Raw genomic sequence first — 57,671 nt, 5'->3', positions numbered from 1 at the left:
TCGCCGACCGCTCGCTCGGCATCGGTTATGCAGGCGGATCGGCGCTGCTGCTCGCCTTGCTGCTCGGCTCGCTCTGGGTCTGGCACCGGGTGATGGGATCGGTGTCGATCGACACCGTCAACTCGCCCAAAGCGGAGGTGTTCTACTGGGTCACGATCATGTTTTCGCAGACGTTGGGCACCGCGCTCGGCGACTGGACGGCGGACACGGCAGGACTCGGCTATACCGGCGCGGCCATCATCTTCAGTGCGCTCTTGCTCGCGCTCGTCGCCGCATATTTCTGGACGCGGACGTCGCGCGTTTTCCTCTTTTGGGCGGCCTTCATTCTTACGCGTCCGTTGGGTGCTGTCGTCGGCGATTTTCTGGACAAGCCGGTCAGCTCCGGCGGTCTTGCGCTCAGTCGCTATTCCGCGTCGTTCGCATTGCTGGCGTTCATCCTGACAGCGCTGCTGCTGTACCGGCAGCGCGCTGCGTCAAAGGCGCATTGACGATGACGTCACGGCAGCGCTGAGCGACAGCGCTGCCGTGCGTTAGCGGGACACGTCGACAGCATCCCCGAGCAGCGTGCCCAGATCGACTGCGGCAGCCATCGCCTTGTACCCGGCATCACCCGGGTGGAGATGATCGCCGGAGTCCATTGCCGACGCCAGCCGCGACGGATGCGTCGGATCGCGCAGTACGGCGTCGAAATCCACCACCGCATCGAATACGCCGCTTTCCCGAATCCACCGATTGACTTGCTGGCGAACGGCATCCTTTTCCGGCGAGTAGTGCCCCTCTAGCGGCGTGCCCTCAAGGGCGCGCTCCGTGGGCGCGATGGTGCCCGCGACGATGCGCACGTTATGGGCATGCGCCATCTCCACAAGATTGCGAAAGCCCTGAATCACGGTTTCGGCGCGCATGGCGGGTTCGTCGGGGGAGAACGGTCCGCCCGGCCAACCGATGTCGTTCGTCCCAAGCAACACGATCATGGCGCGCACGCCGGGTTGGCTGAACACGTCACGCCCCACCCGCTCCAGCCCCGCGCGGCCCATGCCGTCCTTGAGCAGTCGGCCGCCGGAAATGCCTGCATTGAGCACCGCGACGTTGCGCGACGCAAGACGCTCGGCCAACGCATCGGGCCATCGGGTGTTCGCGCCCGGTGTCGAGCCGTTGCCGTCCGTCAACGAGTCGCCCAACACAACGACCGTACGCGGCGGCTCGGGCGTCTCGACCATGATTTCGCTCACAAACACCCGTGTGCTCCATTGCGTCGCGGCTGACGGCAAACGTTGCGCCACCGTCTGATCGCCATCCGCCACGTACGCGGTCTGACGTGCGTCGAAATGAAAGCCTGCTGGCTGACTCGGACGTGGCAAGTAGAGCGACACGGCCACTTCTGAAAGCGCGGGCAGTGTCAGCGCAACAGGGTCGCTGACGAGCCGTGCGCCGGGCGGCAGCGTTACATCCGTCGCGCCACCGAACCGCAACCGCCTGACACTCGCCTCGTCGATCTCGGATCCGCCTTTGTGACGTGCAACAGTCGCCGCGCCGATATACAGCGGCGACGTGCCGCCTTCGTTACTGACAACGACACGAACCTGCGAACCGCCGATGCTCAGGCGCGCGGACTGACGCACCGTCTGACGATTGAACTGAAACGGCAAGCCCGCCGGTAAGACGAAGTCGCCGTGCCAGATGGGCTGTGTGCTCGCCATCCAGCTCGAACTCCAGTACGACGCCGGAGGTTGAGCCGCGCCGGCGAGCGCGGTGGTCCCGGCCATCGCCAAGGCTGCGATGCCGTGGCGCAGGGAAAGGCGTTGTGTCGTCATGTCTGCTCCTTAGGGAATGGGTCGAATGGGTTTCCAGGACTTCAGTGTCTTGTTTTCCAATTTGTTTGAGCAGATGGAAAAATTGCATATCTTTCATTCCAATTAGGAATATTCTTAATGGACACCTTGCGCGCCATTGCGGCCTTCACGCACAGCGTCGAGTTAGGGAGCCTGTCGGCGGCCGCGCGCGCGTTGGGCACCACGCAGCCGACCGTCAGCAAGTTGGTGATGCAGTTGGAACAAGGACTTGGCGTGCGTCTGCTGCGTCGAAACGCTGCCGGGCTGAGTCCGACGGAAGAAGGCCAGCGCTTCTACGAGCGCACCCGGCGCATGCTTGAGGATTACGACGAAGCGGTCGCCGACGCCCGCGAAGGGATTCAGAAACCGAAAGGCCTGTTACGCGTAAGCGCACCTGTGACGATGGGGCAAAGGCATCTGAATGCGATGGCGCTGGAATTTCTGGATCGGCACCCGGACATCGAGCTGGAACTGCTGCTGGACGATCACTTCGTCGATCCACTGGAGGCGCGCATCGACGTGTCGTTACGCCTCGGCGGCGCGCTACCGCAGCATCTCGTCGCCCGCCATGTCGGCACGTGGCCCCGAGTACTCGTGGCGTCTCCGGCATATGTCGCTACGCGCGGGATGCCAGCGACGCCCGAAGACCTGCTGACGCACGACTACCTGCGCTACGCGTCAGGTGACGATGGGCTGCTGCTCGACGGCCCGGAGGGTCTCGTCACTGTGCCGGTGAAAAGCCGGTATCGCGTGAACAATGCGGTCGCGCTCTTCGACAGCGTGATCGGCGGTGCGGGCATTTCGCTGCAACCGACGTGGATGGTGGCGGAGTCACTGGCAAGCGAGCAACTAGTCCGTGTGTTGCCCACCTACACCGGCCCAGTGCAAGAGGCGCACCTCCTGTACGCCCCACGCCGTCATCAACCGTTGCGCGTGCGCGTGCTTGTCGATTATTTGAGTGAGCGGATTGCGCAGTTGCCGAGGGGTGCTTCCTAGCCTGTGGTGTCAGAGCTCATCGGCGCGCACCCGTCACTCGCGTCCGAGATGAATGGGCGTCGCCACATCGGTTGATGCCACGGTGCCTTGATTGGGGTCGATTGCCAGTCACTACCGCCAAATGACGAGATCGAATCTGACGTCGGACTCACTGCCAGCCTTGCACGACGAACCACGGATTCAATGTTCGAAAACAACGGGGTGAACGGTAAATCTGTCAGTGGAGCCTTTGCATTAATGTCATCGAGACGGGCGAGAAAGATTTCGGCCAAGCTGGCGCTTCCCAAGTTCGAATACGTCCGTATCGCCATTTCGCAGCAGTTGCGTGCCTCCGAGAAATGCTCGAATGCGATTAGCTTCTTGACGTAGTTGTCGAGCTTTTCGCCCGCATGCGCCATCAGCTCCCCCGCATGGGCGTTGTCGCTGCTATTGGCGCAGAGCTTCGCAATCGCCATCACACTCAGCCAACGCTCCTTGCCGTCGCCCGCGAGCAAAAACGCTTCCTTACTGTCCTCCAGCATCCTGTCCGGACGGACATCGTCACCAGACGGGTAGCCACACACACGGCTGGCAAGCAACCTCAGCACCATCCCCAAGGCGAAAGTGATTCGGCGGTTTAGAAACAGATCGGCAATGGGTTTGCTCCCGATGCACAAATAGAGCAACGCGGACCAACTGCGCCAGATCACGGCGTCGGAGGCTGGCACCGTGTCGTCCCCTAGCTTCTGCGCGAGCTTCTCCACAAGCGAAGCGCCATCCTCCTGTGGATGAAAAAGCAGCGCTTTTGCCAGTTCTTGCCGCAACCCGAAGTGCCCGTCCGAACAGCACTCGGCCGACAACGCCATTCGAAGTGGCACTTTAGGAAACGTCACCACGATCGCGTAACGGTCGCCAATCTCCGCACGTGCAAACATGACCTCGACGATATGCAGAGGAATGGCGCGCAGCAACTCGGCAACGTCCTGCGCGGCAGACTCCAGCATTCGATTACGTTCGAGAAAATCCCGCCCAACGCCAAACGATAAGAGATGGGCGCGCGTGGCACAGGACAAGACGCGCCCTTTCAGTCCGTCGGTGACGCAATCGCACATTGCGTCCCACATCCCCATGTGCCGGAAGTTCTCCATGAATTCCCGACACATGCTGTCCGAGGGCCCCCCTTCGAGCATCAGCCGCTTATTGAATTTAACCAACCACGAAACACGTGCAGCGCTGAGATCCATGCCCGGATAGGTCATCACCGGAAAGTTGGCATTCGGTGGAACAGACGGCATGAATGTCGGCTCGCAAGAGGGATGGACGTCCGGCCAGTTTGCGCTTCACACCGTTGCAACAACTTTCACATTTCGCCGCCTGCTCTGCGGCCGTCGCCCCAACTTTCAGTTGACGCACGCACCGTCCAGTGCCGACATCAACGTTTTCACCTCAGCGTCGGTGAAGACGCCAATGACGACAACTGAATCCGGTGACGCGTCGCGTCGCGGGTGGCGGGTGAAGGCTACGCGCGACCCGACGGCGTGGACTTCGCCCATGACGTCCGGCGACAGCGGCACGAAACCCTTAGCGCGAAGCAGCTTTTGTGGGTATGTCGCCAGCGCTGCCTTTAGCCGCGCACGGTCGACCGTCCCGCTCGGACGCCATACAAAGCTGCGCAGTCCCGGCGGCAAGGCATGTGTTGCGGAGCGTATCGGTTTGGGACTCAGAAGGCCTGCCGACGTCTCGATACGGGTCAGCCCTTCGTCGGGAAAGAGAATCGCGTGGGGGACAACACCGTTCTCGGCGATCACACGAATCTTCGTTGAACCGAGCACATCCAGCTGCGCCGTCACCTCAGCCATCGCCTGCGCATCGGCAAGATCCGTCTTCGTCAGCACGAGCGTGCTGCCCGATGCAATCTGCTTGCGTGCGATGTCCCCCACGTAAGGATCGGCCAGCGTCTGCGCGATCCCGTCGACGTCCACAGCGACGACGATGCCGTGCAGCCTGAACGCCTTATCGAGCAACCCGACTTGCGCGATGCGCATCGGATCGGACACGCCGCTCGCTTCGATGACGAGCAAGTCGGGGCGCGTCTGTCGCTCGCCGATGGCGATCAGCGTTTCCACGAGACGCCCGCCGATGGTGCAGCACACACAGCCGTTCTCGAGGCCGATCACGTCATCACCGCGCTCGCGAATCAGCGAAGCGTCGACGTTGATCGCCCCGAAGTCGTTCACGAGCACGGTCACACGCAGGCCGTCCGCGTTGCTCAGCAGCGCATTGACGATCGTCGTCTTGCCCGCGCCGAGGTAGCCGCCGAGGACGATTATCGGCACAGGGCTTCTGATGTCCTCCGAGGGTGCTGTCGCGACGGGCGCGTCCAATACGGATGTCATCGCGGCGCGCGGAAAATCTCGCCGCCCAATACCGTGCCCCACACCGGCATCTGACGCAGATCGTCGACGGGGACTTCGTAAGGATCGGCATCGAGCACCGCGAAGTCCGCGTACTTGCCGACTTCGACGCTACCGATCAGATGATCCATGCCCAGCGAGAACGCGGCACCCAGCGTGATGGCGCGCAGCGCATCGTCAACCGGCAAACGCAGCGACTCGCCGAGCACTCGGCCCGACGACGTCTCACGTTTGATCGCGCACCACGCGGTGAACAACGGATTGAGTTGCGTGATCGGCGCATCGGAATGCAGCGCAAACGGCAAGCCGATCTGGCGTGCGATCTCCGCCGCGTCCATACGGTTGGCGCGGTCCGGCCCCATCGTCTGGGTGTAGTGCGCGTCGCCCCAGTAGTACACGTGATTCGCGAAGAAATTCACGCACATGCCGAGACGCTGTGCGCGCGTGAGTTGCGCGACGTCAGCCATCTGGCAGTGCTGTAACGTGTGACGATGATCGATGCGCGGATGTACTTCGAGCAGCTTCTCGATGGCGTCGAGCACCACTTCCGTAGCTTCGTCGCCATTCGTGTGGATGTGCATTTGCAGCCCGGCCGCGTGGAACGGCAGGAACGTCTCGACCAGCTGCGACGGCGCGATCAGCCACAGTCCGTTGGGTTTGCCGTTGTGATAACCCGGCCAGCGCAGACGCGCCGTGAACCCTTGAATCGAGCCGTCGACGATGAACTTCACCGGGCCGTAATGCAGCTTGTCGGTATTACCTTCGCGCGCATCGAGTACGCGCTGCGGCCCACCCTCGGGACAACGTTGCGGTGCGAAGGCGGGCACGATGCGAATCGGATATTTCGCATCGGCCGTCGCTTCATGGAGATTCGCGTTACCGGTCGGTGTCAGGTCGTTGACGAGATCGGTGGCTGTGGTCACACCGGCCAGTTGTGCGACACGGCCGAAATTCCAGATCGCGCGCGGACTTTCGCTCGCCGCAATCGACAACCCCTCACCGATGACGCGATACACCGGGAACATCGCCGCGAATTCCTGCAACTCGCCGGTCGGTTCGCCATCTTCACCGAGGACGATGCCCTCGACGTCCGTGTCCCCATCGATGCCCGCGAGTTCGAGCATCGCCGTGTTCACGTTCATCAGATGCACGCTCGCATGCAGGATCGCGATGGGGCGCGTCATCGACACCGCATCGATATCGCGCGCGACCAGCGGTGCGCCTTCGAAGAAGATCGGATCGTAACCCCAGGCGAGCAACGGTTTGTGATCGTCCGTCATGCGTTGCTCGGCATCGCGCAGGCGGGCCAGCACTGCGGACGGCGTCTTCAATCCTTCCCACAGATGACCGTCCGGGCCACGTCGGTCGTAGTAACCGACATAGACGGCGTCCCACATCGCGCCTTCCATCAGGTGGCAATGCCCCTCGACCAGACCCGGCATCAGCACTTTGTCGCGAAGCGTGTCGATGGGCGCAGCGTCGGTCCAGCGACGCATGTCCTGGGCATCGCCAACGGCGAGAATCCGGCCGTCGCACACGGCCACATGGGTGGCGACGGGCTGCGCCGGATTCATCGTCACGATCTTGCGGGCGACGTACACGCGAATGTCGTCGCGACTGGCGGTGTGGCTATCCTGGTTGCGGAGTTTGCTGCTGTCTCTGTCTGTCATCTTCACTTCTTGGAGGGGGAGAGCGTGCCGACACCGGCGTCCATCGAACGTGCGGCGCCTTGGCCGCCGAGGAGCAGGTTGAGCACCGACATCACCACGACGTTGACGACCAGGCAGATCAGCCCGAGGTTGACCCCGCCGAGGTCCGGATTCTTGTAGTAGAGCACGAGCGCGAGACCCTGCCCCGCCAATACGCCAGCGGCCACGGCGGTGGCGCGCACACGCATGCGGAATACCACGGCGATCACGCCCGGCAGGAACTGCGTCACACCGTAATACGCCATGTTGATGAGCGTGAGCATGAGGTTCGGCGTGAGCAACGTCAGCACGATGGACCCGAGCAGATACAGCACGATCACCACCTTCGAGCTGGCCTTCTGACGATGCTCCGGCATGCCCGACAGAATGTTGCGCGTGACGATGGGGCCGAGCGCAAGGCAGATGCCTGCGAGCACGAGCAGCCCCGAGAGTGCAGCGCCCGCCGCCACAAGGCCGACGAGCCACGACGGCAGCAACTGTGTCACCGCGGCGAAGAACGCTTCATTGGGCGAGGCGAGCTGAATGTTCTGGCTGATCGCGTAGTACGACGCCAGCACGAGGAACGGATACATCAGCATGTACAGCGGCATGGCGACCTGCGTGCGACGGATCGTGGACGCGCTCTTCGCCGTAAAGAAGTTCTGCACGCCAAAGGGCATGACGTACATGCCGAGTGACTGGAACACGATGGTCGTCATCGCGAATGTGAGCTGCTGCGTGCTCATGGCGTTGCTGACGTGCTGGCTAGCCGCCTGAAACACGGGCGTCACGCCGGATTCCCACGCTACCGCCACGCCGGTGATGACGATGGCGGCGACCATCAGTATGTCCTTAAGCACGGCGATATAAGCCGACGCCCGCACCCCGGCAATCGCGATGTAGACGAACGCCAGCACCGCGGAGAAGCTGATCAGCCACAACGGCTGGAAATTCCATCCCAGTCCCTTGAGCGCCGCCACCAGCCCGGTGAACTGCAACTGTCCCCACGGCAACAGGAAGACGATGGCCGTGATCGCGACGACCAGTTCGAGAAAGCGATTCTGAAAGTGCCCTTTGAACAAGTCGGGCAGCGTGATCGCGTTGTAGCGTTTGCCTGCGTCCCAAATCTTCGGTCCGAGGAAGTAGCCGACGGGATAGGCCAGCAGGATGTAGCCGAGGAACCACACGCCGTAGGTCGGCCCCTTGGCGTAGATGCCGCCGGGGAAGCCGACCATCGTGCCGATGCTGTAGATCTCGCCAGCGGCGAGGAAGAACACGAGCCACGCGCCGAACTGACGCGACGCAACGAAGAAGTCGTGCATGCTCTGCGGGCCGCGTCCACCGCGCGCTCGCAATGCAAGGTAGACCGACAGCAGAATGAAGCCGGCAAAGATGAGGGTTGCCATGGACGCAATCTCCGGAATTCGGAACGTGATTCAGCACGTACGCGGGATCGGGGTGTCGTGGGTGCTGGCTCGCGAAAGCGCAGCACCGATTCAATGCGCGCAAAAACGCGCCTGAGGCGAAGTCGCTAAGGAAGGGATGGCGGATGCGCGCATCGCATCACGCTGGGTCCTCGACGGCATGCCGGTCGAAGAGTGTCCAGCACAGCCATAGGCAGACAGACGTGAGCACGAACCACAGGAAGATCCAGCCGTAGATAAACGGCACGCCGAGCACGTAGCGCTCGACGGAAGCTGCCCAGGGCAGCAGTCCCACAACCCCGAGATACGGCAACCCGAGGCCAATCAGCAATCTGAGCATGTCCCTTCTCCGTTGCGCTCGGCACACAATGCGGTGTGCCGCGGCGGTCGCGAGAGGTCGCGCGCCGGAGGTTGGCGCGGACCTTTTTGTCGGGTTCAGTATCCCCAGCCAAAAATCGCGCCGTTTAGAGCCACATGCCAGAAAAGTTTGGTGCCAGAGCGTGGAATGCCGCGCGCTGAAGTTGTCGCGACCTTGGCTCCTTCGGTAGACGCAAAGCGGTGTCAGATGGCCGGCCAGCGGCGCAGCGGCAGTCCGTCTTGCTTGCGCCACTCGTCCATCAGTTGTCTCGCTTCGACGACGTCGCTGTAGCGCCCGGCACATCGAAATGCGTCTTCAGCCCATGTAATGCAGTGGTACTTGAGCGCGTTCATCTCGGCGTCCGTCGCCAAACCCCGCAAGGCGAAGCCTAGATCCTCCTTGTCCTCATCCGTAGTCTCCGGAGAATCGCCGCAAAGCGTCATTCGACCGCCAAGGCTCAAGGCATACCAAACGCGCAGTGCCATCGGGTCAGGAGCGCTCGGGCTTAACGCAAGCCGCAGGCGCTGCATGCGCTTCAGAAGTGTCAGTTCACCGTGACGCTCGACCTCGACCTTGTTCAGGAGGAGACGGCAACACTCTTGACCGCTCAGCCCCCCGTCGGACGTGTACATCCATTCCTGATGAAGGACCACCCGTATCGGCGACTCGCCGCCGCCCGGCAACGTCATCACGATCATGCCGTTGTCGGCCAATTCAGCGGTTTGCAGCATCGCCTCACGCGTCTCGGCGTTGAGCGCTCGCAGCAGCCTCACAGCATCGTCGCCGAGTCGTTTGGCGTTGTCCTGCGACTTCAGATAGTCCAGCCCCTTCGGGAACGACGCGAGATGGAGTCGGAAAAGGGCTTGTCGCATCTCCGGATCGTTCTGGCTGCCGACAAAAAACGATCTGAACGTCGGCGTCGCTTCCGCCGTCTGGATACGCGCCCAATGTGCGTCGACGACATGGCGCTCAAGCGGTTCGCTACTTTCAAGGTAGGCGGTCAGTGCGCCGAAAGCGCTGGGTGACGCGGCGCTCTGCCGATCCATTTGCGCCGCCATGCGAGTCGCAATGCCGACAAGTTGTTCCGACAGCCCGGTCGTAAGTTGCATACTGTCCTCTACGGAAATCCAGGCGAACTGTCCGTACGCCTGCCAAGCCCCGAAGGCTTTCACTTTGCGCCCGTCGATCCCCAGATGTTCGTCGGCTCACGCAGAGGCGCTTCGTGCGCCCGATCCAGCACCGCAATTTCCTGACGCACGACACTCGCCGCCTCGTCGTTTTCCGCACATTCGAACGCGTCGAGCGCCGCCCAAAGGCAACTGGACCGCCACGCTCGCAGATCGTCATACGTTGCCAGGCTGTGAAGGATGAATCCGAGTTCCTCCTTGTGTTGCTTCGTCACGCGGGTATCGATGTGGCAAAGCGGCCAGTGAGCCCGCATCGCTAACGCGTGCCACGTCTGAATGGCGAGCGGATCGGGAAGCTCCGGGTCCAATACGTCCCGAAGCGTCAGCATGCGCTCCAGAAGCGTCAGAGCGCCATCACGCGAGTCGGCGGCTCGTCTCAAGAGCAGGTCGCTTGCTTCTTGTTCTGTCACGCCTGCGCTGGCTGGACTCAGGCACTCTGGATGGAGCACGATCCTTATCCGCGTGTCCGGTAACGACACAACAAGCACGCCGTTGTCGGCCAGTTCGGGTGCGGCCAGCATTGCCTCTCGGCTTTCGGCCGTGAGGTCCCGCAAAACGAGTGCAGCAGCGGCTTCGATTTCATCGACCTCACCATTTTCAGTCAAATAACTCAACCCCTTTGGATACGACGCGAGATGGAGTCGAAAGAGTGCCAAACGAATTTCCGGGACGTTGTCGTCATCGACGAAGCAAGCACTTAGCGAGTCCGCGTCCGGAGCCCTCTGGCTCCATTGGCGATGGGCTTCGATGGTGGCCGGATTGAGACGCGCGCGACCTTCGAGGTATTGCGTGAGCGAGCTGAAAGCCTCCGAAACGTCACCGATCATCGCTTTGGCACGCGAACACGGAAATGTCGGCGCGAGATAAATGGAATTCGTGGCACCGCTTAGTGGCATTGCATTGACTCCTAAACGAGACGTTGGAAGCTTGCCTTGCAAAAGAAATGTCTGCGATTCCGGTCACGGGCATGACGTTGACCTTTTTAGCAATCCACGTGGACAGCATGTACGCGCGCGATGTCCAGCAGCTTTCAGATAATGTCCTCGCGACTGATTAACGAGCACTTTTTTTGCGGACGGCACCTAACCGCAGACTGGGGTCACATTGCCATATATAGCACTAAGTGCTACATTTTTCGGTCATAATGTGCACACGACAACCAGATGCCTTTAGCAAAAAATGGAGTGAATGAGAGCGGCCCAGAGAGAATTCGGATCTTCAAAACCCGCAGGTTCGCATGGGATGCCCAAGCTTCTGGAATATCGAACGACGAGTTGTACGGGGTTGCGGAGAAGTGGACCGACAAAGGAGTTTGCGGAATCGCGTTAGGTGCGGGAGTCGTCAAAGCACGACTGCGCAACGGAGATTTCCGGGCGCTCTTCATCGAGAAAGAGGAGGTCTGGATCATTTTTGCTTATCTGTTTAATAAGCAAGATGAAAAGAACGTTGGGGTAAAGGCGCTGAAGGGCTTCAAGAAGCTGGCTAAAGACTTCAAAGTCTTGCCGAAAAAGGCGATTGAGGAAATGTTGAAGGCAGGAACCTTAGTGGAGATTTGTGGAAAATGACCAAATCAGTTGTGGCTTCTAAGGCTGCGGCCAAGCCCAATCGCAGGGCCAGCGGCAAGACAATAACCTCAGCGTCCCGGACTCCTGCGGCGAGAGTGCAAGGCCGAGCCGCCGTCGATGAGTCCGAGGCGCTGGCAGCAATCCACGAGATTGCGAAAGACATGCATGCCGCTGGCGGCATCAGCAAACGTACGATGCGCGAATACGATGAGTTGTGCGTACCCGCAGTTCCAAAGTACACGAAGACCGCAATCATCAGGATTCGCAAAAGCGTACATGTAAGCCAAGGTGTACTCGCGGCCTATCTCAATACCAGTGCGTCTACGGTTCAAAAATGGGAGGCGGGCACTAAAACGCCGAGCGGTGCTGCAGCGAAGCTGCTTCAAGTTCTCGAGAAGCACGGCCTGGGGGTTCTGGCGTAATCGCGTCGCGACCTCACGGCAAGCGTCCGTGAGCCCCAGCAAGAACAGCGGAGCGGCGGTGCCAATGTCATCGGTTTCGCCATTTGTTAACACAACACCATTGGATAAGAAACGAGTTGGCGTAGAAAAAGCGCGCACCGAATGTTTTCATCATTGGGTCCGGCGAAGCAAGCCCACGCTTGGGACAGTCGGCCGCGTTCAGGTGGCGTGTGCATCACCGGCATCGTTTCCCCATAGCGCCGCGAGCAGCGATGTCGCAGAATCGGGCTGCGTATCGAAGTGCGGACTTCGCGCTCTTTCAATTGCAGATTGCTTCGCTACCAACGGCCGAAGCCTGGCTAACGCAGCAGCATCCGGCACACGCTGATACGCTCGCGCCGCCTCGTGAAGCGTCTCGGCAACCGTCGAATGCCCCTTCTCCATTCCCCTCTCCGCCAGCGCAGCATAAGCGTCGCCTTTGCGTCGTAACGCGTCGGGCAAGCGATCACGATCTCCGGCACTACCAAACAACTCCACCAATGCTGACCGGACCACAGCGACGTCCCACAGGTTTTCGGAACGCTCGAACGCCGCTTCGGCGAGGGTGAGGCAATTTGTGTTGACGATATTCAGCGCTTCACTACTTCCTACGTGCTCCAACGTCAAATCCATGTCACGCACCAAGCTGTGCAGAATCAGACCCAGTTGCACTTGATCCTCCTTGGGTACGGATGGCTCAAAGCATGTCTGCGAATGCGCTGTTGTCAGTATCGAATACCACGTGCGAAGCGCGAGCGGATCAACTCGGCGTCCGTCAAGCATTAGCGAGACCTTCAACTTAAGCATTCGCCTCGCAAATATCGCCCCGCCCTCCTCCTCGACGTCAGCTTTGCTCCGAATCAGGCGGTCGGCCTCGAGACTGGTCACGAAACCGTCTGCCGCGCGCATGCATTGCGGATGAAGCACGATATTCACGTTTGTGTCAGGGAGTGGCAGAACGATCATGCCGTTGCAAGCCAATTGAGGCGTGGCGAATATTTGCTCTCGGGTTTCGGCACACAGCGCATGAAGCACCCGCATCGCATCATCACCGAGCGTTCCTAGCGAGTCCTGATCCGACAGATAGTCCAGTCCCTTTGGATACGACGCGAGATGAAGTCGGAAGAGTGCGTTTCGCGTTTCCTGGTCGAGCGGGTCGCCAACGAAGCAAGACTTGAGCGACGCTGTCGCATCAGCAATTTGTATGCGCCCTCGATGCACTTCGAATATGCCTTGATCGAGTGCCCCATCACTTTCGATGTAATGCGTTAGCGCCCGGAAAGCACCTGACGTATCGTTGCCGCTCGGAATCATTTGCGCATCCATGTCAGCGTTAATGATGGAGGGTTGGGTAGAGAATGTGACGGCAGGGTTCACGATAGCTCCAAGAGAATTCCACCGGAACAGTCTGTCTGCACGCCATCTCGCGCCGCTTTCACTTTGCGCCCGTCCAGCGGGGAGCCAGCGCACATTTTCTGGCGCCACGTACGGCAAAAATGTGGTGCCAGTCAGGGACTTCCCTTACGAAGTCCGAGCCGTAGCGGTGCGGCTGGGCGCTGGCACCATCACAAGTCTCCGGTGGTACTAATCCCACGAAATTGTTCTTGGCAGTATTGGCTCATTCTCTTCAGGAGCCAAACGTGGGTACGATTGAATCCTTCGCGCTGGATCGTCGCTCCGCAGCGCCATACGATCCGCTTTACGATCCGCTAGTCTCGTCCACCCCCGGGCTGGGCATGGACTACGCACCGACCTACTGGGTTGCCACCGCAGGTGAACCGCCCGAGGACGACGGACCGCTCGCCGGCGATGCCGATGTCGACGTGGTCATCGTCGGCGCTGGCTTCACCGGCCTGTCCACCGCCCTGTTCCTCGCGCGCGAACATGGCATTCGCGCCACGGTGCTCGAAGCGAACCAGACGTGCTGGGGTTGCACCAGCCGTAACGGCGGTCAGGGACAAAATGCCAGCGGACGTCTCTATCGCTCGCAATGGATCGATCGCTGGGGCAAGGACACCGCCCTGCGTCTTGACGCCGAAATCCGCGAAGGCTTCAACACGTTCAAATCGCTCATCGCCGAAGTGCCCGAGTGCGACCCGCAACCGGGCGGCCACCTCTACATCGCCCACCGCGATCGCAAGATGGACTTCCTGCGCAACGAAGCGAAGGTCATGCGCGATGTCTTCGGCTACGACACCCGCATCCTCTCGCGCGACGAAGTCCGCGAACAATACGTCGACGATCAGGAAAACTGCGGCGCACTGCACGAACCCGACGGTATCGGCGTGCACCCGCTCAAACTCGCGTTCGGCTATCTGCGCATGGCGCGCGCGCTCGGCGCACGCGTGCATCCGTCGACGCCCGTGCTGGGCGTGGAGACGATCAACGGCGTGCATCACGTGCGCACGCCGCGCGGTGTCGTACGGGCCAAGGCGGTCGCCTTCGCCACCGGCGGCTACACGCGTAACGACGTCACGAAAGCGCTGCGCGCGAAGATCATGCCGATCCTGTCGAACTCGCTCGTCACACGCGTACTCACGCCGGACGAGATCGCCGCGACGAACTTCCGCACGCACGAAGTCATCACCGATACGCGCACGCTGCGCTATTACTACCGTCTGCTGCCCGATAACCGGTTGCAGATCGGCAGCCGCAGCTCGATCACTGGGGCCGATGCGCAGAATCCGAAACATATGGCCGTGCTCGTCGAAGGCCTGCATCGCAAATTCCCCGCGCTCAAGGGCATTCAGATCGACTACTCGTGGTGGGGTTGGGTGGACGTGAGCCACGACATGATGCCGCGCGTCACACAGCCCGATCCGCGTCAGAACCTCTTTTATGCCGTGGGCTACGGCGGCAACGGCGTGTCGTTCTCCGCACACGCAGGACGCCGACTCGCCCAGCGCATTGCCGGGCAGCGCGACCCATCGTGGGATCTCCCCATCTACGACTCCGCGCTGCAATACCCGAACGTGTTCGGCACGGTGCAATGGCAAGGCTTCGCGCCGTTCCGCCGCATCGGCCAGCGCTTTCTCTATCAGCGATATCACGCGCAGGACGAAGCCCGCTGATCCTGCCCTTATCGCTTATCTCTCGAATTTTGGAATCTGCAATGACGACTCAGAACGACACCGCCGCCATCCAGTTGCTCACCGCGTTCAACGACGCCTGGAACCGCCACGACATCGATGCCCTCATGGCCTGCATGACCGACACATGCGTGTTCCACGCGGTCGCCGGCCCCGACATGCTCGGGCGCACCTTCGAAGGCCGTGAAGCCGTGCGCGCCGCATTCCAGTCCGCGTGGGAGAACTTCCCCGACGCGTCTTGGACGGAGGGCGTGCATTTCGTGGACGGCGATCGCGCCGTATCGGAGTCGACGTTCCGCGGCACGAAGGCCGACGGCTCGCGCGTCGAAGCGCGCATGGTCGACGTCTTCACACTGCGCGACGGCAAGATCGAAGTGAAGAATGCGTTCCGCAAGGACCGCCCGGCGTTCTGATCACGCCCTGAGGAATGCCCGGATTGCCCGCCCCGCCTGACGGGGCGTTTTTTTCTGAACGACGGCGACACGCCATCTTCGTCAACTGACACAGGTTGAATTTGTATTTTTCAATACAAAACGTACCAAATAATAAAAATACCAATTGACGACGGCGGTTTGATCCCCTAAATTTCGAAACAAGCAACGAAATCGGAATTATTTGTTCCGTTTATTTTTCACTGGAGACACCCATGAACGCCAAAGATCCGGCTACGGCCACCCAGCAACTGACGGCCTCCGATGCCGGTCCGCAAACGATGACGCCCTCGGAAGCGTTCGTCGAAACGATGGTCGCCAACGGCGTGAGCGAGATGTTCGGCATCATGGGCTCGGCCTTCATGGACGCAATGGACATCTTCGCGCCGGCCGGCATTCGTCTGATTCCGGTGGTCCACGAACAAGGCGCTGGCCACATGGCTGACGGTTACGCTCGCGTGTCGGGCCGTCACGGTGTCGTGATCGGTCAGAACGGCCCGGGCATCAGCAACTGCGTGACGGCCATCGCCGCCGCTTACTGGGCGCACAGCCCGGTCGTGATCGTCACGCCGGAAGCCGGCACGATGGGTATCGGCCTCGGTGGTTTCCAGGAAGCGAAGCAACTGCCGATGTTCCAGGAATTCACGAAGTATCAGGGTCACGTGACGCACCCGGCACGCATGGCCGAGTTCACCGGCCGCTGCTTCGACCGCGCCATGGCCGAAATGGGCCCGACGCAGCTCAACATCCCGCGAGACTACTTCTACGGCCAGATCAAGGCCGAGATTCCGCGTCCGCAACGTCTCGATCGCGGCGCTGGCGGCGACGAGCGTCTGAACGAAGCGGCCGAACTGCTCGCACAAGCCAAGTTCCCGGTCATTATCTCGGGCGGTGGTGTGGTCATGGCCGACGCCGTCGAAGAGTGCAAGGCGCTGGCTGAGCGTCTCGGCGCACCGGTCGTCAACAGCTACCTGCACAACGACTCGTTCCCGGCCAACCATCCGCTGTGGTGCGGCCCGCTCGGCTATCAGGGCTCGAAGGCCGCGATGAAGCTGCTCGCACAGGCCGACGTCGTCGTCGCGCTTGGCTCGCGCCTCGGACCGTTCGGCACGCTGCCGCAGCACGGTCTGGACTACTGGCCGAAGAACGCCAAGATCATTCAGATCGACGCCGATCACAAGATGCTCGGCCTCGTGAAGAAGATCTCGGTCGGCATCTGCGGCGATGCGAAGGCTGCGGCCGTCGCCCTGTCGCAACGTCTGACTGAGCGCACGCTCGCCTGCGACGCCACGCGTGCCGCTCGCGCCGATCAGATCGCCACGGAAAAGGCGGCCTGGGAGAAGGAACTCGACGACTGGACCCACGAGCGCGATCCGTACAGCCTCGACATGATCGAAGAGCAAAAGCACGAGAAGACGTTCAACGGCGGCGAGTATCTGCACCCGCGTCAGGTGCTGCGCGAACTCGAAAAGGCGATGCCGGAAGACGTCATGGTCTCGACCGACATCGGCAACATCAACTCGGTGGCCAACAGCTACCTGCGCTTTAACAAGCCGCGCAGCTTCTTTGCGGCCATGAGCTGGGGTAACTGCGGCTACGCCTTCCCGACGATCATCGGCGCGAAGGTGGCCGCACCGCACCGCCCGGCCGTGTCGTACGCCGGCGACGGCGCGTGGGGCATGAGCCTGATGGAAACGCTCACGTGCGTGCGTCACAACATTCCGGTCACGGCCGTGGTCTTCCACAACCGTCAGTGGGGTGCCGAGAAGAAGAATCAGGTCGACTTCTACAACCGCCGCTTCGTCGCCGGTGAACTGGACAGCCCGAGCTTCGCCAACATCGCCCGTGCGATGGGCGCGGAGGGCATCGTGGTCGATCGTCTGGAAGACGTCGGCCCGGCGCTCAAGAAGGCCATCGACATGCAGATGAACCATGGCAAGACGACCATCATCGAAATCATGTGCACGCGCGAACTGGGCGATCCGTTCCGTCGCGACGCGCTCTCGAAGCCGGTGCGCATGCTCGACAAGTACAAGGACTACGTCTGACGCGGTAGCGGTTCTTCGTGTGACAGCGCTCCCGGCTCTGTGGGTGCCGGGGGCGCTTTTTTTATTTCTTCGACATCATGAAAGCCATCAACCGCATTATCGATACCGCGCGCCGTGCCCCGATGCGCATCGTGCTGTGCGAGTCGGACGACGCGCGCGTGCTCGAAGCCGCCGCGCGCGCCACGCGTGAGGGCATTGCACGCATCGTGCTCGTCGGCGATATCGCCCGAACGCAGCGCGCCGCGAGCGAGGCGCGCATCGATCTCGCCGGGATGGAACTGATCGATCCGGCGACGTCGGACATGACCGAAGCCTTCTCGCACATCTGGTACGGCATCCGCTCGAAGAAGGGCATGACGCGCGAGCAGGCGCTTGACGAAATGCGCACGCCGCTGGGCTTCGCCAACATGATGGTGCGCCTCGGCCACGCGGACGGCTCCGTCGCGGGTGCAGTGAACACCACGGCCGACGTGGTGCGCATGGCGATTCAGATCATCGGTGTGCAGCCGTCATTCAAACTCGTGTCGAGCTTCTTCCTGATGATGCTCTGCGAGCCGTTCCACACAATGAAGGGCGGGCTGATCTTCTCGGACTGCGCGCTCGTCGTCGATCCCGATGCTGAGCAGCTGGCGCAGATCGCACTGGCCGCCGCCGATAGCGCGCATGCGCTGCTGATGGAGCCACCGCGCGTCGCCATGCTGTCGTTCTCGACCAGCGGCAGCGCCAAGCATGCGGCCGTCGACAAGGTGGTGGAAGCGACACGTCTCGTCAAGGAAGCCCGGCCGCAACTGGCCATCGACGGTGACGTTCAGCTCGACGCGGCCATCGTCTCCGAAATCGCCCAACGCAAAGTCGTGCACTCGCAGATCGAGGGGCACGCCAACACGCTGATCTTCCCGAGTCTGGACGCCGGCAACATCGGCTACAAGCTGGCCGAACGCATCGGTGGCGCGAAAGCTATCGGCCCGCTGTTGCAGGGGCTAAACCGCCCGGCGAACGACTTGTCGCGCGGGTGCAGTGCGGACGACATCTACTATGTGATCGGGGTGACCTGCGTGCAGGCGCAAGCCGCTCGCGCCAAGCTGACCGGAGTGTCGCCGCTCGCGATCCGGGTATGACGTGGCATGTGATGCTCGCTGCACTCACCGGGCTGCTCGCCCATCTGCCGTTGATGTTGTTGTTGGGCTTCGCCACGTACTTCCAGACGGTGACGGGGTTCGGGTTGGGGATGATCGTGCTGGGCGGGGCCAGTGGCTTCGGCCTGGCCCCCGTGGCCGACGTCGCCATCCTCGTGAGTCTGGTGACGCTCGTGAACAGCGCGCTCGCGCTGCCCGGCACGCTGCATCTCATCGACTGGCGGGCGGTGCGAGCGGCAACGCTCGGCATCATCCCTTCGGTCGTGGTCGGTGTGCTGCTGTTCGACTATCTGAATGGCACGGCATCCAACGTGCTGCATCTGCTGCTTGGCGCGGTGGTGCTGTATGGCGGCATCGGGTCGGCGCTGCGGCCCGCACCTAAGACTGAGCGTTCCGGGGATTCAGGCTTCTTTCTAAGCGGGATCTTCGGCGGATTGCTGAGCGGCATGTTCGGCATCTCCGGGCCGCCGCTCATCTTCTACTTCTATCGTCAGCCGCTCACGCTGGTCCAGATTCGCTGTGCATTGATTCTGCTGTTCGCCGCCACCGCGACGATCCGCACCACCTATAGCGCCTTCGCCGGGCAGCTCACGGCATCGATGTGGTGGCAAGCCGCGTTCGCGCTCCCCGTCGTGACGTTCGCCACGCTGTTCGCACGACGCCATCCCCCGCCGCTCTCGGGCGTCACCACGCGACGTCTCGCGTTCATGACGCTGATCCTGCTTGGCGTACATCTGATGGTGAGCGCGGTCTTGGAGATGGTCTGACGCCAGCCGTATCCGCTTGGGTCGTGCCGAGTCAGTCGCCGGAGTCAGTCGCCGGATCGACGTCCACCGCTGCCGATCCAGTCGACCAGCTTCGCCAGCATCGTCATGTCGGGCGACGACGATAGATCGAGCGCCAGCGAATTCCGATAGTACGGACTGAGATCGAGGCCGACGCCCAGGCCCAACACTTCCACGTCGCCGCGCGCTTGTTGCTGCGCCACGACTTCCCGAAGATGATGGTCGAGGTAGTGTTCGTCGTTGACCTGATTGGTCGCGGCGTCCATCGGGCTACCGTCGGAAATCACGATCAGCAGGCGTCGGTTGACGCTGCGCGAACGTAGACGCTCGCACGCCCATTCGACCGCCTCGCCATCCACGCCCTCGCGAAACAAGTCCGCCTTGTACAGCGATGCGATGTCGGTCCGTGCGCGCCGCCAACTGGTGACGGCATCCTTGAAGATGAGATGCGAGACCTCGTTGAGACGGCCCGGAAAGCGCGGTTTGCCGCGCGCGAGCCAGTCGGTGCGGGCGCGTCCGCCGTTCCACGCGCCGGTGGTGAAACCCAGAATTTCGTTAGTGACGCCCGCCGCGTCGAGCGCGCGGGAGAGGACGTCTACGATCATCGCGACGGCGTCGATCTGCGCCTTCATCGACCCGGAGCAATCGATGAGAAAGCTCACCATCGATTCGGCAATGAGCGTGTGCTTCTCCAGCCGGAACAGACGCCGCTCGGCGGGCGAACTGACGAGTTGGGCGAGTCGTCGTCCGTCGATGCGGCCCTGCTCTTCCCCGAACGACCAGCCGTCTCGCTGGGGCACGGCGAGCGCCGCCTTGAGCGCGCGCGCCAGCCTCGGCACGTTGATGGCCTGCGCGACGATGCGCTCGTCGAGCCGTTCGCGAAACTCGGTCAGCAACGCACGACGCACGAGCGTGCCCGCGTACAGCTCGCGATCGTAGCGATTCGTGAACACGCGATACCCTTGCTCGGACGCCGTCAGCACACGGCTATCGCCCGACTGCGCGAGCGTGATGCCTTCGTCTTCCTGCTCGTCGAAGTCGAGAAACAGCGAGAACGCGTTACGTACGCCCTTCTGGTCTTCTTCGTCCTTGGCGTCGTCTTCCTCGTGCTCACCGCCTGCTGCACGGATCAGGCCCGCGATGTCGGCGGCCAATTCCCGCGCGTACACCGCGAACGCCGCCTGATCGGTGCGCGTTCGACGCATGCCCGCGAGCGCGCCGCCAATGCGCGGGGCGATGGCCATGCGCGTGGCTTCGATCAGCCCTTCCGTCTCTTCGATGACGGGATAACCGGTCAGTCGCGACCAGCTCATCTGCGCCACCGTGTACAGCAACAACCCCACGTGACTGTCTGCAACGCCCGTGGCGTGCATGGCGCGTGACCACGCTTCGAAGCGCTCGCGCAGATTGCCCGCAATGCCGGGCATACCAGCGGGAATAAACGTCTCGCAGCGCAGTTGCTCCAGTAACTCGAAGAGCAGCCGCTCCAGTGGCGCATCCGGTTGCAGGCGGCGATGCAATGCCGAGTCGCTGTGACGCAGCCGCAACGCCGCCCCGTCCGCCGCACCGCGCAGGGTCGTCAGCGGGTCTGCGGGTGGTGGCAGCGTCTGAAGATGGGGCGCATGCAGCGGCAACGGCCGCATGTTCCGGCACAGGCGTGCGCCGCTGTAGTGCAACGCGGCGTCGCCCGTCAGCGCGCGCACGGTGGCGGCGCACAATGCCTCTCCGCGTGCAGCGCGTCGCGCCGCTTCGCGCTCCGAGATGGTCATGATGCATCGGCCAGCAGCGAGCGACCGCCGTCGGTCGACGGCAACTCGCGGCCGAACGCGCGCTGGTAATACTCGGCCACCACGGCGCGCTCTGCTTCGTCGCATTTGTTCAGGAACGTGAGCCGGAACGCGAGACCGGCGTCGCGGAAGATGCCCACGTTCTCCGCCCAGTTAATGACCGTGCGCGGCGACATGAGCGTCGACAGATCGCCCGTCGCAAAGCCCTTTCGCGTGAGTTCCGCCACGCTGACCATCGATTCGATCAGTGTGCGACCCGCGTCGTTGTCAAGTTCCGGTACGCGTGCGAGCACGATGCCCGCTTCGTCTTCGCGCGAGAGATAGTTGAGCGTTGCGACGACGTTCCAGCGGTCGATCTGCGCGTGATTCAGCACCTGCGTGCCGTGATAGAGGCCGTTGAGATTGCCGAGACCGACGGTGTTGGTCGTGGCGAACATGCGAAAACCGGGATGCGGATGGATCACGCGATTCTGGTCGAGCAGCGTGAACTTGCCGTCGCGCTCCAGAATGCGCTGAATGACGAACATCACGTCGGGACGCCCCGCGTCGTACTCGTCGAAGATCAGTGCGACGGGACGTTGCAGCGCCCACGGCACGATGCCTTCCTGAAACTCGGTGATCTGATGACCGTCGCGCACGACGATGGCGTCCTTGCCGACCAGATCGAGGCGGCTGATGTGGCCGTCGAGGTTCACGCGCACGCACGGCCAGTTCAGCCGCGCCGCCACCTGTTCGATGTGCGTGGACTTGCCCGTGCCGTGCATGCCCTGCACCATCACGCGCCGGTTGTTCGTGAAGCCGGCCAGAATCGCCAGCGTGACGTCCGGATTGAAGCGGTATGCCGTGTCGATCTCGGGCACGTGATCGTCGCGCTCGCTGAACGCCGGTACCTGAAGATCGGTCTCGATGCCGAATACGGTGCGGGCATCGACCATGCGATCCGGCTGTTGGGTTGCGATCTCCATCACGGCGTCTCCAAAGGGCAAAGCCAATACCAAGGCAATTCGCCCCATCGAGATGCGGGGCAGTTTCAGCGCATCATAGCGTTAACCATTTTTAGATACAATTCGTTCCGAATAATTAAAACACTGATTGACGGTGCCCCATCGCGTCGACTAGATTCGAATGAACTGAAACCGAACCTAACGTATCTGGACCCTGCCAATGCCGGTCGATAACCTGTTTGGGTACAATACCGCTGATCCATTTTCCGGAACGGCGCATATGAACGACGTAGCGATTGCCCACGACTCCCCGTCAGACAACAAGGCGGACACCCCGACCCTGCGGGCATTCGCGCTGCTGGAGTACCTCGTGGCGGCCGACGCGCCCGTCTCGCTCGCCGACATGGCGCACGATATCCAGATGCCCAAGGCGTCGCTGCATCGCATGCTCGGATCGCTCGAAGCCGGCGGTCTCGTGATTCGCGAGCCCGGTCAGAAGAACGCTTATGTGATCGGCCCGCGCCTGGCGCAGCTGAGCCTCGGGGTGATGATGCAAGCGGGCGCGCGCCGCATGCGTCACGCGATTCTCGGTCGTCTCGTAGCCGATCTCGGCGAGACCTGCAACCTCACGATGCTGCACGAGACCGAGGTACTGTACCTAGACCGCATGGAAGCGCCGTGGCCGCTGCGTCTCGACCTCAAGCCCGGCTCGCACGTGCCCGCGCACAGCAGCGCAAGCGGCAAGCTGCTGCTGGCAATGATGCCTCGCGAGCAACGCGCCGCGCTGCTACGCGCCATGAAGCTGCAACGCTTCACGCCCAACACGCTCACCGATCCCGAACTGCTGGAGAGCGAACTCGACCGCATTGCGCACAAAGGCATTGCCGTCGATAACGAGGAATTCGTGTTGGGGATTGCTTGCGTGGCCGCGCCTGTCCTCAAGGAAGACGGCGGATGTATCGCCGCAGTGGCCGTGCACGCACCGGTGTCGCGCACGTCGCTGTCCAAGGCGATGGAGTTCGTGCCGCGTCTGCAAGAGGCGGCGAAGGAACTCGCGAAGACGTTCTGACGCGTTAGCTTTCTGACTTCTCAGTCGTCTGGACGGCTTTCCCGTCTTCCGCTTCCGCCCGTTTCGCCAACGCCTCTACCTTGCTTGCCCGCTGCCAGTCGAGCAGCGGCGCGAGCGCCGTCGCCGTCTCACGCAGCGTCGGCACCAATCCCATCAGCTGTTCCAGCGTGACGCGCGCCGTCGGTCCGTGCACGGCGAGCACCGCGCGCACGTGTCCATCCTCCGGCGCACGCACGGGCACGCCTACGGCGACCATACCGCGCACGAACTCTTCGTTATCGATGCCGATGCCGCGTGCCGCCAGCCGGTCGAGTTCCGCTTCGAGCAGGCTCGCGTCGGTGATCGTGCGCGGCGTCATGCGTTTAAGCGAGAGCCGCGAAATCACCGCACGACGCTCCGCCACCGGCATTTGCGAGAGGAACAGTTTGCCGCTCGCCGTGCAGTGCAGCGGCACGCGCATGCCGGGATGCATCTGCATGCGTAGCGGCTCGTTCGTCTCCACACGCTCGATGTAGAGCACCTCGTCGCCATCGAGCGCCGTGAGGTTGACGGTCTCGCCGACACGGTCGACGAGCGCGCGCAGTAGCGAGCGTGCTGCGCGCGTGAAGTTGTTGTTCGCAAGGGTGACGAGGGCGAGTCGCGCCGCACGCGGGCCTAGCGACAGCCCGCGCTCCGAGCCGCGCGAATCGGGCACATGCGAGACATAGCCACAGACTTCCAGCGCCTCGATCAGACGCATGAGCGTGGCCTTCGGAATCGACAGTCGCGTGGCGAGCTGCGACAACGTGTAGGGCTGTCCGGCCATGGCGAGCCGTTCGATGATGGCCAGCGCGCGCAGATTTCTCGCCTCGTCGCTCGCGCGCAAGTCGGCGTCGTCGAGCGTGCCCGCCTCACGAGCCCCATCACGCGCACCTTCACGCGCACCCTCGCGCGCCCCATGCGTTCCGTGCATTCCGCCTCCTGCTTTCATCGCTTCGAATCGTCTCCCGGAGTCTGACGATTCACGTCGTCCGAAATTCGCCACGATCAATAAAAGAAACAAAATATACCAATTATTTGTCGACGATCAGCCTCGGGATTACCCGTGAGGATCGATCGACGTCATGGAATCGGTGTCCGCCTCATCGATTCAGCCGCCGTCGCATCGACTCAGTGAAACCCCGCAGATGCGCTGCAACAATCGCCTCGTTCTGAGACGCCAAGCGCGAATTCCGTTTCAGTTTTCGTCTTCCAGCTTTTTTTCGCTTGGCAATTGCCGATCGCTCACCGACATTGGATCGAAACAAACCGAAACGAATCGTTTCATCCCTCGGGAAGAAACGTCGTGAATTGCTTAGCAGGAGACAGGCGGTATGGAACACGAGGTGGACTATCTGATCGTCGGTGCGGGCTCTGCCGGATGCGTGCTCGCCAATCGTCTGAGCGCAGATCCCGCTAACCGGGTGCTGCTGCTCGAAGCCGGCGGCCCCGATAGCAATCCCTGGATTCACGTGCCGGTCGGCTATTTCAAGACCATGCACAACCCGGAACTGGACTGGTGTTATCGCACCGAAGCCGACGCCAACGTGGCCGACCGTCAGATCGACTGGCCGCGCGGCAAGGTGCTCGGTGGCTCCAGTTCGCTCAACGGTCTGCTGTACGTGCGCGGTCAGCGTGAGGATTACAACCATTGGGCCGACCTCGGCAATCGCGGCTGGGGTTACGCAGACGTGCTGCCCTACTTCCGCAAATCCGAAGATCAGGAGCACGGTGCGAGCGAGTATCACGGCGTGGGCGGCCCGCTGAAGGTCTCGGACCTGCGGCTGCGCCGTCCCATCGCGGAGCACTTCATCGCCGCTGCGAAGGACACCGGCATCCCCTTCAACGAGGACTACAACGGCGCGACGCAGGAAGGTGTCGGCTATTTTCAGCAAACGGCCTTCAAGGGCTTTCGCTGGAGCACAGCCAAGGGCTTTCTCAAGCCGGTACGCGAGCGTCGCAATCTGATCGTGGAGACGCGTGCGCAAACCTGCCGCGTGCTGTTCGAAGGCAAGCGCGCGGTGGGCGTCGAGTACTTGCAGGACGGTGAGCGCAAGAAGGCGCGTGCCAGAGTGGAAGTGATTCTCGCCGCCGGGGCCATCGGCTCGCCGCAGTTGTTGCAGAACTCAGGCGTGGGGCCCACGACGGTCCTCGCGAAAGCCGGTGTCGCGCTGCGTCACGTGTTGCCGGGCGTCGGTCAGAACCTTCAGGATCACCTGCAGGTGCGGCTCGTCTTCAAGACCCGTGAGCGCACGCTCAACGACGAGGTGAACAACCCGCTGCGCAAAGCGCTCATCGGCTTGCAATACGCGCTGTTCCGCACCGGTCCGCTCACGCTGGCCGCCAGTCAGGTGACGATCTTCACGCGCTCGCGTCCCGACGTCACGCGGCCCGACATCCAGTTCCACATGCAGCCGTTGTCGGCCGACAAGCCCGGTCAGGGCGCGCATCGCTTCTCCGCATTCACGTCGTCCGTCTGCCAGTTGCGCCCGTTCAGCCGGGGCAGCGTCGAGATCCGTTCCAACGATCCGCTGCAGTACCCGGTGATTCACGCGAATTATCTGTCCGACGAACGCGACCATCGTGTGGTGATCGACGGCATCAAGGTGGCGCGTCGGATCGCGGCCGCCCCGTCGCTCGCGCCGCACATCATCAGCGAATTCATTCCCGGTGCGCAGTACCAGAGCGACGACGAGTTGCTTCAGGCCGCGCGCCAGTTCAGTCAATCGATCTATCACCCGGCGGGCACTTGCAAGATGGGCGACGACAGCATGGCCGTCGTCGACGATCGTCTGCGCGTGCATGGACTCGCGGGGCTGCGCGTCGTGGACGCGTCGATCATGCCCGAGCTGGTATCGGGCAACACGAATGCACCGACCATCATGATTGCCGAGAAGGCGGCCGACATGATTCTCGAAGACCGGAAGCGCGCGTCGGGCATGCAGGAAGACATCCGCAATCGCGAGGAGGCATCGGCGGAAGTCGCCCTGACGGTTTAGTCAGTCGCGTAAGTCTCATCAGTCACGTTAGCCCCTAACCAATACAAGATTCGGAGACAACCATGAATGCATCGACCAGGACCGACGCGCGGCAGATGCGCCGTGTCGTCGTCGCCAGCCTCATCGGCGCCACCATCGAGTGGTACGACTTCTTTCTATACGGTGTCGTCGCCGGCATCGTGTTCAACAAGCTGTATTTCCCCGGCAGCGATCCGCTCATCTCCACGATGCTCGCTTACGGCACGTTCGCGGTGGGCTTCCTGAGCCGTCCGCTCGGGGGCGTGATCTTCGGTCACTTCGGCGACAAGCTCGGACGCAAGAGCATGCTCGTGATGACGCTCACCATCATGGGCATCGCCACCATGTTGATCGGTCTGGTGCCCACCTATGCGCAGATCGGGATCTGGGCGCCAGTCCTGCTGCTGTTGCTGCGCGTGCTGCAAGGTATCGGTCTCGGCGGCGAATGGGGCGGTGCGGTGCTCATGGCGTTCGAATACGCGCCGAAGGAAAAGCGCGGCTATTACGCGAGCATTCCGCAGGTCGGTCTTGCGCTTGGCCTGTGTCTGGCGTCCGGTGTGGTGGCATTCCTGTCGTACACGCTGACTAACGCACAGTTCCTCGCATGGGGCTGGCGCGTGGCGTTCTTCCTGTCGGTCGGGCTCGTTGCCATCGGCATGTACATTCGCCTGAACGTGATGGAAACGCCGGAGTTCGCGAAGATCAAGAAGGCGGGTGCCGAGATCAAGATTCCGATTGCGGAAGTGCTCACGAAGAGCCCCGGCAACGTGCTGGCCGGTATGGGCGCGCGTTTCATCGACGGCGTGTTCTTCAACATCTTCGGCGTGTTCTCGATTGCCTACCTGACGCAGACGCTCAAGCTCTCGCAGACCGAAGCGCTCACCGGCGTGATGGCGGCCGCGTTCGTAATGATCTTCACCATTCCGTTCTTCGGCAAGCTCTCCGACCGCATCGGCCGCACGCGCATCTACTTCTGGGGCTCGCTCGCGACTGGCCTGTCGTCGTTCGCCGGATTCTGGCTGATGAAGGCAAGCGGCGGCAATGTGATGCTCGTATGGCTGTCCATCGTCATTCCGCTGGGTGTGATCTACGCATCGGTCTATGGCCCGGAAGCCGCGCTCTTCTCCGAACTGTTCGACGCAAAGGTTCGTTACACCGGCATCTCGTTCGTCTACCAGTTCTCGGGCATCTTCGCGAGCGGCCTGAGCCCGATCATCGCCACGTACCTGTTGCAGAAGAACGGTGGCGAGCCGTGGATGATCTGCATCTACGTGCTGGTCGCCGGGCTCATCAGCGCACTGTCCGCCGCGTGGATCGGCAGTCGCAAACGCCGCCAGAACGTGTGGCATGGCGCGGGGGTGACGGAGCACTGATCGCTGTCTGATGCCGCTGTCTTATGAATGACGTCGCTTCACGGGAAGCGGCGCTGGAACAAGGCGTGTCCTGCACCGGGACACGCCTTTGTTTTTTGAGGCGACGATGCACGCCTGCCCGTGATCAGTTCGCCTAAGTGTCTTCATCGTGCGATGATGAACGCTCGTGCAAGCCTTTGCCCCCAACTCTCTGGCCCGCGAGCCCCGCGAAATCGAATGCAACGCGATCCGTCGCTAGATACTCCCATTGCCGAAGACGAGCCCGATCGTCCCGGTCCGCTGTCCGAAGCCTCGCTGCTGGGTGCGCCGTCGACGCCGCCCGGCCCTGCCCCGGCCGACGCCGTTCCCCTGCCCATCAGCGTCTATCCCGCGCTCATGGGCATTCTGCTGGGCTACGGCGTGCTGGTCGTGGGCAACGGATTGTTCGTCACTGCCGTGCCTTTCCATGCGCTGAAATTCGGCGCGTCGACATTCACCATCGGGGTGATCCAGTCGTGCTACTACGCGGGCTTCCTGCTCGGCGCGTTCTACAACCGGTCGCTGATCGAGCGCATCGGGCAGCATCGCGCGTTCGTGGCGTTCACGGCGCTCGCCGCCCTCTTCGTGATGGGCTTCGCCGTCTCCGAGTCGATGCTGTTGCTGTGTCTGCTCCGCGTGGGCACCGGCCTCGCGCTGATGGGCATGTACACCACGGTGGAAAGCTGGCTGAACGGTTCGGTGCCGAACACCATGCGCGGACGCGTGTTCGGGTCGTATCTCACGATCAACTACCTCGCGGTGAGCACCGGCCAGTTCCTGCTCAATATCGGCGAAGCGGGCAGCGAAGGACAGTTACTGCTCGTCGCCGGGTTGTTCGTCGCCGCCATTCTGCCGATCACGCTGATGCAAGGCTGGCCCACGCGCGTGGCCGACGAGCGTCTCGTCAAACAACCGGCGATGAGCTTGTTCGACAGCGTCACGGAAATGGCGCGCGCCACCCCGATTGCCATTCCGGGCTGCATTCTCGCCGGGTTCCTGTACAGCGCGTTCTACGCGATGATGCCGGTCTACCTCACACGCATCGGCTTCTCCATCGGCAGTCTGTCGACGCTGATGGGTGTGGCGCTGTTCGGCGCGCTGCTCATGCAATGGCCGGTGGGACGCCTGTCAGACCGCATGGACCGGCGCACGGTGTCGCGGCGTCTGGCGCTGGCGTCGGTCGTGTTCTGCGCCCCGCTCATCTTCATTCAGGCGCACTGGCTGGTCTTCCTGCTGATGTTCCTTTTCTCGGCCGTGAACTTCACGCAGTACGGGCTGATCGTCTCCCACGTGAACGACCGCACCGAGCCGGAACGGCGCATCGGCGTGAGCGCCACGCTGCTCATCCTCTTTTCCGTCGGCGGCCTGCTCGGCCCGATGATCGCCTCGCTGGCCGTGACGCTGCTCGGCCCGGGCGGGCTGCACGTCTTCAACGCGGTGTGCGCGCTGGCCCTTGCCCGCGTGGCCCGGCGGGCGCAGGTGCTGGCACCGTAGTTCAGCTACGCAGCCCACGGGAAGGCGATGCCGCAAGTGCGCGTGCCGACATCCCCAGCATCCACGCCCCACTTTGGGGCGCGGACGGCATTCTCTGGTGCGTCGCGTCACAAGACACACGAAAAACGCCCCGAAAATCGGGGACAATAGCGCGCGCCTTTGAGCACGCTTCTTGCTCTCCTATTCTGTACATATCTTTTGGGTCTGTTCACATGTATTCCGAGCTCGTGAACGTGTTCTACCGGTTGACTGGCAAGGCGCCCGCTGCGCCGCTTGGTCGCTCCAAGCAAGCTGCGGGCAACGCCGCCAGACGGCCGGTAGGGCACGTTCCCTCCGTGTTGCCTGGCCAAAGGGGCGATCGCTGCGTCATGACCCTCGCGAATATTCCCGATATTCGCTTCGGCTCATTTCTTGCGCTCGCCCCTTTGGCCAGGCAACACGAGCCCGGAATACATGTGAACAGACCCGACTAGCCCCCACGCCTGTCACGACCATGACCATCGATCTCGACGCTCCCGGACTCCTGCCGCCACGAATGACGGCGGCCGACGACGGCCGGCGCATCGTCATATACGGCGATTTCACGATCTCCAGCGTCTTCCAGCCGGTGTTCTCGGTCTCGCACCGCCGCGCCATCGGCTATCACGCCTCATTGCGCGCGCATGACGCGCAGGGCCGTCATGTGCCGTCGCACGAAGTCTTCACGATGGCCGCGCGGCATGGCGACATGCTGGAGCTGGGCCGACTCGCCGAGTCGCTGCATCTGGGCAACTTCCACGAATTCGACAGCCGCGATGCGTGGCTCTTTTTGAACCTGCACCCCGCCGCGCTGATGGACACGGTCTACGGCGACGCGCTGATCGCCACGCTCAAGGCGACCGGCCTGTCGCCGCAGCGCGTAGTGCTTGAGGTGCCCGAACAGGCGGGCGGCGACACGCCGCGCTTCGGCGCCATCGTCGGCAGCCTGCGCAAGGCGGGCTTCCTGATCGCGCTGGGTGGCTTCGGTGCGAAGCACTCGAATATCGACCGGGTGTGGGATCTGCGTCCGGATATCGTAGTGCTCGATCGCGGCATTCTGGCGCAGGCCGCCGAGCAATCGCACCTCGCGCGCGTGCTGCCGGGCCTCGTGTCGCTGCTGCACGAATCGGGACAGTTGGTGATGATGGGTGGCCTCACGACGGATCGCGAGGCGCTTATCGCACTGGAGTGCAATGTCGACTTCGTGCAGGGGCAGTATTTCGCCGCACCGGATTTCGACCCCGTGCCGCCGAAGGTCGCAGCCGAGCGTATGGACGCCCTGTCGTCCGCGCTGCGCACGCAGATCGTCGAGCGTGAGCGGGCGCAGCATGCGCGACTCGCACCGTATGTCGCCGGGATCGAATCGGCGGCGGCGCGCATCGCTCAGGGACAGGACATTCGTCAGGCGACGCACGACCTGCTCGCCCTGCCCGACGCCGCGCGCTGCTTCCTGCTCGACGCCGCCGGCCGCCAGATCGGCGACAACGTGCTGCCGCACAGCCATTCGTCGCAACGCGCCAAGCGCTTCCGTCCGCTACTGCATTCGGAAGGCGCGAACTGGGCGCGGCGTCCGTACTTCATCGAAGCCATGCGTGCGCCGGGCGAAGTGCATTTCACACCGCCTTATCTCTCGATCAACGAAGCACACCTGTGCGTGACGGCCTCTATCGCATCGCCCGCGAAGCAGGGGTTGCATGTGCTTTGTGTGGACATCAACTGGTAATGAAAGCCCGTCACTTTGACTACTACATCCATATGGCCTGAGCCACCGTGTTCTTAATACGATTAAAGAACTTTGTCCCGATGCTTGGCAGCTTTCTAAGCTTCTCGTCAGGAGCGAGCGCTAAGTCTTGAATCGTTACAATCCCCGCCTCGCGCAGTGTTTGTATTTTTTGCTCGGTTAACCCATAGGGATACACGTTCCGATTCCCGAGAACTTCGATTCCAAGTGCCAACACTGCGAGATTACGCGAGGGATCAGGGTCAGGCACAGGGACGTTGAGCACTTCGTTGGTCGAATAGATTTCAGCGGGCTCGTCCGCCGTTGCTGACCACTCGATAAATAGATCCACCGTTACTCGTCGTTGCGGCACGTGGTCAAGGAGAGTGCACAGATTCGACGCATACCGTCCTCCCCTGCCTCCCGACTTCAATGTCCGAGATGCCTCCCGCCGAGAAATGAAACCTACGTACTCGAGAATTTCGAGCACTTTGGCAAGACGATGCTGGTGATCTCTGTGTAGAAGAAACGACGTTGCTCGCTTATCCGCGAGGTGCTTGAACAGACGTTCGGCCACGTCCTGCGCAGGGTCAAGGAGCGGTTCGTATATTCCCAGCTTGGGTTTCAACTCCTCGAGCAGCGGCCAATAGTAGTCCGCGCCAAGCTTCAGAAGACAGGACGTCAACTCCGTTAGACCAATAGCTCTGTGCTCGCTCAGCATGTTGCAGGTAAAAACAAAAGCCCTGGCATTACCGAGCACAGCGCGGCCGAGAAATCGATAAATTCTCTCCTCATCCGCAAGCACAGACTTTGTAAATTTATTTTCCAGGCCAGAGTATCTGGCACGGATAACCTCGCGAAAAAACTCCGCAAACGCGGGAGTTCTTTCATCTCGCGCCAAATCGATCACAGTAGCATCGTTATAGACGTCGAACCTCGTCCCGAATTTCGTTACCCCGGGATAAATGGCAGCCTTGCAGGAGACACCATTCCCGGAAAGAGTACGGAATAATCCGAAAAAATCGCCGAGGTCTGTCTCGCGACCGATGTGCGCCGCGTCATCAAACATCAGGACGAGCCGTTTACGGATTGTTGATGCAAGTCCGACAAGAGCGGACCTTATATCTTCAGGCCCAATACGCGAGGGCAATCTTTCAGACAAACCAGCCTTGTCGAGAGCATCATTTACTGCATCGACAAGCAAACGAGTAAAGAATTGCTGATAGTCATTTCCTGAAGCTTCCAGCAACGGAAGATGACGGAGGCTGAGATAAACAGCCAGGACGGTAGGGAGAGAGCTATGCGCGCGACGAGTCGCCTCAATTAGAAGCGCGCTTTTTCCGCTTCCCCGTCCTCCACGCAAAAGAACAGGACCGTGAGCCATAAGACTCTTAATTATCCTGTCCTCATACTCAGTGAAACGATGAAGACGAATAAACTCTGTCTCCTCGCAATCTTCAGCAGCGAGAACCAGCCCATCATCATTCATTTCCAAAAACTCCCGATTCGATTCGCGATATCAAGTGCCTTATCCGCACTCAATCTGTATAAGAAATGATCACTAAAATGACTAAGCAAAGCAAAACAAGTCAGTCTCTGCGCTACAGAGTGAAAGTCGCTTTCGATAGATACCGAGTCGAATACCGCGTGCTGGTTGGCAAGCAATTCGCTGTGGACACCCTTAGAGAACTTCGAAAATAGCCCCTCAAGGCTACTTCGAAGTTCAGCACAGAATCCTTCCGGCTGCTTGTTCGAAAGATCTGAGACCCAAGCATGAACGACAGTTGAATTCGCGACAGCATCACCCAGTCTTTCGAACGCTGGTATCCAAATGACCTCATTTGTCCAAGGTCCGAAGAGCGAGCGACAGCCGTTCTCACGGGTATTAATGGCCCACATTTGGGAGGTCGGTTTGTCTGGCGACACAATATCACCGGACCACTGAATGCCGGACTTGCTCCGTGATTCGAATGCGTAGTACGACGCTTCTTGATGGCGTTTGGCCGCAAGAACCCGGAAGGGATCCATACGCGCCAACAACGCTGTACAAGCCGTTTCAAGATATGCACGCCCTAAATAGGGCCCATACATAGGGGCGTTGTGTGCATTTTTTGGCCCATCCTGCAACGCACGTGAGGCCACCTCCATTCGAAGTAGCCGCAGACGGAGATCGCTTAAAACATTTCGTAGCTCACTGGCTGCACTGGCCAGATCTCCAACAACAATCCGGTTCAACATTTTCGAGCCCCCAAGCCCGGTGTTTGAAATTTGCCGCCCCACTCTCGCCCGAGACAACCATAGAAAGCAGTCGAGTATAACTGGCTCCTATTGAAAAAACACATGGCATCACCTTCGCCCCCATTCCTACCGACTTTTCGCGACCGCGGACGACCTTATTACCATATGGCCGGAGCGCCCCCGCCCCCTCGGAAAAGTCCTTTCCGAGGTTCAATTCGGAGCAAACTCGCTCCTCCCGGTTGAGGGTAAGCATCAAATTAGAAATAAGAATTTCCATAACGAAATACTAATCTCTTGCATTGATCATGAGGAGGCTCGTGCGATATGTAGAAGCTGAAGTGCGTTCAAATCTCACATGGACCGAGAGAAGGAACAGAGCTCCACAGCGCGCTCAACGTGATTAATCAAGACCATTTGACCGAGCAAACATAGAGAAATAAGGCCAAGTGACCTTGCCCCAAAGCAGAACGCCCCCGGCGTCTTGTGACGTCCGGGGGCGTTGTGTTTTGCGCGATGCTTTTCTACTTACGCGGCACGCGGTGCGCGATAGCGCTCAAGCCAGTGAGCGTACGGTGCGGGCAGCACCCACGTCGGACGCTTCTCGTCGAGTTCGCGCGCGGCGAAGTACGGCCAGTGCGGGTTCGCCAGATGGGCCCGGCCTACCATCACGAGATCCAGCTGGCCATCGGCCACGATACGGTTCGCCACGACCGGATCGTCGATGCCCCAGGCCGATGCGACCGGGATACCGGCTTCCTGCTTCACGCGCTCCGAAATCGGTGCGAGGAACGGCGTGCCCCAGGGGATGTTCGCGTTCGGCGTCGAGAAACCGACGCTCACGCTCAGCAGATCCAGACCGCCTTCGCGCATCTGACGCGCAAGCGTGATCGACTCCGCCAACGTTTCTTCGTCGCGGCCATCGTATTCGATGACACCGAAACGCGCGGTCAGCGGCAGGTGTTCCGGCCACACTTCGCGCACGGCTGCCAGCGTCTCCAGCAGGAAACGGCTACGGCCAGCGAGGTCGCCACCGTAGTTGTCTTCGCGATGATTGGCGTGCAGCGAGAAGAAGCTTTGCGCCAGATAACCGTGGGCAAAGTGCAGTTCGAGCCATTCGAAGCCAGCGGCGAGTGCGCGGCGTGCGGCAGCCACGAAATCGGCCTTCACGCGGGCGATGTCGTCGAGCGTCATGGCCTTCGGCACCTTGCCGAGGTCGCCACCGAAGGCGACGGCGGACGGCGAGATCGTCGGCCAGCCGCGCGGGTCGTCTTCACCGATATGGTCATCACCTTCCCACGGCCGGTTGGCGCTTGCCTTGCGGCCTGCGTGGGCAATCTGGATGCCCGGCACCGCGCCGTGCGACTTGATTGCCGCTGCGATGCGCGCCATGCCAGTCGTCTGTTCGTCGTTCCACAGACCGGTGCATCCCGGCGAAATACGGCCTTCGGGCGACACGGCGGTCGCTTCGACGATCACCAGACCCGCGCCACCGCGCGCGAGGCTGGCGTAATGGGCGAGGTGCCAATCGTTGGTCACGCCATCGACGGCGCTGTACTGGCACATCGGCGGAATCGCGATGCGGTTGCGCAACTTGGCGCTCTTGAGTTCAAACGGGGAAAACAGGGCAGACATGAGGTTTCTCTAATTGGGGGGCAGTGTTCGGGCACAGCAGTGCCGGCCGGCGGAGCCTGCGGCTCACGGCGGTCTTCACGGCATCTCGACCGGTTCGGTCGACGCAAGCAATGGTAGCCCCACATCGCTATAATGGAAACTATCTACAAATTATCGATTCGATAACACTTCATTATGGTCAATCCCCAGTGGCTCAAATCCTTCGCCACGCTCGCCGAGCTGGGCAACTTCACCCGCACCGCCGACCAGTTGGGGTTGACGCAAGCGGCGGTCAGCCAGCACATCAAGCATCTCGAAGAGGAATTCGGGCCGTTGCTCGTGCGACGCCCGCGTGCCGTGGAACTCACGCCTGCCGGTCAGGCGCTGCTCGTCTATTGCGAACAGGTCGAGTGCGCGGGCCGGCATCTGCGCTCCAGTCTCGAAGATGCGAACGAGGAATGCGGCAACATCAACCTCATCACGCCGGGCAGCATCGGGCTGTATCTGTGCCCGATCCTGCTCGACATGCAGCAGGCGAATCCCGCGATGGCCGTGCGTCATCGTTTCGCGCCCGACCGCGAAGTGCTCGAAGGCATTCTTCAGAATCACTTTGAGCTGGGTCTCGTCACGCTGCGTCCGGACGATCCCCGTCTCACGGCAACGCCATTCACGCAGGAGCCGCTTGAACTCGTGGTGCCTGCCGGTGAGGACGTGCACAAGTGGGAAGATCTCAAGCGCATCGGCTTCATCGATCACCCCGATGGCGAGGCGATGTCGACGCGCCTGCTCAGTCGCCGTTTCCCGGGTAATCCGGGGGTGCAGAGTCTGCCGTGCAAGGGATGCACGAATCAGATCAGCCTGATTCTCGAATACGTCGCACGTGGGCTGGGATTCACAGTCATTCCGCAATACGCGCGGCAGGCGTTCGCGTCACAGGATGCTATTCGTGTCGTGGACTGCGGCCCGCCCGTGGTCGACACGCTGTGGCTGATTCATCGGGCAGAGTGGCCGCTGTCGGCGCGCGCGCAACGGGCGGTCGAGTTGCTGCGCGAGCGCGTCGATGCGCCGCGCCCGCGTGCGTTCGGTGGCGAGAAGGTGTTGCAGCGCGCGAGCGCGTGACGTTTTCGCGCGTTCTCGCGGATTAACGCGCTGCCTGCGTGAACTTGTTGAACGACGTATCGAACAGACCGCGCACGTCGAAGCCCTTCGTCAGCGTGCCGGTTTTGACGAAATCGTCGACACTCTTCTGCGCTTCGGCAATGGCCGCGTCCGTCAGCGGTTCATAGCGAATGCGCGACGTGCTGAACCATTGATGCGCCAGCTTCGGATCGACGCGCGACTTCGCGGCCCAGACGTCCGCGTAACGCTCGATGTGCTTCGCATCTGCCAGCGACCATTCGCGTGCACGTTGATAGCGCTGCACGAAGTCCCCGAGCAATTCGCGCTTGCTGTCGATCACCTTCTGCGTCGTGGACAGATAGCTCTGCGCCGCGATCAGACCACGCGCCGTCACAACGGTGCGCGCACCCGCCTGACGCAGACGTGTGACGTACGGCTCCCATGTCGCCGTGGCATCGACCTTGCCCGCCTGTAACGCGGCGGCCGAATCGACCGACGCCAGATACGAGTACTTCACCGAATCGAGCGGCAGCCCGGCCGACACCAGCGCCGCCTGCACCAGTTGCTGCGACCAGCCGCCACGCGTGATCGCCACCGTCTTGCCCTTCAGATCGGCGACCGTCTTGATTTGCGTGTGCGGCCCCGCGAGCAGCACCACGCTGTCAGGACTGTCGCGATAGATGCCGATGACCTTGACCGGCGCACCCTGCGCCGCAAGGAACAGCACCGGGCCGTCGCCTTGCAGGCCAATGTCGAGCGCACCGGCGTTCACCGCTTCGACGACCGGTGTGCCCGCAGGGAACTGCTTCCAGGAGACGGTGTAGGGCGCGTCTTGCAAAGCGCCCGATGCTTCGAAAAGACTCTGTGCGTTATAGGCTTGATCGCCGACGACAAGCACCGGCTTATCTGCCGCCTTCGCGGCGTTGCTGGCGAACGGCAGAATCGCCGCGACGCTCAGTGCCACCGCTGCGCCACGACGCAAGCGCGCACGCCACGTTGGCCAGCGGTCTTGTGCATGCGTTCGCAGATCGCGCTTCGCCGAGCGGGCGAGCGTGGCGCGCACCATCGCCGCTCGCGACGGCGGGGAGACGTAGAGCCCGAACGCGATAGCAGACGCCGCAATGAACGCGTCGAGCACGGGACTGACCGGCTGGGCCGTAGGGGCGGCATGAGAGGCAGTGTTCGTCATGGCATGTCGCCGCGCATCGGCGCAGCTTTGAGAGTGGGAGGATGTGCCAGTCTAGGCACGCCGCAGCCCATTCCCAACCATCGATTGCTGCGATCCATAGCCCGTGCAACGCGAGTTTGCTTATGGCGGTTTGCTTATCTGATTTCGTTGTTTGTGGTGACGTGCGTCGTGCGCCTATCGTTGTCGTCTACCGATATCGAACGAGAGCAAGCCCATGACGCAACCTGCCCGAAAACTCCGGCTGGGTGCCTACATGTCGGGTTCCGGCGTGCAAGGCGATAGCTGGCGCCACCCCGACACCGACACCGACGCCTATCTCCAATTCGCGCGCTACCGGCACTACGCGCAAGAACTGGAGCGCGGCCTGTTCGACGCGTTGTTCTTCTTCGACAACCTCTTCATGTCGACCGACCCGGTCGCCCTCGCGCACAGCCCCGGCTCGCCGCGCTGGGACCCCGTCGTGCTGCTCGCAGGACTGGCCGGTGCAACGAAGCACATCGGCCTCGTCGCGTCCGTCAGCACCACCTACAGCGAGCCGTATAACGTAGCGCGCGCATTCGCGTCGCTCGACCATCTATCGGGTGGGCGCGCTGGCTGGAATCTCGTGACGTCCACCGGCGGCGGCGAGAACTTCAACCGCGACGATCACGTCGACCATGCGCTGCGCTACGAGCGCGCGAACGAGTTCTTTGATGTCGTCACAGGCCTCTGGGACAGCCACGCCGACGACGCCTTTCCGCGCAACAAGGCAACCGGCCAGTGGGCCGATCCGTCGCGCATCCGCACGCTCGATCATCGGGGCAAGCACTTCCGCGTGCGCGGACCGCTCAGTGCGCCGCGTCCGGTGCAGGGCTGGCCGGTGATCGCGCAGGCGGGGTCGAGCGAAGCGGGACGTGAGCTGGCCGCGCGGGCGGGCGAGCTGCTTTACACAGCGGCGCAGGATATCGAGGATGCCCGCGCGTTCTATGCGGACGTGAAGACGCGCGCGTCGAAGTACGGGCGTCAGCCCGAACACATCTTCATCCTGCCGGGCGTCTCACCCATCGTGGGTCGCACGCAGTCGGAAGCGGAAGACCTCTACGACAGCCTGCTGTCGCATCGCGATCCGGCGGTCGTGCTGAATGCGCTGACGAACTACGCGAGCCTCGGCATCGATCTCGGCAGCCTGCCGTTCGACGCAAAGGTTCCGCTGCCCGAACACGTGCCGGAGACGAACTCGCACAAGAGCCGTCAGAAACTGCTGGTGGACTGGATACGGCGCGAACAGCCGACCGTGCGCGAGCTGTACACGCGCTTCACCGGTGGCGGGCATCGCGTGCTGGTCGGCACACCGGCATCGATTGCCGACGACTTCCAGCAATGGTTCGAGACAGGCGCGGCCGACGGCTTCAATATCATGTTCCCGAGCGCGCCCGCAGGCATTACGTCGTTCGTGGATCTGGTGGTGCCGGAGTTGCAGCGGCGCGGCCTGTTTCGCACGCAGTACGAAGGCCGCACCTTCCGCGAGAATCTCGGTGTACCGGCGGTACCCAACCGGTACTTTGCGCCGCGCGACGTTGCATCGGCGGCGCAGACTCGCTCAGCCGATCAACCGGCCGAGACGATTGCTGCAATCGCCTGACCCACTTCGGTCGTGTTCGCGCGCCCGCCCATGTCACCGGTGCGCGGACCGTCCTTGATGACCTGAGTGATCGCGGCGAGGATCGCGTCGTGGGCATCACGCGCACGCGCATCGCCTCGGCCGATGAAGTCGAGCATCATCGCAGCGGTCCAGATCATGCCGATCGGGTTCGCGATGTTCTTGCCCGCGATATCCGGCGCTGAGCCGTGCACCGGCTCGAAGAGCGACGGGAACTTGCCTTCCGGGTTCAGGTTGCCGGACGGCGCGATGCCGATGGTGCCGGTGCACGCCGGGCCGAGGTCCGACAGAATGTCGCCGAACAGATTCGAGGCGACGACCACGTCGAAGCGGTCCGGATTCAACACGAAGCGCGCACACAGAATGTCGATGTGCTGCTTGTCCCACGTAATGTCGGGATACTTCGCCGCCGTCTCCGCCGCACGCTTGTCCCACCACGGCATGGAAATCGAGATGCCGTTGCTCTTGGTCGCGACCGTCACGTGCTTGCGCTCGCGCTGCTGCGCGAGGTCGAACGCGAACTTCAGCACGCGCTCCGTGCCCTGACGCGTGAACACCGACTCCTGCACGACAAACTCACGCTCCGTGCCTTCGAACATCACACCGCCAATCGACGAATACTCGCCTTCGGTGTTCTCGCGCACGATCATGAAATCGATGTCGCCCGCCTTGCGGTTCGCGAGCGGCGACGGCACGCCGTCGAACAGGCGCGCCGGGCGCAGGTTGATGTACTGATCGAACTCACGACGGAACTTCAGCAACGAGCCCCACAGCGAAATGTGATCGGGCACCGTCTCGGGCCAGCCCACCGCACCGAACAGAATCGCGTCCACGCCGTCGAGCTGCTGCTTCCAGTCGTCCGGCATCATCTGGCCGTGCTGGACGTAGTAATCGCAACTCGCCCACTCGATGTGCTGATACTCGACGGGAATGCCGAAGCGCTTGCTGGCGGCGTCGAGCACGCGCAAGCCTTCGGGCATCACCTCTTTACCGATGCCGTCGCCCGGGATCACGGCGATCTTGAACGGACGCTGGGGGCGTTGGGACGTTTCGGTCATGGTCTGTCTCCTGAACGTTTGACGAATGCCGCTAGATTATTCCATTCCATCGCGGATAAAATCCCCCAATCGGTTAATCCACTATACACGAATCGTGAATAAACCCCTGCCCGTCAATCCCAATCTCGACGATCTGCGCGTGTTCTGTCAGGTCGCGCGCCGCGCCAGCTTCTCGGCAGCAGCCGAGGCGCTGGGCGTCTCACCGGCCTATGTGAGCAAGCGTGTGGGCATGCTGGAGGCCGATCTCGGCACGCGCCTGCTACACCGCTCGACGCGGCGCGTGGCGATCACGGACGCCGGTGAGCGGGTCTACGCATGGGCCGAGAAGATTCTCGACGACGTGAATCATCTGATGGAGGACGTGTCGAGTACGCGTCAGGTGCCGCGCGGCACGCTGCGGGTGTCGAGCAGCTTCGGCTTCGGGCGGCACGTCGTGGCCCCGGCGATGTCGCGGCTTCGTGCGCTGCATCCGCAACTCAATGTTCGGCTCGATCTGTTCGACCGCATCGTCGATGTGGCGGCAGAGGGCTACGACCTCGACGTGCGTATCGGCGACGAGATCGCACCGCATCTCATTGCGCGCAAGCTCGCGGATAACCATCGCGTGTTGTGTGCGTCGGCGGCGTATCTGGATGCGCACGGCACACCGCGTCAGTTAAGCGATCTCGCGGGGCACGCGTGCATCGTCATCAAGGAACGCGATCACCCGTTCGGCATGTGGCGGTTGCAGCAACGCGGCGAATCCGTCTCGCTCAAGGTGACGGGGCCGCTCTCGACGAACCACGGCGAAGTCGCCGTGCAGTGGGCGCTCGACGGTCAGGGCATCGTGCTGCGGTCGATGTGGGATGTGGGGGCGCTGATCGCGCGCGGGGATCTGGTGCAGGTGCTGCCGGAAGTCACGCAACCGGCCAATGTCTGGGCGGTGTATCCGTCGCGCGTGGCGTCGTCGGCCAAAGTGCGCGCCTGCGTGGAATTCCTTGCGGGGGAATTCCAGACGCAGGCGTGAGGAGAGGTAACGCTGGCAGTTACTGAAGCGTAAACGTCGCTTGCTGGACGTTCTGCGAATCGAGTCCGATCTGCACGTTGAAGTCGCCCGGCTCCGCCACGTATTGCAGCTTCGCGTTGTAGAACTTCAGCAGGCTGTCGTCGATGGCGAATTGCACGGTGCGCGACTCGCCCGGCTTCAGGCTCACCTTCTGGAAGCCCTTCAGCTCCTTGATCGGACGCACAATCGACGCCGCCACGTCCTGCAAATACAACTGCACGACGGTCTCGCCTTCGCGCTTGCCGGTGTTGCGCACGGTCACGCTCGCCTCCACCTTGCCGCCGCTCGTCATCGTCGTGGCCGAGAGCTTGACCTTCGAGACGTCGAACGTCGTGTAGCTCAGGCCGTAGCCGAACGCGTACAGCGGACCGGAGTCTTCCTCGAAGTATTGCGACGTGTAGTTCGCCGGTTTGCCCGGCGTAAACGGCCGGCCGATGCGCAACTGGTTGTAGTACGTCGGGATCTGACCGATGGAGCGCGGGAACGAGATCGGCAGCTTGGCCGACGGGTTGTAGTCGCCGAACAGCACATCGGCGATAGCATGACCGCCTTCGGTGCCCGCGTACCACGTCTCCAGCATCGCGTCGGCATTGACCTTCGCCCAGTTCAGATCGAGCGGACGGCCGTTCATCAACACCACGACGAGCGGCTTGCCCGTCGCCTTGAGCGCCTGCAACAACGCCAACTGGCTACCCGGCAGCATCAAACTCGTACGACTCGATGCCTCATGCGACATACCGCGCGATTCGCCCACCGCCACGATCAGCGTGTCGGCGTTGCGTGCGACCTGCACGGCTTCGTCGATCATCTGCTGCGGCGTGCGCTTGTCCTGCACGACTTCCGGATTGTCCCAGTCGAGGAAGTTCAGGTACTCGACCACGCGCGGATCGTCGGTGATGTTCGCCCCGCGCGCATACGTCACCTGCCCCTTGTCGCCGAGCGTGTCACGCACGCCTTGCAGCAGCGATACGGCCTGCGCAGGTTTGCCTGCTGCCGACCAGCTCCCCATCATGTCGAGCTTCGAATCGGCGAGCGGCCCGATCACGGCGACCTTGCCTGCTTTCTTCAGCGGCAATGCATCGTGCTGGTTTTCGAGTAGGACGATGGACTTGCGAGCGATGTCGCGTGCGGCATCACGATGCAGACGGTCGTCGGCGTAAACATCCTTCGGATCTTGCGCGGCGTTGCCGATACGACGATAGGGATCGGCGAACAGGCCCATGTCGTACTTCGCGCCGAGCACTTCGCGCACGGCATCGTCGATGAAGCGAATCGGCACGTCGCCGGACTTCACAAGATCGGGCAGTTGCTTGAGGTATTGCTGGTCCGCCATGCTCATGTCGACGCCCGCTTCGATGGCGAGCTTCGCCGCTTCGCGGCCGTCCTTCGCCACGCCGTGACGCATCAGTTCTTCAATCGCGCCGTGATCGCTTACCGTGACGCCCTTGAAGCCCCACTCGCCGCGCAGCAGGTCGCGCAACAGCCACTTGTTCGACGTCGCGGGCGTGCCGTTCACGGAGTTCAGCGCGATCATCACGCCACCTGCACCAGCATCGATACCGGCGCGATACGGCGGCAGATAGTCCTGATACATGCGCATCGGACTCATGTCGACGACGTTGTAATCGCGTCCGCCTTCCACCGCACCGTACAGCGCGAAGTGCTTCACGAACGCCATCAGGCTGTCCGGATTGGCGGGCGAGGTGCCCTGAAAGCCCTGCACGCTGGCGCGCGCGCTCTGCGAGACCAGATAGGGGTCTTCGCCGAAGCCTTCCGAGGTGCGGCCCCAGCGCGGATCGCGCGAGATGTCGACCATCGGCGCGAATGTGGCGTCCAGACCGTCCGCGCTCGCTTCTTGCGCGGCCACGCGAGCGGCGTGCTTGACCACCGTCATGTCCCAGCTCGACGCGAGGCCGAGGCTGATCGGGAACACGGTGCGATGGCCGTGCACGATGTCGTATGCGAAGAAGATCGGGATCTTCAGACGGCTTTGCTTGACGGCAGCGTCTTGCAGCGGACGATTCTCGCTGCGCGTGACCGAATTGAACGTGCCGCCCACGCGACCGGCCGCGATTTCCTTGATGAGCTTCGGCTGCGGCATGTCCGCGCCGATGCTGATCAGACGCAGTTGACCGATCTTCTCTTCGAGCGTCATGCGCGCGATGAGATCGTCGATGAACTTTTGTTTGGCGGCGGCCGACGGCATCGCGACGGGAACACCGCCGCTATTAACGTTGTCGGAGGCTTGAGCGGCGCTGGCAAAGGCCGGCGCCATCACGGCCCCGGTGGCGAGACTGGCGGCAAGCGCCAGCGCGGAGAGCATTCGCATCTGATGGCGATCCAATTGAGTGCGACGTTAGGCGCGCGTAGCAGCGTCATGCACCAGAACGTCTGGGTCGTCGTATCGGCGGGCGTCGCGAGTGCCGCAAAAAGTCGAACTCGCAACACGAAGTGCGATACTTTGCCACAATTGGCGTTTTTTGAAAGATTTCTGTGCCTCGATGCGGTATTGCGCCAGCGCGAAGTCGGCGCAGAGGCCACCTGCCCCTTCACTTCAGGAGCGACTTTTGGTTTTGTTTTCTCAGATGGTGACCTGGCGCCGATGCGCATCATGGGTCGTCGCGGGTGCCGCCCTGCTGGGTGCCGCGCATGCCAACGCGTTCTCCCTCGACGACGTGATCGCCCGCGCGAAGGCGCTTGCCGACAAGCCCTACGCGGCCCCGGCGAGCAACCTCACGCCGGCCTTCGCGAAGATGCAGTTCGGCGACTACATCAAGATTCAGCCGCGCCGTGAGGCGTTCGAATGGAACGATCAGCCGACGGCTTTCAAGCTCGGTTTCTATCATCAGGGCATGCAGTTCAGCACGCCGGTGAAGATCAACGAGATCGTCGGCACTGGCAATAACGCGAAGATCGACGAGATCAAGTACGACAGCAAGCGCTTCGATTTCGGCGATCTCAAGCTCGACCGCAGCGCCACGCACGACCTCGGCTACGCGGGCTTTCGCGTGCTCTATCCGATCAACGAACCCGGCAAGCTCGACGAAATCATGAGCGTGCTCGGCGCGAGCTATTTCCGCGTGATCGGCAAAGGCCAGATCTACGGTTTGTCCGCGCGCGGCCTCGCCATCGACACCGGTCTGCCCATCGCCGAGGAATTCCCCGCGTTTCGCGAGTTCTGGATCGAGCGTCCGAATGCGGGCGACAAGCATCTCGTCTTCTACGCATTGCTCGATTCGAAACGCGCCACGGGCGCTTATCGCTTCGACCTGACGCCGGGCGAAGACTCGCTGCTGAAGGTGCAGGCACGCGTATTCATGCGCGACAAGGTGACGAAGCTGGGCATCGCGCCACTCACCAGCATGTTCCTGTTCGGACCGAACCAGCAACGCGATCCGTATAACTTCCGTCCGGCGCTGCACGATTCGAATGGTCTGGGGATTCACGCGGGCAATGGCGAATGGATCTGGCGTCCGCTGAACAATCCGCGCAACGTCGCCATCAGCCAGTTCCAGGTGACCAACCCGCGCGGCTTTGGCCTCCTTCAGCGCGGACGCGATTTCTCGCAGTACGAAGACCTGAAGGACCGCTACGATCTGCGCCCGAGTGCGTGGGTCGAGCCGCAGGGCGACTGGGGCAAGGGACACGTCGAACTGGTCGAGCTTCCGTCGCCGGACGAGACCAACGACAACATCGGCGCGTTCTGGACACCTGACCAGTTGCCGCCCAAGGGCACGCCATTGCAGGCCGACTACAACATCCGCTGGACGATGAACGAGCGCGGCATCGTCGACCGTAATCTGGCATGGGTGAAGCAGACGCTGCGCACCGCAGGCGAGATCACGCAGGCCAACCTGATTCGTCACTTCGACGGCAGCACGGGCCTGATCGTGGACTTCGACGGCGGTCCGCTCGCCACGCTGCCGACTGGCTCCGTCACGCCGCAGGTCAGCGTGAGCGACAACGCCACCATCATCGAGCAGTCGCTGCAACCGAATCCGGTCACGCACGGCATGCGCCTGAACCTGCGGGTGATGGTCAAAGACCCGGCCAAGGTCGTCGAACTGCGCGCGGCGCTCGTCTCGGGCGGGAAGGCGATCAGCGAAACGTGGAGCTATCAGCTTCCGCCCTTCTCGGTCGCCAAGCAATAAGTTGCATCAATGAAGTCCGTGCGGCGGTGTTCTACCGCCGCACACCCCACCTCTCCCATTGCGTCCCTCGTCACAATTAAACAGACACTTACGAGCGGCGTTCTCTCATGTAAAACCCTAGAAACGTCAAATTGGCCTTGCAGTCCATGGCTGTTTCGCGTTTACTGCATGCACGATATTGCATGAACAGCCACCCAACGCAAGACATAGAGGTGGTCTGCTTCATCGGTGATGGCCACAGGCCGCGCCGCTGAGGCTCGGCCTTGCTGCCGCGTGCGTCGGTCATAAATAGAAGACCCAAGACTCTCCGCGATCCGACGGAGGGCGGATTCGTTTATGGAGACACCCGCATGCGACACATCGACGTACATCATCTCGCCGACGAAGCGCGCTTCAACGGCTATCACGGGCGCATCCTGCTCTGGTGCGCGCTCATCATCATCTTCGACGGCTACGACCTCGCGGTCGCGGGCATTGCGCTGCCGTCGATCATGAAAGCGATGAACGTCGACGCGACCAGCGCCGGCTTCATGGTCAGCTCGGCGCTCTTCGGCATGATGTTCGGTGCCATCGTGATGGGCATGGTCGCGGACAGCATCGGGCGTCGCAAAGCCATCGCCATCTGCGTGCTGATGTTCTCGCTGTTCACCGCTGCGGCCGGCCTCACGCATGAGCCGATCAGCTTCTCCGTCACCCGCTTTCTGGCAGGCGTCGGCATTGGCGGCGTGATGCCGATTGTCGTGGCGCAGATGACGGAATACTCCCCGCGACGTCTGCGCGGCACACTCGTCACGCTCATGTTTTCGGGCTACTCGGTCGGTGGCATGCTCGCTGCGTTGCTCGGCAAAGGACTGATCGAGTCGTACGGCTGGCAGTCCGTATTTCTCGCGGCCAGCGTTCCGGCGCTGCTGGTGCCGTTCGCGATGAAAGCGCTGCCCGAATCGATGCCGTTCCTCATTCGCAACGGACGCCTCGACACGCTCAAGCAAGTCCTCGGCCGCCTCTCGCCGGACTACGTTGCGCAACCGACTGATCAGTTCGCACTGCCGGGCACAGACCGCAAGCAAGCCGCACCGCTCTCGCGCCTGTTTCAGGACGGCCGTGGCTTCAGCACGGTCATGCTGTGGGTCGCGTTCTTCATGTGCCTGTTCATGGTGTACGCGCTCAGCTCGTGGCTCGCGAAGCTCATGGCCAGCGCCGGTTACAGCCTCGGCTCGGCGCTCACGTTCGTGCTTGTGTTGAACTTCGGTGCGATGCTCGGCGCGATCGGCGGCGGCTGGCTCGCGGATCGCTTCAACATCAAATACGTACTCGTGGGAATGTATGCGCTCGCCGCCGTGTCGATCACGTTGCTCGGCGTGAAGGTGCCGACGCCGGTGCTCTTCGTGCTCGTGGGACTGGCCGGTGCATCGACGATCGGCACGCAGATCGTGACGTACGCCTATGCGGGTCAGTTCTACCCGATGGCGGCACGCGGCACGGGGATTGGCTGGGCTTCCGGCGTGGGGCGTAGCGGTGCAATTCTCGCGCCCATCGTGATCGGTGTACTCGTGAGCATGTCGCTGCCGTTGCAGCAAAACTTTATGGCAATCGCGATTCCCGCCGTCATCGCGGTGATCGCCGTGTTGCTCATCGACCACAAGAAATCGGCGTCGGTGCAGCAGCAGGCCGCAATGCAATCGCAGGGGCACTCGGCAGGATTGGCGAACGGCGCGGGAGAACCTGCGTAATCTCGCGCGTCAAGAGCGGTTCGGGTGAATTTTCGTGTTCGGGCATGACGGCACGGCGACGTGTCGTCATGCGAAAATGCGCGCCGCAGCGGTCACGGGAACGACTGCGGCTTTCGATGTAGCGGCACGCCGGAGCGGGGCACGCAAGGGTCTGCTCACACTAATTCCGAGCTCGTGAACGTGCTCTACCGGCTGACTGGCAAGGCACCGGCAGCGCCGCTTGGTCGCCCCAAGCAAGCTGGCGGTAACGCGGCCAGGCGGCCGGTAGGGCGCGTTCCCTCCGGGTTGTCCACCCAAAGGGGCGATCGCAGCGTCATGATCCTCGCGAATATTACCGATATTCGCTTCGGCTCATTCCTTGCGCTCGCCCCTTTGGCCGGGCAACACGAGCCCGGAATTAGTGTGAGCAGACCCTTACAATAGCCAAGCGCGCACGCGACAGACGAAATACATTCAACCCGAGCGCCTTAGGCGCCGTTATCCAGATATCCGTCCCAACGGACGATCTGGGGAAGACCAATATGCCGCGTCTCGCTTCGCTGAGTGCTTTCGTGCTGGCCGTTGCCAGCGCCTCCGTCACCCTCTCCACTTCCGCTGCCACGCCCGACGACGTCAACGTCGTCCAGCTCTCCACCCGGCAGACCATTGCAACCGACGCCGTGTTCAACGGCCATCCGACCGTTGTCGCAACGCTGGGCGCGGATGCGCTGCGCGATGCCCACGGCAGCTTCGGCGTGAACATCGCCGCCGGTGCGCTCAACGTGCAATCGAATCAGATCGTCATCGCGCAAGCCAGCCACGTGTCGATCGACACGACCCAGACGATCCGCAATGCGGCGACGGTGACGGGCGCGATGAACGCGTCGCTCGGCGAGCGCGCCCTGATGGGTGCCGCAGGCAACATCGGCGTGAACGTGGCGGCGGGTATCGCGAACGCGCAGTCGAACGCGCTGGCGATTCACTGACGTCACACGCTGGCGTGCTGCGTCGCTGGCGCGTTCGCGTCAGCCTTCGGCCGGGAACTGCTTTTGCAGATTCCCGAGCCAACGCGCCACGACGCGAAGCTCAGCTTCGGTGAAATCGTCGTGTAACAGGTCGTTGAGTTCGGCAAGCACATCGCGCGCTCGTGCGATGGCTTTGTGCCCGGCGGCCGTGATGCGCAGACGCGTGGCACGGCCATCGTTGGCGTCGGCCCAACGCGTGAGCAGACCGGCGACGACCATACGGTTCGCCAGTCCTGTCATGGATGACGGGGAAAGCTGAAGCGCAGCGCCGACTTCACCGACGAGCGCGTCTTCATGATGCAGCAGATAGAAGAGCACGCCCGCCTGCGCAGCACTCACGCCGGCGTTCTCGGCGGAGCGCGCATCGATCCACTGCTGCACGCGACGTTGTCCGACGTTCAGCAGGAAGAGCAGGCGGCGGTCGGCCGCTTCGGTTGCCTTCGCGGGTTTTGCAGATGTTTCCGTAGCAGGGGACGCCTGGCGTTTTGGCATGCCGTCTCGTCAGTCTGAGGGATTCGGGATCAAGGGATCGTACGCGGTCATGCCATCGTCCGCCGACACACCAGCCCCTGTGCGACGCTCTCCAGCACTCACCGCGCCCGCCGACAACAGCCAGTCGACGGTTTCCGGCCACGCGAACGCGCCGGAACGTTGGCGGAAGTATCCCATATGCCCGATCGCACCGGTCTCCGAAAGACTTGCCGAAATTTCGCGACGTGTCACGCTGGCGTGACGAAACCGTGAAACGAGGATGTCGAGGCCCATCGGCGTCGCCCAGAGATCGTCGTCGAACCCGAGCGAGAGGATCGGCAAACGCACGCGAGCGAATCGGGCTTCGGCATCGAGCGTCGGATCGTCGAAGAAGTAGTTCGGCAGACGCGTCCAACCGCTCCATTCGAGCAAGACGTCTTTCGGCAGGTCTTCACCGATGCCGAGGCGGCTACCCGGCATATATCCGACGAGACGCGCAAGCGGTGGTGCAAGCCAGTGCATCAACAGCGTGACACGCGTGCGTTCGCGGCGGTTTCGCACGACGCGCATCGCCCCCGCATGCGACGCCACCTGCACCGCCGCACGCAGCAGGTTCGAGCTTTCGCACAGCCCGATGGCGTGACCGCCGAAGCTGTGACCCACTGCATAAAGCGGCAGCGACGGATAGCACTCGCACGCCCATCGGGTGACGCCCTCGACGTCCAGATCCGCCCAGTCGCGCATGCGCGCCCGGAAACCTCTGAGCGACGACGGCCGCGATCCGTCGATCCCCCGATAGCTATAAGTGACGGCAATGAGTCCGCGCGACGCCACGTACTGCGCAAACGCGAAGTAAAGCCGCTCCGGCACGGCCGTCGCCGGATGGATCAGCACAACGCCCTTCGCGGGCAACACCTCGGGATACCAGGCATGCGCGCCGAGCGGATACCCGTCGGCGGCAGGAATCTCAACAGCAAGTGACGTCACGATACGACTCCCCGGCACTCGCATGCCCATGGGATGTGGAGCGCCTCTCAGTAACTTATTTCACTGAAACACATAGTTCGCACACGAAGTATATTTTAATTTTTATTTCGTGCACGAACTAAATTAGAGGAAAGCTGTGACGGCTTGCCGCGACGCTACTCCGCCGCGATGGGTTGCAACTTCACCGCGCCCGTGTGGAAGCTTGTGCCGCCGCCATCGGCGTCAGGCAAGAAGTTCATGTCGATGTCGACCATCCGGCCGCAGGCGCGGAACGTCCAGGTCTCCTCCCAGACGCCGCGAATGGTCTTGCCGTTTTCGACGACGTCGTGCGCCGGGCGCTTGATGCGCATGTCGAAAACATCGGCGTTCTTGCACTCCTTGAGCCCCGCACGCGCGAGCGCCATCGCCGCCGCCGTCATCACGGCGTCCTGAATCAGCACGGGCCCCGCTGCGCCGTTACCGGGGTAAAAGGCCTTGGGCACCGGCTTGCCGCCCTGAGGGTTCGCGACGAACAACGCGTTGTAGGTCTTTGATTCGCCGCAGCGCTCCAGCTGGTATCGCGTCAGCCACACACCGGTGCGCGGATTCTGCCGGCCATCATCCGGAACGGCGAACGGTTTGACGACGACGGTGCCAATCGGCTTGACCCGATACGTCTGCTTGCAATCGGGCTGTAGATTGAACTTCTTGTCCTGCTCGACGCCGAGCTGATACATCACCAGCATCGCCTCGCGAGAGAACACGTATTGCATGGCGGTCGGGCTGTTCAGCAGGTCGGCATTCGAATTGACCGTCGTGTCGGCTCGCGCCGGCGCAACGACAACGCCCAAGAAGGTGGCAACGACAGATACGACGATGGCTAGCATGATTCGAATCATTGTTTGCATCGCTAAGTCCCCCTGGCATGTTGCACGTTCAGATTCGAAGTTCGATACGTCATGCGTCTGGACTCACACCGGCCCCCTTGCCGGTGTGGACCGGTCATGCCTTAGCGCACGCTCTGCAAACACGCGGGCGACAGCGCCGCCTTGACCCGTTGCGAGAACGTCGGCCATTTGCACGCCTTGCCGTCCGGACCGTCGTCGCAGTCGGGGATCGCAAGCGTCTCGCGCTTCGCCGGTTCATCGAGCGACAGCGCCGTGAGGTGACGCAGTTGATGCATCGACTGATACACGAACTCTGCGCGAACGAACGGCTCACCCGCCGGGTTGCGCCACAACGTGAAAACGATAGCGCCATCGGGCGGCGTGTTGTCCGGCTGATCCGGGAGTCGCCAGTCGAGCTTGAGCATCCCCGCGAGGTTAGCGATGTTCGTGTCGTGCCCCGTGAGTACGTAGACGCGATTGCCTGCGGGCAACGCCGGACCACGCACGGGGGATGTCGACGAAGCACTCGTCGTCTCGGCACGTGCGAGCGCGTCGAGCACGGTCGCCAGCAGCGGCGTGCCGTTCGTCGCCGCAAGGTAGGGGGTCTTGTTCAGCAGATCGCGCTGCGCGTTATGCGCTTCGAGCAACAGTGCCCAATCCTTGTCGTCGCGAATGCGTCCCCACGCAACCTGATTGTCGGGCAAGCCCTCGCCCGCTTGCAGCAGGAAGACCTCCGATGCCTTCGCCGCGCTGCCCAACGCACCGCGTAGCGCCACCCCGCTGCCATCGCCTTCGACACGCAAACGCGTGGGCACATCCTCCAGCTTGCAGCCGCCGGGCGCGCCGCAGGCGGGACTGTGCGCGTAGTCGAGCACCTCGCCCATGCGGGTAAGTGTGGCGGCATAGCGCTTGTTCAGACCGGAGACGCCCTCGGGGGCGAGACGCGACTCGATAGCCCCGCGTGCAGCGCCCGGATCGAGCGGGCAATCGCCTGCTGCAACCGGTTGGAAGACGGCGTCATACGTCGTGAGATCGGTTTGATGCGACGTGCGCATGTCGCATCCCGGCGCAATACCTTGCAGCAACGCATTGCCGGATTCACGCGTGCGTTGATCGATGTCGGCCCAACCATAGACCGAGCCCGGCGCAGGGCAGGTGTTCTCGGGCAATACGCGTCGCGCACGTAGCCAGTCGCCGTAGTAACGCCCCATGCGCTCGGACAGCGAACCGCCGCGCGCCGTCAGATAACCGGCAGGCACCGGCCATCCGGGCCAGGCGTCCGGGCTGAGCTTGTCCAGCGGGGGATGCGCGTGGGTCGGGGACCGCACGCCGTGGCGGCTCACGATCACCGTGGAGACGAGCGTCCAGTCGGCCGGCATACCGTCGATGCGGGCGGCAGACTCGGGCGGCTTCGCAGGCCCCGGCTGCTGCATGGGCGGCGTCGTACAGGCGCTCAGCGCGCTCACGACGGCCAGCGCTGCGAGGCAGGTCTGCCACCGCTGGACCGGGGCGCGGTCTCGGCTCCGGTCGCTTGGCACTTCGATGTGTTGGACGGGCTCACGGGTCATCACGCGGGTCATGGCATCAGTCATGGCAGCTGGTCGGGGTGACAGGGGAACGAGAGGAACGACAGGAACGCGGTGGCGCTGGCGTTCATCTTACCGTGCGTGCGTGTCCCCTCGTCGACCATCTTCCCGGCGTGGCGGAAATACGTCGGCTTGGCACCGAACGACTATGCCGACGGCTCGTCCATGCGCCCCACCGCGCCAAAGCGCCACGACAGCCGATGCGCAGCGGCGCGCAAGGCTTGTGAAGGTGCCGCGTCGATGACCGTTTCGAAACTGCCCGTCGACCCCATCAGCGCCAGCACCAGCGTCACCTCGCCGGTGTGATCGAACACCGGCACCGCAATCGTATCGATGCCGTGCACAGGATTGCTCAGCGCGGTATCGAATTGCTGCTGGCGGATCGCATTCAGCCGCGCACGGTAATCGGCAGACGGCTTCGCTGCACGCCCTTCCGCCCCAAGTCCCGCCATACGCACCGGCTCCTGCGCGAGCAGTCCGTCGAGTACGGCCTCGGGCAGGAAGGCTGCGAACGTGCGTCCGATGGCCGTGTTCACCAGCGAGAGTACCGTGCCGATGCGCAAGCTCACGTGCTGCGGGCGCATCGCCTCTTCCAGACGTACGACCGTCGGTCCCACCGGCCCCAGGACGGCCATCGCGGCCGACAACCCTGTCGCGTGGGCGAGCGCCAGAATCTCCGGCTCGGCTTCGCCTGTCGGCGACAGGCGCTGCAAGGCCATGAGACCCAGTTCGAGACTCAGCGCGCCCGCTTCGAAATTGCCGTTCGCGCCGCGCGAGATCAAGCCCGCCCGCTGCAAACTGACCAGATGCGGATGCGCCTTCGCCGCCGCCATGCCAGCTTCGCGCGCGAGCGCGTTGAGCGGCAACGGACGTCCCGCCGCCACCAGTGCTTCGAGCAACGCGCCCGTGCTCTCCAGCGCCTGAATACCGCGTTGCGGCTTGGCGGCACCACTTCCCATCGCTTCCTTTTCTACTTTGGGTTCACTACGGTTTCGGGTCGCGCTCATGCCGCCACCTCGCGGTCGTTGCCCGACGTCGCGATCTGCGATGCAATGGCGGCGGCCGTCGCCCGCAATGCGTTCGCGGCCTCTGCGTCCCACGCAACGTCGAGCGCCGCCGTCGGACCGATGGCCGTAAGCGCGAGCCGCAATCGCCCGCTCGCGTCGAACACCGGCGCACACAAACTGCTCACCGACGGACTCGGCGTGTTCACACTGCGCGACATGCCGTGCTCGCGCGTCTCGTCCAGCAACGCGTCGAAACGCGCGCGCTCCGCCGCATCGCCCACCATCTGTTCATGCCACGCCGGTGGCCATTGCGTCTGCAGCGTGAAGGCGCAGAACGCGCGGCCGGTCGACGTCGTCGTCAGCGACATGACCGAGCCGACGTGCAAGTTCACATGCAAGGGGAACGCCGCCCGCTCGAAATGCACGACGACCGGCCCTTGCGGCGCGCTCGTACAAATCGCCACGCAGAAGCCCGTCTCGCGCGCGAACGCCACCACACGCGGCACGGCGGCGCGATACGCCGGATCGTTTTCGAGATGCAGGAGTGCGAGACGCAGCGTCATCGGCCCCGGCGCGTAATCGCCGGACATGGGATCACGCTTGAGCAAACCCAGTCGCGTAAGACTCACCAGATATGGATGCGCCTGCGCGGGCGGCAGCCCGGCAAGGGTCGCGATATCGCCTGGAGCTAGCGGGCGGCGAGCCTGCGCCAGCGCCTGAAGTACGCGCGCCGCCACATCCACGCTTTGCACGCCACGCGACGCACGGCCGGGCTGGCCTGCCGTCTCTGCGCCGTCAGCCTCTTCAGTCGCGTTGGTCGTGCCGTCCATCGGAATTCGATTCATGCAGTTCTGGGAGCCGCGCTCCCTCGGGAAAATGGCCTAGATTTTAAACGGGTCGGCAGCGAGATTCCCGGACAACCGTCCAATGCCGCAGGGTTAACCCGAGACCCGCCGCGCTGAAAACCCGCTTCGATCACTCACGCCGCAACATTAGCAAATAACAATCAGATTTGTCATTGACAAATAATCTGGGCGTTTCGTAAGATGCCCTCACTTAGGGTCCGTTCGCCCTACAGCACCCTCCCCGCAGACGAGATAAGAGAGAGACAAGCATGGCCAAAGCATTCGCCTCGCAAGCCGACCTGGAAGCCAAGAAGGTCACGTTCACCCAACTGTCGGAAAACACCTGGGCCTACACCGCCGAAGGCGACCCGAACTCGGGCGTCATCATCGGCGACGACGGCGTGATGATCGTCGACACGACGGCCACGCCCGCCATGGCGCAGGACCTGATCGCCAAGATCCGCACCGTCACCGACAAGCCGATCAAGTACGTCGTGCTCTCGCACTATCACGCCGTGCGCGTGCTCGGCGCATCGGCTTACTTCGCCGAAGGCGCACAGCAAGTCATCGCGAGCCGTGGCACGTACGAGATGATCGTCGAGCGCGGCGAAGCCGATATGAAGTCGGAGATCGAGCGCTTCCCGCGTCTGTTCGCCGGTGTCGAAACGGTGCCGGGCCTCACGTGGCCGACGCTCGTCTTCGAAAAGGAAATGACGCTGTTCCTCGGCAAGCTCGAAGTGAAGATCGCGCACCTCGGTTCGGGTCACACGAAGGGCGACACGGTGGTTTGGGTGCCGTCGCAGAAGGTGCTGTTCTCGGGCGATCTCGTCGAGTACGACGCCGCCTGCTACACCGGCGACGCACAACTCGCCGAATGGCCGGCCACGCTCGACGCCCTCGCAGCCCTCGGCGCAGAAAAGCTCGTGCCGGGTCGCGGCCCCGCGCTGACCACGCCCGACGAAGTTACCAAGGGCCTCGCCTACACCAAGGATTTTGTGACGACACTGTTCGAAGCGGGCAAGCAAGCCGTCGAACAGAAGCTCGACCTGAAGGGTGCGATGGCGCTCACGCGTAGCCAGATGGATCCGAAGTTCGGCCACGTCTTCATCTACGAACACTGCCTGCCGTTCGACGTGACGCGCGCCTTCGACGAAGCGTCCGGCATCACGCATCCGCGCATCTGGACGGCGCAGCGCGACAAGGAAATGTGGGCCGCACTGCAGAGCTGAGTTCGCAGTGTTGGCTCCGGGCGCAGCAATGAACGCTGCGCCCACGATAGATAGCCATCAGCAGTCAAAGCAAAAGTAGAAAAACGTCACCCGCCGGCGCCCGCGTGCCGGTGAGGTGCCGACGATGGAGACTTTGCATGAGCAGCATCGATTACCAGCGCCTGACGTTCGAATACCAGGCGTGCGCCGAACAAGCCGCGCACACCGATCCCGTCACGCACCCCGTTATCGTGGTCGGTGCAGGCCCCATCGGCCTCGCCACCGCCATCGACCTCGCGCAGCAAGGCGTGTCCGTGATCGTGCTCGACGACGATTGCACGCTCTCGACCGGCTCGCGCGCCATCTGCTTCGCCAAGCGCACGCTCGATATCTTCGACCGTCTGGGTTGCGGCGAGCGCATGGTGGAAAAAGGCGTGCGCTGGAACGTGGGCCGTGTGTTCCTGCGCGATCAGGAGGTCTACAACTTCGATCTGCTGCCCGAAGCAGGTCATCATCGTCCGGCCTTCATCAACCTTCAGCAGTATTACGTCGAAGGCTATCTGTTCGAGCGCGCACGCGAGCTGCCGAACATCGAGATTCGCTGGAAGAACAAGGTCGTCGGTCTGACGCAGCAGGGCACGCCCGGCTCGGCGGATGCGAGCGTCACGCTCACGGTCGAGACGCCCGACGGCGAGTATCAGACGACCGCGCGCTACGTCGTCGCGGCCGACGGTTCACGCAGCCCGGTGCGCAAGCTGATCGGCGTCGACAGTCACGGACGCACGTTCAAGGACCGCTTCCTGATTGCCGACGTGAAGATGACGGCGGACTTCCCCGCCGAGCGCTGGTTCTGGTTCGACCCGCCGTTCCATCCGAATCAGTCGGTGTTGCTGCATCGTCAGCCGGACGACGTCTGGCGCATCGATTTCCAATTGGGATGGGACGCCGATCCGGTCGCCGAGAAAGCGCCCGAGCGCGTCATCCCGCGCGTGCAGGCATTGCTCGGCCCCGATGCGAAGTTCACGCTGGAATGGGTCAGCGTCTACACGTTCTCATGCCTGCGCATGGACGACTTCCGGCACGGTCACGTGCTGTTCGCCGGTGACTCCGCGCATGGTGTGTCACCGTTCGGTGCGCGCGGCGCCAACAGCGGTGTGCAGGACGCCGAGAACCTTGCATGGAAGCTCGCGCTCGTGCTCGGCGGTCATGCGCCCGATAGGCTGCTCGACACGTATGCTCGCGAGCGTGAGTACGCCGCCGACGAGAACATCCGCAACTCCACGCGCTCCACCGATTTCATTACGCCGAAGAGCCCCGTGTCGCGCGTGTTTCGCGACGCAGTGCTGACACTTGCCCGCGACCATGCGTTTGCGCGTCAACTGGTCAACAGCGGACGTTTGTCCGTGCCGGCCGTGTTGCACGAGTCGACGCTGAACACAGCGGAAACCGACACGTTCGCCGGTCGCATGACACCGGGTGCAGCCTGCGTCGACGCGCCGCTCGCGCGTCACGGTCAGGCGGGCTGGCTGCTGCCACGTCTGGGCGGACGTTTCGTCGCGCTCGTGTTCGGCGCGCCGTCATCGCTCGATGCCGCGTCGCTCGCCGCGCTCGAAGCCTTGTCGGGCGACAGCGTGCCGGTGATGCCGGTGTTCGTCACGCCGGATCTCGAAGCCGCATGCGATACACATGACGTGCACAGCATCTGGCACGACACGCAAGGCCTTGCTGCGCAACGCTACGACGCCGCGCCCGGCACGGTGTATCTGATTCGTCCCGACCAGCACGTGTGTGCGCGCTGGCGTTCGGTCGACGCGACGGCCATCGCCGCCGCACGCGAACGCGCGCTGGGGCGCACCGCCCCGGAAGTCGCGCCACTGCAATGTGCAGCGTGAGTGCGTGACGGCAATCCGACGACATAAGTAAAGCAGGTAGGAGACACTTCATGGCACTCGATACTCAACCGCGACTCACACGTCCCGACGACTTTTACGAAGCGCTCATCGACATGCATCGCGATCTCGACGAAGCGCAGAGTCAGGCGGCGAACGCGCAATTGATTCTGCTGCTCGCCAATCAGGTCGGCGATCACGACACGCTGCTCTCGGCGATTCGTCTTGCGCGCGCCGGGGCGCTCGGCAACGCGCCCCATTGACCGTCAGCCGCTCGGCACCGCCAATGCAAAAGGGGCGCTCGATGATTCGAGCGCCCCTTTTGCATGCAACGATGTTCGCGACGCGCGCCTGTTACACCACCACCATCTGCGAAATCTTCTGCGCGGCCTGTTGCAGCGGTGCGAGGAACTTCGCTTCCATCTCGGCGGCCGACGTCCGGTTCGCCTGACCGCTGACATTCATTGCGGCGATCACCTGCCCGCCGCGATTGCGGATCGGCGCGGCAATCGAAATCAACCCCTCCTCCAATTCCTGATCGACCAGTGCCCAGCCCTTCGCCCGCACGTCGAGAATTCGCGCGCGAAGCGTGTCGATGTCGGTGACGGTGCGTCCGGTGTGCTGACGCAGATCGGCACGGCGCAGGATCGCGTCGAGCTCGTCGTCCGATAATGCGGAGAGCATCACGCGCCCCATCGACGTGCACCACGCTGGCAGACGGCTACCGATGGAGAGGTTGATCGACATGACCTTGCGCACCGGCACCCGCAGCACGTAGACGATGTCGTCGCCGTCGAGCACCGACGCCGAGCTGCTTTCCTGCACCTGCTGAACCAGCGCTTCCATGAACGGCTCGGCCAGATTCCACAGCGGCATCGACGTCAGATAGGAAAAGCCGAGGTCGAGAATACGGGGTGTGAGACGAAACAGACGCCCTTCGCTGCGCACATAACCCAGGGCTTCGAGCGTGAGCAGAATGCGGCGCGCTCCAGCGCGCGTGAGACCGGACGCCTGCGCCACTTCTGAGAGCGTCTGCGCCGGACGCGTTGCGTTGAACGCCTTAACTACTGCCAGCCCGCGCGCAAACGACTGCACATAGGAGTCGCCCGGCTTCTTGTCGGTCGCATCGGGGGTGTCGTTCGTCGCTGGGGTCATGTAATCGGTGAAAGTCGGTGAAAGTTGAGCTTTGCGTGAACGGCAA

Annotated in this window: 48 protein-coding genes (1 of these 48 cut by a window edge); 23 read left to right on the top strand and 25 right to left on the bottom strand. The window is 62.5% G+C overall.

All coding sequences use genetic code 11. The features are described 5' to 3' along the window. A protein-coding gene (locus tag PAQ31011_RS09645) for a COG4705 family protein (RefSeq protein WP_150575579.1) crosses the window boundary here: on the top strand, window positions 1–488 show its 3' portion. 271 nt of this gene lie to the left of the window's left edge; the window shows 488 of its 759 coding nt (coding positions 272–759); its start codon lies off the left edge, out of view; its stop codon occupies window positions 486–488. Between the two features lie 42 nt (window positions 489–530). Here the strand turns inward: PAQ31011_RS09645 and PAQ31011_RS09640 are convergent, their stop codons facing one another. Next, window positions 531–1,811, bottom strand: coding sequence for an SGNH/GDSL hydrolase family protein (locus tag PAQ31011_RS09640; protein WP_150575578.1), 1,281 nt, complete (start codon window positions 1,809–1,811; stop codon window positions 531–533). A 117-nt stretch (window positions 1,812–1,928) separates the two neighbouring features. On the opposite strand from PAQ31011_RS09640, the gene PAQ31011_RS09635 reads away from it, so the two are divergent. Then, complete coding sequence (locus tag PAQ31011_RS09635; RefSeq protein ID WP_150575577.1) at window positions 1,929–2,825, top strand: LysR family transcriptional regulator; 897 nt, start codon at window positions 1,929–1,931, stop codon at window positions 2,823–2,825. On the opposite strand, the gene PAQ31011_RS09630 is transcribed toward PAQ31011_RS09635, so the two are convergent. The 7 genes from PAQ31011_RS09630 to PAQ31011_RS09600 all read right to left on the bottom strand — a co-directional run bounded on the left by PAQ31011_RS09630 (window position 2,822) and on the right by PAQ31011_RS09600 (window position 10,771). Then, entirely contained in the window at window positions 2,822–4,099 is a 1,278-nt protein-coding gene (locus PAQ31011_RS09630) for a hypothetical protein (protein ID WP_150575576.1), read from the bottom strand. The two genes, PAQ31011_RS09635 and PAQ31011_RS09630, sit on opposite strands and share 4 nt — an antisense overlap. Before the next feature lie 105 nt (window positions 4,100–4,204). Further along, complete coding sequence (locus PAQ31011_RS09625) at window positions 4,205–5,140, bottom strand: CobW family GTP-binding protein (RefSeq protein ID WP_246179457.1); 936 nt, start codon at window positions 5,138–5,140, stop codon at window positions 4,205–4,207. Between the two features lie 56 nt (window positions 5,141–5,196). Continuing rightward, window positions 5,197–6,792: an amidohydrolase gene (locus PAQ31011_RS09620; RefSeq protein WP_246179497.1), complete on the bottom strand. Its 1,596-nt coding sequence runs from the start codon at window positions 6,790–6,792 to the stop codon at window positions 5,197–5,199. A 98-nt stretch (window positions 6,793–6,890) separates the two neighbouring features. Further along, window positions 6,891–8,312: a sodium:solute symporter family protein gene (locus PAQ31011_RS09615; RefSeq protein WP_150575575.1), complete on the bottom strand. Its 1,422-nt coding sequence runs from the start codon at window positions 8,310–8,312 to the stop codon at window positions 6,891–6,893. Window positions 8,313–8,469: 157 nt separating this feature from the next. Then, window positions 8,470–8,670 (bottom strand): DUF3311 domain-containing protein, encoded by a 201-nt coding sequence (locus PAQ31011_RS09610; RefSeq protein ID WP_150575574.1) that lies wholly within the window; start codon window positions 8,668–8,670, stop codon window positions 8,470–8,472. A 221-nt stretch (window positions 8,671–8,891) separates the two neighbouring features. Continuing rightward, window positions 8,892–9,797: a hypothetical protein gene (locus tag PAQ31011_RS09605; protein WP_150575573.1), complete on the bottom strand. Its 906-nt coding sequence runs from the start codon at window positions 9,795–9,797 to the stop codon at window positions 8,892–8,894. A gap of 59 nt (window positions 9,798–9,856) precedes the next feature. After that, window positions 9,857–10,771, bottom strand: coding sequence for a hypothetical protein (locus PAQ31011_RS09600; protein ID WP_150575572.1), 915 nt, complete (start codon window positions 10,769–10,771; stop codon window positions 9,857–9,859). Between the two features lie 267 nt (window positions 10,772–11,038). On the opposite strand from PAQ31011_RS09600, the gene PAQ31011_RS09595 reads away from it, so the two are divergent. Then, a complete protein-coding gene (locus PAQ31011_RS09595; protein WP_150575571.1) occupies window positions 11,039–11,440 on the top strand; it encodes a type II toxin-antitoxin system RelE/ParE family toxin in 402 nt (133 codons plus the stop codon). A gap of 161 nt (window positions 11,441–11,601) precedes the next feature. Continuing rightward, window positions 11,602–11,862: a helix-turn-helix domain-containing protein gene (locus tag PAQ31011_RS26730; protein WP_246179496.1), complete on the top strand. Its 261-nt coding sequence runs from the start codon at window positions 11,602–11,604 to the stop codon at window positions 11,860–11,862. A 198-nt stretch (window positions 11,863–12,060) separates the two neighbouring features. Here PAQ31011_RS26730 and PAQ31011_RS09585 read toward each other — a convergent pair whose 3' ends face one another. Continuing rightward, window positions 12,061–13,257 carry a hypothetical protein gene (locus PAQ31011_RS09585; RefSeq protein ID WP_150575569.1) on the bottom strand — a complete coding sequence of 399 codons (1,197 nt, stop codon included), beginning with the start codon at window positions 13,255–13,257 and terminating at the stop codon, window positions 12,061–12,063. Between the two features lie 263 nt (window positions 13,258–13,520). On the opposite strand from PAQ31011_RS09585, the gene PAQ31011_RS09580 reads away from it, so the two are divergent. The 5 genes from PAQ31011_RS09580 (at window position 13,521) to PAQ31011_RS09560 (ending at window position 19,351) form a co-directional block, all read left to right on the top strand. Further along, window positions 13,521–14,951, top strand: a complete 1,431-nt coding sequence (locus tag PAQ31011_RS09580; protein ID WP_174990040.1) for an NAD(P)/FAD-dependent oxidoreductase — start codon at window positions 13,521–13,523, stop codon at window positions 14,949–14,951. A 41-nt stretch (window positions 14,952–14,992) separates the two neighbouring features. After that, a complete protein-coding gene (locus PAQ31011_RS09575; RefSeq protein WP_150575568.1) occupies window positions 14,993–15,382 on the top strand; it encodes a nuclear transport factor 2 family protein in 390 nt (129 codons plus the stop codon). A 233-nt stretch (window positions 15,383–15,615) separates the two neighbouring features. Continuing rightward, window positions 15,616–17,448 carry a sulfoacetaldehyde acetyltransferase gene (xsc, locus tag PAQ31011_RS09570; protein ID WP_174990038.1) on the top strand — a complete coding sequence of 611 codons (1,833 nt, stop codon included), beginning with the start codon at window positions 15,616–15,618 and terminating at the stop codon, window positions 17,446–17,448. A 77-nt stretch (window positions 17,449–17,525) separates the two neighbouring features. Continuing rightward, window positions 17,526–18,566 carry a phosphate acetyltransferase gene (pta, locus tag PAQ31011_RS09565; protein ID WP_150575567.1) on the top strand — a complete coding sequence of 347 codons (1,041 nt, stop codon included), beginning with the start codon at window positions 17,526–17,528 and terminating at the stop codon, window positions 18,564–18,566. After that, window positions 18,563–19,351: a sulfite exporter TauE/SafE family protein gene (locus tag PAQ31011_RS09560; RefSeq protein ID WP_425495094.1), complete on the top strand. Its 789-nt coding sequence runs from the start codon at window positions 18,563–18,565 to the stop codon at window positions 19,349–19,351. The genes pta and PAQ31011_RS09560 overlap by 4 nt, the downstream gene beginning before the upstream one ends. Before the next feature lie 44 nt (window positions 19,352–19,395). Here PAQ31011_RS09560 and PAQ31011_RS09555 read toward each other — a convergent pair whose 3' ends face one another. After that, window positions 19,396–21,138, bottom strand: a complete 1,743-nt coding sequence (locus tag PAQ31011_RS09555) for a cobaltochelatase CobT-related protein (protein WP_150575566.1) — start codon at window positions 21,136–21,138, stop codon at window positions 19,396–19,398. Beyond that, window positions 21,135–22,121: an AAA family ATPase gene (locus PAQ31011_RS09550; RefSeq protein ID WP_150575565.1), complete on the bottom strand. Its 987-nt coding sequence runs from the start codon at window positions 22,119–22,121 to the stop codon at window positions 21,135–21,137. The genes PAQ31011_RS09555 and PAQ31011_RS09550 overlap by 4 nt, the downstream gene beginning before the upstream one ends. Window positions 22,122–22,380: 259 nt before the next feature. On the opposite strand from PAQ31011_RS09550, the gene PAQ31011_RS09545 reads away from it, so the two are divergent. Further along, window positions 22,381–23,169 (top strand): IclR family transcriptional regulator, encoded by a 789-nt coding sequence (locus PAQ31011_RS09545; protein WP_052253183.1) that lies wholly within the window; start codon window positions 22,381–22,383, stop codon window positions 23,167–23,169. Between the two features lie 4 nt (window positions 23,170–23,173). Here the strand turns inward: PAQ31011_RS09545 and PAQ31011_RS09540 are convergent, their stop codons facing one another. Continuing rightward, window positions 23,174–24,121, bottom strand: a complete 948-nt coding sequence (locus PAQ31011_RS09540; protein ID WP_281349989.1) for an IclR family transcriptional regulator — start codon at window positions 24,119–24,121, stop codon at window positions 23,174–23,176. 400 nt (window positions 24,122–24,521) lie between these two features. On the opposite strand from PAQ31011_RS09540, the gene PAQ31011_RS09535 reads away from it, so the two are divergent. From PAQ31011_RS09535 to PAQ31011_RS09520, 4 genes are all read left to right on the top strand, one after another. After that, window positions 24,522–26,186: a GMC family oxidoreductase gene (locus tag PAQ31011_RS09535; RefSeq protein WP_150575564.1), complete on the top strand. Its 1,665-nt coding sequence runs from the start codon at window positions 24,522–24,524 to the stop codon at window positions 26,184–26,186. 62 nt (window positions 26,187–26,248) lie between these two features. Then, window positions 26,249–27,577, top strand: coding sequence for an MFS transporter (locus PAQ31011_RS09530; protein ID WP_150575563.1), 1,329 nt, complete (start codon window positions 26,249–26,251; stop codon window positions 27,575–27,577). 216 nt (window positions 27,578–27,793) lie between these two features. Then, window positions 27,794–29,089 (top strand): MFS transporter, encoded by a 1,296-nt coding sequence (locus PAQ31011_RS09525; RefSeq protein WP_174990036.1) that lies wholly within the window; start codon window positions 27,794–27,796, stop codon window positions 29,087–29,089. Between the two features lie 493 nt (window positions 29,090–29,582). Further along, the gene (locus tag PAQ31011_RS09520) at window positions 29,583–30,830 is read left to right on the top strand and encodes a sensor domain-containing phosphodiesterase (RefSeq protein WP_150575561.1); all 1,248 of its coding nucleotides are present in this window, start codon (window positions 29,583–29,585) and stop codon (window positions 30,828–30,830) included. 22 nt (window positions 30,831–30,852) lie between these two features. Here PAQ31011_RS09520 and PAQ31011_RS09515 read toward each other — a convergent pair whose 3' ends face one another. The 3 genes from PAQ31011_RS09515 to PAQ31011_RS09505 form a co-directional block, all read right to left on the bottom strand. Beyond that, the gene (locus tag PAQ31011_RS09515; protein ID WP_150575560.1) at window positions 30,853–32,316 is read right to left on the bottom strand and encodes a hypothetical protein; all 1,464 of its coding nucleotides are present in this window, start codon (window positions 32,314–32,316) and stop codon (window positions 30,853–30,855) included. After that, window positions 32,313–33,065: a hypothetical protein gene (locus tag PAQ31011_RS09510; RefSeq protein ID WP_150575559.1), complete on the bottom strand. Its 753-nt coding sequence runs from the start codon at window positions 33,063–33,065 to the stop codon at window positions 32,313–32,315. Before PAQ31011_RS09510 ends, PAQ31011_RS09515 begins: the two co-directional genes overlap by 4 nt. Before the next feature lie 525 nt (window positions 33,066–33,590). After that, on the bottom strand, window positions 33,591–34,697 hold the full coding sequence (locus PAQ31011_RS09505; protein WP_150575558.1) for an NADH:flavin oxidoreductase/NADH oxidase: 1,107 nt from the start codon (window positions 34,695–34,697) through the stop codon (window positions 33,591–33,593). 174 nt (window positions 34,698–34,871) lie between these two features. Here PAQ31011_RS09505 and PAQ31011_RS09500 point away from each other — a divergent pair, with 174 nt between their 5' ends. Further along, window positions 34,872–35,795: a LysR family transcriptional regulator gene (locus PAQ31011_RS09500; RefSeq protein WP_046290809.1), complete on the top strand. Its 924-nt coding sequence runs from the start codon at window positions 34,872–34,874 to the stop codon at window positions 35,793–35,795. A 22-nt stretch (window positions 35,796–35,817) separates the two neighbouring features. Here the strand turns inward: PAQ31011_RS09500 and PAQ31011_RS09495 are convergent, their stop codons facing one another. Continuing rightward, entirely contained in the window at window positions 35,818–36,984 is a 1,167-nt protein-coding gene (locus PAQ31011_RS09495) for an ABC transporter substrate-binding protein (protein ID WP_150575557.1), read from the bottom strand. Between the two features lie 214 nt (window positions 36,985–37,198). Here PAQ31011_RS09495 and PAQ31011_RS09490 point away from each other — a divergent pair, with 214 nt between their 5' ends. Beyond that, window positions 37,199–38,605: an LLM class flavin-dependent oxidoreductase gene (locus PAQ31011_RS09490; RefSeq protein WP_150575556.1), complete on the top strand. Its 1,407-nt coding sequence runs from the start codon at window positions 37,199–37,201 to the stop codon at window positions 38,603–38,605. Here PAQ31011_RS09490 and PAQ31011_RS09485 read toward each other — a convergent pair. Then, on the bottom strand, window positions 38,572–39,681 hold the full coding sequence (locus tag PAQ31011_RS09485) for a tartrate dehydrogenase (protein WP_150575555.1): 1,110 nt from the start codon (window positions 39,679–39,681) through the stop codon (window positions 38,572–38,574). The genes PAQ31011_RS09490 and PAQ31011_RS09485 overlap by 34 nt on opposite strands. Before the next feature lie 106 nt (window positions 39,682–39,787). Between PAQ31011_RS09485 and PAQ31011_RS09480 the strand changes: the two genes are divergently transcribed. Then, entirely contained in the window at window positions 39,788–40,687 is a 900-nt protein-coding gene (locus PAQ31011_RS09480; protein ID WP_150575831.1) for a LysR family transcriptional regulator, read from the top strand. 19 nt (window positions 40,688–40,706) lie between these two features. On the opposite strand, the gene bglX is transcribed toward PAQ31011_RS09480, so the two are convergent. Continuing rightward, window positions 40,707–43,049, bottom strand: coding sequence for a beta-glucosidase BglX (gene bglX / locus PAQ31011_RS09475; protein WP_217424857.1), 2,343 nt, complete (start codon window positions 43,047–43,049; stop codon window positions 40,707–40,709). 262 nt (window positions 43,050–43,311) lie between these two features. Here bglX and PAQ31011_RS09470 point away from each other — a divergent pair, with 262 nt between their 5' ends. The 3 genes from PAQ31011_RS09470 to PAQ31011_RS09460 all read left to right on the top strand — a co-directional run bounded on the left by PAQ31011_RS09470 (window position 43,312) and on the right by PAQ31011_RS09460 (window position 47,572). Then, window positions 43,312–44,877: a glucan biosynthesis protein G gene (locus PAQ31011_RS09470; RefSeq protein ID WP_174990082.1), complete on the top strand. Its 1,566-nt coding sequence runs from the start codon at window positions 43,312–43,314 to the stop codon at window positions 44,875–44,877. A gap of 350 nt (window positions 44,878–45,227) precedes the next feature. Next, window positions 45,228–46,607 carry an MFS transporter gene (locus PAQ31011_RS09465; protein WP_150575553.1) on the top strand — a complete coding sequence of 460 codons (1,380 nt, stop codon included), beginning with the start codon at window positions 45,228–45,230 and terminating at the stop codon, window positions 46,605–46,607. A 521-nt stretch (window positions 46,608–47,128) separates the two neighbouring features. Beyond that, window positions 47,129–47,572 (top strand): hypothetical protein, encoded by a 444-nt coding sequence (locus tag PAQ31011_RS09460; RefSeq protein ID WP_150575552.1) that lies wholly within the window; start codon window positions 47,129–47,131, stop codon window positions 47,570–47,572. 39 nt (window positions 47,573–47,611) lie between these two features. Here the strand turns inward: PAQ31011_RS09460 and PAQ31011_RS09455 are convergent, their stop codons facing one another. From PAQ31011_RS09455 to PAQ31011_RS09430, 6 genes are all read right to left on the bottom strand, one after another. Continuing rightward, complete coding sequence (locus PAQ31011_RS09455) at window positions 47,612–48,103, bottom strand: MarR family winged helix-turn-helix transcriptional regulator (RefSeq protein ID WP_150575551.1); 492 nt, start codon at window positions 48,101–48,103, stop codon at window positions 47,612–47,614. Window positions 48,104–48,112: 9 nt separating this feature from the next. Then, a complete protein-coding gene (locus PAQ31011_RS09450; RefSeq protein ID WP_246179456.1) occupies window positions 48,113–49,069 on the bottom strand; it encodes an alpha/beta hydrolase family protein in 957 nt (318 codons plus the stop codon). Between the two features lie 155 nt (window positions 49,070–49,224). Further along, the gene (locus PAQ31011_RS09445) at window positions 49,225–49,935 is read right to left on the bottom strand and encodes a hypothetical protein (protein WP_150575550.1); all 711 of its coding nucleotides are present in this window, start codon (window positions 49,933–49,935) and stop codon (window positions 49,225–49,227) included. Between the two features lie 122 nt (window positions 49,936–50,057). Then, complete coding sequence (locus tag PAQ31011_RS09440; RefSeq protein ID WP_150575549.1) at window positions 50,058–51,527, bottom strand: histidine-type phosphatase; 1,470 nt, start codon at window positions 51,525–51,527, stop codon at window positions 50,058–50,060. Between the two features lie 140 nt (window positions 51,528–51,667). After that, window positions 51,668–52,528, bottom strand: a complete 861-nt coding sequence (locus PAQ31011_RS09435; RefSeq protein WP_150575548.1) for an IclR family transcriptional regulator — start codon at window positions 52,526–52,528, stop codon at window positions 51,668–51,670. Further along, complete coding sequence (locus PAQ31011_RS09430; RefSeq protein WP_246179455.1) at window positions 52,525–53,373, bottom strand: IclR family transcriptional regulator; 849 nt, start codon at window positions 53,371–53,373, stop codon at window positions 52,525–52,527. Before PAQ31011_RS09430 ends, PAQ31011_RS09435 begins: the two co-directional genes overlap by 4 nt. A gap of 269 nt (window positions 53,374–53,642) precedes the next feature. On the opposite strand from PAQ31011_RS09430, the gene PAQ31011_RS09425 reads away from it, so the two are divergent. The 3 genes from PAQ31011_RS09425 to PAQ31011_RS09415 all read left to right on the top strand — a co-directional run bounded on the left by PAQ31011_RS09425 (window position 53,643) and on the right by PAQ31011_RS09415 (window position 56,733). After that, on the top strand, window positions 53,643–54,602 hold the full coding sequence (locus PAQ31011_RS09425) for an MBL fold metallo-hydrolase (RefSeq protein WP_150575547.1): 960 nt from the start codon (window positions 53,643–53,645) through the stop codon (window positions 54,600–54,602). A gap of 137 nt (window positions 54,603–54,739) precedes the next feature. After that, the gene (locus PAQ31011_RS09420) at window positions 54,740–56,473 is read left to right on the top strand and encodes an FAD-dependent oxidoreductase (RefSeq protein ID WP_150575546.1); all 1,734 of its coding nucleotides are present in this window, start codon (window positions 54,740–54,742) and stop codon (window positions 56,471–56,473) included. A 50-nt stretch (window positions 56,474–56,523) separates the two neighbouring features. Then, a complete protein-coding gene (locus tag PAQ31011_RS09415) occupies window positions 56,524–56,733 on the top strand; it encodes a DUF2783 domain-containing protein (RefSeq protein ID WP_150575545.1) in 210 nt (69 codons plus the stop codon). Window positions 56,734–56,824: 91 nt separating this feature from the next. Here PAQ31011_RS09415 and PAQ31011_RS09410 read toward each other — a convergent pair whose 3' ends face one another. Next, window positions 56,825–57,625, bottom strand: a complete 801-nt coding sequence (locus tag PAQ31011_RS09410; protein ID WP_150575544.1) for an IclR family transcriptional regulator — start codon at window positions 57,623–57,625, stop codon at window positions 56,825–56,827. Window positions 57,626–57,671 lie beyond the last annotated feature (46 nt).

The organism is Pandoraea aquatica (assembly GCF_902459565.1).
In the GTDB taxonomy this organism is placed as follows: Bacteria; Pseudomonadota; Gammaproteobacteria; order Burkholderiales; family Burkholderiaceae; genus Pandoraea; species Pandoraea aquatica.
The sequence above is the reverse complement of the archived record's forward strand: the minus strand, read 5'-3'. Positions and strand labels throughout refer to the sequence as shown.

Coding starts and splice junctions, on each gene's coding strand:
- PAQ31011_RS09640 (WP_150575578.1), bottom strand. CDS start 1,811: ATGACGACACAACGCCTTTCCCTGCGCCACGGCATCGCAGCCTTGGCG.
- PAQ31011_RS09635 (WP_150575577.1), top strand. CDS start 1,929: ATGGACACCTTGCGCGCCATTGCGGCCTTCACGCACAGCGTCGAGTTA.
- PAQ31011_RS09630 (WP_150575576.1), bottom strand. CDS start 4,099: ATGCCGTCTGTTCCACCGAATGCCAACTTTCCGGTGATGACCTATCCG.
- PAQ31011_RS09620 (WP_246179497.1), bottom strand. CDS start 6,792: ATGAATCCGGCGCAGCCCGTCGCCACCCATGTGGCCGTGTGCGACGGC.
- PAQ31011_RS09615 (WP_150575575.1), bottom strand. CDS start 8,312: ATGGCAACCCTCATCTTTGCCGGCTTCATTCTGCTGTCGGTCTACCTT.
- PAQ31011_RS09610 (WP_150575574.1), bottom strand. CDS start 8,670: ATGCTCAGATTGCTGATTGGCCTCGGGTTGCCGTATCTCGGGGTTGTG.
- PAQ31011_RS09605 (WP_150575573.1), bottom strand. CDS start 9,797: ATGCAACTTACGACCGGGCTGTCGGAACAACTTGTCGGCATTGCGACT.
- PAQ31011_RS09600 (WP_150575572.1), bottom strand. CDS start 10,771: ATGCCACTAAGCGGTGCCACGAATTCCATTTATCTCGCGCCGACATTT.
- PAQ31011_RS09595 (WP_150575571.1), top strand. CDS start 11,039: ATGCCTTTAGCAAAAAATGGAGTGAATGAGAGCGGCCCAGAGAGAATT.
- PAQ31011_RS26730 (WP_246179496.1), top strand. CDS start 11,602: ATGCATGCCGCTGGCGGCATCAGCAAACGTACGATGCGCGAATACGAT.
- PAQ31011_RS09575 (WP_150575568.1), top strand. CDS start 14,993: ATGACGACTCAGAACGACACCGCCGCCATCCAGTTGCTCACCGCGTTC.
- xsc (WP_174990038.1), top strand. CDS start 15,616: ATGAACGCCAAAGATCCGGCTACGGCCACCCAGCAACTGACGGCCTCC.
- pta (WP_150575567.1), top strand. CDS start 17,526: ATGAAAGCCATCAACCGCATTATCGATACCGCGCGCCGTGCCCCGATG.
- PAQ31011_RS09560 (WP_425495094.1), top strand. CDS start 18,563: ATGACGTGGCATGTGATGCTCGCTGCACTCACCGGGCTGCTCGCCCAT.
- PAQ31011_RS09555 (WP_150575566.1), bottom strand. CDS start 21,138: ATGACCATCTCGGAGCGCGAAGCGGCGCGACGCGCTGCACGCGGAGAG.
- PAQ31011_RS09550 (WP_150575565.1), bottom strand. CDS start 22,121: ATGGAGATCGCAACCCAACAGCCGGATCGCATGGTCGATGCCCGCACC.
- PAQ31011_RS09545 (WP_052253183.1), top strand. CDS start 22,381: ATGAACGACGTAGCGATTGCCCACGACTCCCCGTCAGACAACAAGGCG.
- PAQ31011_RS09540 (WP_281349989.1), bottom strand. CDS start 24,121: ATGCACGGAACGCATGGGGCGCGCGAGGGTGCGCGTGAAGGTGCGCGT.
- PAQ31011_RS09535 (WP_150575564.1), top strand. CDS start 24,522: ATGGAACACGAGGTGGACTATCTGATCGTCGGTGCGGGCTCTGCCGGA.
- PAQ31011_RS09530 (WP_150575563.1), top strand. CDS start 26,249: ATGAATGCATCGACCAGGACCGACGCGCGGCAGATGCGCCGTGTCGTC.
- PAQ31011_RS09525 (WP_174990036.1), top strand. CDS start 27,794: ATGCAACGCGATCCGTCGCTAGATACTCCCATTGCCGAAGACGAGCCC.
- PAQ31011_RS09520 (WP_150575561.1), top strand. CDS start 29,583: ATGACCATCGATCTCGACGCTCCCGGACTCCTGCCGCCACGAATGACG.
- PAQ31011_RS09515 (WP_150575560.1), bottom strand. CDS start 32,316: ATGAATGATGATGGGCTGGTTCTCGCTGCTGAAGATTGCGAGGAGACA.
- PAQ31011_RS09510 (WP_150575559.1), bottom strand. CDS start 33,065: ATGTTGAACCGGATTGTTGTTGGAGATCTGGCCAGTGCAGCCAGTGAG.
- PAQ31011_RS09505 (WP_150575558.1), bottom strand. CDS start 34,697: ATGTCTGCCCTGTTTTCCCCGTTTGAACTCAAGAGCGCCAAGTTGCGC.
- PAQ31011_RS09500 (WP_046290809.1), top strand. CDS start 34,872: ATGGTCAATCCCCAGTGGCTCAAATCCTTCGCCACGCTCGCCGAGCTG.
- PAQ31011_RS09495 (WP_150575557.1), bottom strand. CDS start 36,984: ATGACGAACACTGCCTCTCATGCCGCCCCTACGGCCCAGCCGGTCAGT.
- PAQ31011_RS09490 (WP_150575556.1), top strand. CDS start 37,199: ATGACGCAACCTGCCCGAAAACTCCGGCTGGGTGCCTACATGTCGGGT.
- PAQ31011_RS09485 (WP_150575555.1), bottom strand. CDS start 39,681: ATGACCGAAACGTCCCAACGCCCCCAGCGTCCGTTCAAGATCGCCGTG.
- bglX (WP_217424857.1), bottom strand. CDS start 43,049: ATGCTCTCCGCGCTGGCGCTTGCCGCCAGTCTCGCCACCGGGGCCGTG.
- PAQ31011_RS09470 (WP_174990082.1), top strand. CDS start 43,312: ATGGTGACCTGGCGCCGATGCGCATCATGGGTCGTCGCGGGTGCCGCC.
- PAQ31011_RS09465 (WP_150575553.1), top strand. CDS start 45,228: ATGCGACACATCGACGTACATCATCTCGCCGACGAAGCGCGCTTCAAC.
- PAQ31011_RS09460 (WP_150575552.1), top strand. CDS start 47,129: ATGCCGCGTCTCGCTTCGCTGAGTGCTTTCGTGCTGGCCGTTGCCAGC.
- PAQ31011_RS09455 (WP_150575551.1), bottom strand. CDS start 48,103: ATGCCAAAACGCCAGGCGTCCCCTGCTACGGAAACATCTGCAAAACCC.
- PAQ31011_RS09445 (WP_150575550.1), bottom strand. CDS start 49,935: ATGCTAGCCATCGTCGTATCTGTCGTTGCCACCTTCTTGGGCGTTGTC.
- PAQ31011_RS09440 (WP_150575549.1), bottom strand. CDS start 51,527: ATGACTGATGCCATGACCCGCGTGATGACCCGTGAGCCCGTCCAACAC.
- PAQ31011_RS09435 (WP_150575548.1), bottom strand. CDS start 52,528: ATGAGCGCGACCCGAAACCGTAGTGAACCCAAAGTAGAAAAGGAAGCG.
- PAQ31011_RS09430 (WP_246179455.1), bottom strand. CDS start 53,373: ATGAATCGAATTCCGATGGACGGCACGACCAACGCGACTGAAGAGGCT.
- PAQ31011_RS09425 (WP_150575547.1), top strand. CDS start 53,643: ATGGCCAAAGCATTCGCCTCGCAAGCCGACCTGGAAGCCAAGAAGGTC.
- PAQ31011_RS09420 (WP_150575546.1), top strand. CDS start 54,740: ATGAGCAGCATCGATTACCAGCGCCTGACGTTCGAATACCAGGCGTGC.
- PAQ31011_RS09415 (WP_150575545.1), top strand. CDS start 56,524: ATGGCACTCGATACTCAACCGCGACTCACACGTCCCGACGACTTTTAC.
- PAQ31011_RS09410 (WP_150575544.1), bottom strand. CDS start 57,625: ATGACCCCAGCGACGAACGACACCCCCGATGCGACCGACAAGAAGCCG.